The organism is Chloroflexota bacterium, assembly GCA_013152435.1.
Taxonomy (GTDB): domain Bacteria; phylum Chloroflexota; class Anaerolineae; order DUEN01; family DUEN01; genus DUEN01.
Genome location: JAADGJ010000112.1, coordinates 1 through 43,883 on the forward strand (window position 1 = coordinate 1; position 43,883 = coordinate 43,883).

General features: G+C 64.6%; 39 protein-coding genes. 22 read left to right on the forward strand and 17 right to left on the reverse strand.

Features of this window, described 5'->3' with window-relative positions; translation table 11 throughout:
* Positions 1-11: 11 nt before the first annotated feature.
* The 4 genes from GXP39_15935 (at position 12) to GXP39_15950 (ending at position 3,441) form a co-directional block, all read left to right on the forward strand.
* A complete protein-coding gene (locus GXP39_15935; GenBank protein ID NOZ29526.1) occupies positions 12-197 on the forward strand; it encodes a hypothetical protein in 186 nt (61 codons plus the stop codon).
* 402 nt (positions 198-599) lie between these two features.
* Entirely contained in the window at positions 600-1,277 is a 678-nt protein-coding gene (locus tag GXP39_15940) for a hypothetical protein (GenBank protein NOZ29527.1), read from the forward strand.
* A gap of 88 nt (positions 1,278-1,365) precedes the next feature.
* Positions 1,366-2,910, forward strand: a complete 1,545-nt coding sequence (rny, locus tag GXP39_15945) for a ribonuclease Y (GenBank protein NOZ29528.1) — start codon at positions 1,366-1,368, stop codon at positions 2,908-2,910.
* 270 nt (positions 2,911-3,180) lie between these two features.
* On the forward strand, positions 3,181-3,441 hold the full coding sequence (locus tag GXP39_15950) for a stage V sporulation protein S (GenBank protein NOZ29529.1): 261 nt from the start codon (positions 3,181-3,183) through the stop codon (positions 3,439-3,441).
* A 431-nt stretch (positions 3,442-3,872) separates the two neighbouring features.
* Here GXP39_15950 and GXP39_15955 read toward each other — a convergent pair whose 3' ends face one another.
* From GXP39_15955 to GXP39_15970, 4 genes are all read right to left on the reverse strand, one after another.
* Positions 3,873-4,745: a stage 0 sporulation family protein gene (locus tag GXP39_15955; protein ID NOZ29530.1), complete on the reverse strand. Its 873-nt coding sequence runs from the start codon at positions 4,743-4,745 to the stop codon at positions 3,873-3,875.
* A 287-nt stretch (positions 4,746-5,032) separates the two neighbouring features.
* Complete coding sequence (gene holB, locus GXP39_15960) at positions 5,033-6,061, reverse strand: DNA polymerase III subunit delta' (protein NOZ29531.1); 1,029 nt, start codon at positions 6,059-6,061, stop codon at positions 5,033-5,035.
* An 86-nt stretch (positions 6,062-6,147) separates the two neighbouring features.
* Positions 6,148-6,975: a class I SAM-dependent methyltransferase gene (locus GXP39_15965; protein ID NOZ29532.1), complete on the reverse strand. Its 828-nt coding sequence runs from the start codon at positions 6,973-6,975 to the stop codon at positions 6,148-6,150.
* Between the two features lie 18 nt (positions 6,976-6,993).
* Positions 6,994-7,272 (reverse strand): hypothetical protein, encoded by a 279-nt coding sequence (locus GXP39_15970; GenBank protein NOZ29533.1) that lies wholly within the window; start codon positions 7,270-7,272, stop codon positions 6,994-6,996.
* Between the two features lie 514 nt (positions 7,273-7,786).
* On the opposite strand from GXP39_15970, the gene mgsA reads away from it, so the two are divergent.
* The gene (gene mgsA / locus GXP39_15975; GenBank protein NOZ29534.1) at positions 7,787-8,158 is read left to right on the forward strand and encodes a methylglyoxal synthase; all 372 of its coding nucleotides are present in this window, start codon (positions 7,787-7,789) and stop codon (positions 8,156-8,158) included.
* Between the two features lie 67 nt (positions 8,159-8,225).
* Entirely contained in the window at positions 8,226-9,089 is an 864-nt protein-coding gene (locus GXP39_15980; protein NOZ29535.1) for a YitT family protein, read from the forward strand.
* Positions 9,090-9,095: 6 nt separating this feature from the next.
* On the opposite strand, the gene GXP39_15985 is transcribed toward GXP39_15980, so the two are convergent.
* On the reverse strand, positions 9,096-9,830 hold the full coding sequence (locus GXP39_15985; GenBank protein NOZ29536.1) for a hypothetical protein: 735 nt from the start codon (positions 9,828-9,830) through the stop codon (positions 9,096-9,098).
* A 123-nt stretch (positions 9,831-9,953) separates the two neighbouring features.
* Positions 9,954-10,721, reverse strand: a complete 768-nt coding sequence (locus GXP39_15990) for a triose-phosphate isomerase (protein NOZ29537.1) — start codon at positions 10,719-10,721, stop codon at positions 9,954-9,956.
* A 437-nt stretch (positions 10,722-11,158) separates the two neighbouring features.
* On the opposite strand from GXP39_15990, the gene GXP39_15995 reads away from it, so the two are divergent.
* A complete protein-coding gene (locus GXP39_15995) occupies positions 11,159-11,356 on the forward strand; it encodes a TRASH domain-containing protein (protein ID NOZ29538.1) in 198 nt (65 codons plus the stop codon).
* A gap of 157 nt (positions 11,357-11,513) precedes the next feature.
* On the opposite strand, the gene alr is transcribed toward GXP39_15995, so the two are convergent.
* Positions 11,514-12,671, reverse strand: a complete 1,158-nt coding sequence (gene alr / locus GXP39_16000; GenBank protein ID NOZ29539.1) for an alanine racemase — start codon at positions 12,669-12,671, stop codon at positions 11,514-11,516.
* Positions 12,672-12,918: 247 nt separating this feature from the next.
* On the opposite strand from alr, the gene dnaK reads away from it, so the two are divergent.
* From dnaK to GXP39_16030, 6 genes are all read left to right on the forward strand, one after another.
* Positions 12,919-14,820 (forward strand): molecular chaperone DnaK, encoded by a 1,902-nt coding sequence (gene dnaK / locus GXP39_16005; protein NOZ29540.1) that lies wholly within the window; start codon positions 12,919-12,921, stop codon positions 14,818-14,820.
* An 83-nt stretch (positions 14,821-14,903) separates the two neighbouring features.
* On the forward strand, positions 14,904-15,584 hold the full coding sequence (locus tag GXP39_16010) for a nucleotide exchange factor GrpE (GenBank protein NOZ29541.1): 681 nt from the start codon (positions 14,904-14,906) through the stop codon (positions 15,582-15,584).
* Positions 15,585-15,698: 114 nt separating this feature from the next.
* Positions 15,699-16,682, forward strand: coding sequence for a DnaJ domain-containing protein (locus GXP39_16015; GenBank protein ID NOZ29542.1), 984 nt, complete (start codon positions 15,699-15,701; stop codon positions 16,680-16,682).
* Positions 16,683-16,805: 123 nt separating this feature from the next.
* Positions 16,806-18,125, forward strand: coding sequence for a PDZ domain-containing protein (locus GXP39_16020; GenBank protein ID NOZ29543.1), 1,320 nt, complete (start codon positions 16,806-16,808; stop codon positions 18,123-18,125).
* Positions 18,126-18,365: 240 nt separating this feature from the next.
* The gene (locus tag GXP39_16025; protein NOZ29544.1) at positions 18,366-19,649 is read left to right on the forward strand and encodes a cysteine desulfurase-like protein; all 1,284 of its coding nucleotides are present in this window, start codon (positions 18,366-18,368) and stop codon (positions 19,647-19,649) included.
* Complete coding sequence (locus GXP39_16030) at positions 19,646-20,407, forward strand: (Fe-S)-binding protein (protein ID NOZ29545.1); 762 nt, start codon at positions 19,646-19,648, stop codon at positions 20,405-20,407. The genes GXP39_16025 and GXP39_16030 overlap by 4 nt, the downstream gene beginning before the upstream one ends.
* Before the next feature lie 629 nt (positions 20,408-21,036).
* Here the strand turns inward: GXP39_16030 and GXP39_16035 are convergent.
* The 5 genes from GXP39_16035 to GXP39_16055 form a co-directional block, all read right to left on the reverse strand.
* Positions 21,037-21,624 carry a ComEA family DNA-binding protein gene (locus tag GXP39_16035; GenBank protein NOZ29546.1) on the reverse strand — a complete coding sequence of 196 codons (588 nt, stop codon included), beginning with the start codon at positions 21,622-21,624 and terminating at the stop codon, positions 21,037-21,039.
* Positions 21,625-21,686: 62 nt separating this feature from the next.
* Positions 21,687-22,025 carry a hypothetical protein gene (locus tag GXP39_16040; protein ID NOZ29547.1) on the reverse strand — a complete coding sequence of 113 codons (339 nt, stop codon included), beginning with the start codon at positions 22,023-22,025 and terminating at the stop codon, positions 21,687-21,689.
* 10 nt (positions 22,026-22,035) lie between these two features.
* Positions 22,036-23,415: a DNA-binding protein gene (locus GXP39_16045; protein NOZ29548.1), complete on the reverse strand. Its 1,380-nt coding sequence runs from the start codon at positions 23,413-23,415 to the stop codon at positions 22,036-22,038.
* A 150-nt stretch (positions 23,416-23,565) separates the two neighbouring features.
* Entirely contained in the window at positions 23,566-24,381 is an 816-nt protein-coding gene (locus GXP39_16050) for a slipin family protein (protein ID NOZ29549.1), read from the reverse strand.
* A gap of 255 nt (positions 24,382-24,636) precedes the next feature.
* Positions 24,637-26,460 (reverse strand): DUF2142 domain-containing protein, encoded by a 1,824-nt coding sequence (locus tag GXP39_16055; protein ID NOZ29550.1) that lies wholly within the window; start codon positions 26,458-26,460, stop codon positions 24,637-24,639.
* A gap of 181 nt (positions 26,461-26,641) precedes the next feature.
* Between GXP39_16055 and GXP39_16060 the strand changes: the two genes are divergently transcribed.
* From GXP39_16060 to GXP39_16100, 9 genes are all read left to right on the forward strand, one after another.
* Positions 26,642-27,496 (forward strand): hypothetical protein, encoded by an 855-nt coding sequence (locus GXP39_16060; GenBank protein ID NOZ29551.1) that lies wholly within the window; start codon positions 26,642-26,644, stop codon positions 27,494-27,496.
* A complete protein-coding gene (locus GXP39_16065; GenBank protein ID NOZ29552.1) occupies positions 27,493-28,197 on the forward strand; it encodes a rhomboid family intramembrane serine protease in 705 nt (234 codons plus the stop codon). Before GXP39_16060 ends, GXP39_16065 begins: the two co-directional genes overlap by 4 nt.
* A gap of 567 nt (positions 28,198-28,764) precedes the next feature.
* Positions 28,765-29,712, forward strand: coding sequence for an LLM class flavin-dependent oxidoreductase (locus GXP39_16070; protein ID NOZ29553.1), 948 nt, complete (start codon positions 28,765-28,767; stop codon positions 29,710-29,712).
* Positions 29,713-29,764: 52 nt separating this feature from the next.
* Complete coding sequence (locus tag GXP39_16075) at positions 29,765-32,275, forward strand: glycoside hydrolase family 2 protein (protein ID NOZ29554.1); 2,511 nt, start codon at positions 29,765-29,767, stop codon at positions 32,273-32,275.
* 143 nt (positions 32,276-32,418) lie between these two features.
* Entirely contained in the window at positions 32,419-33,729 is a 1,311-nt protein-coding gene (locus GXP39_16080) for an MFS transporter (protein NOZ29555.1), read from the forward strand.
* Between the two features lies 1 nt (position 33,730).
* Positions 33,731-34,723, forward strand: coding sequence for a zinc-dependent alcohol dehydrogenase family protein (locus GXP39_16085; protein NOZ29556.1), 993 nt, complete (start codon positions 33,731-33,733; stop codon positions 34,721-34,723).
* Positions 34,724-34,925: 202 nt separating this feature from the next.
* Complete coding sequence (locus GXP39_16090) at positions 34,926-36,050, forward strand: DegT/DnrJ/EryC1/StrS family aminotransferase (GenBank protein NOZ29557.1); 1,125 nt, start codon at positions 34,926-34,928, stop codon at positions 36,048-36,050.
* Positions 36,051-36,143: 93 nt separating this feature from the next.
* Positions 36,144-37,211 (forward strand): Gfo/Idh/MocA family oxidoreductase, encoded by a 1,068-nt coding sequence (locus GXP39_16095; GenBank protein NOZ29558.1) that lies wholly within the window; start codon positions 36,144-36,146, stop codon positions 37,209-37,211.
* A gap of 107 nt (positions 37,212-37,318) precedes the next feature.
* On the forward strand, positions 37,319-38,359 hold the full coding sequence (locus tag GXP39_16100) for an SIS domain-containing protein (protein ID NOZ29559.1): 1,041 nt from the start codon (positions 37,319-37,321) through the stop codon (positions 38,357-38,359).
* A 14-nt stretch (positions 38,360-38,373) separates the two neighbouring features.
* Here GXP39_16100 and surE read toward each other — a convergent pair whose 3' ends face one another.
* From surE to GXP39_16125, 5 genes are read right to left on the reverse strand one after another with little or no spacing between them, the layout of a single operon-like run.
* Positions 38,374-39,216 carry a 5'/3'-nucleotidase SurE gene (gene surE, locus GXP39_16105; GenBank protein NOZ29560.1) on the reverse strand — a complete coding sequence of 281 codons (843 nt, stop codon included), beginning with the start codon at positions 39,214-39,216 and terminating at the stop codon, positions 38,374-38,376.
* 40 nt (positions 39,217-39,256) lie between these two features.
* Positions 39,257-40,213, reverse strand: a complete 957-nt coding sequence (locus tag GXP39_16110; protein ID NOZ29561.1) for an alpha/beta hydrolase — start codon at positions 40,211-40,213, stop codon at positions 39,257-39,259.
* A 43-nt stretch (positions 40,214-40,256) separates the two neighbouring features.
* Positions 40,257-41,639, reverse strand: coding sequence for a M42 family metallopeptidase (locus tag GXP39_16115; GenBank protein NOZ29562.1), 1,383 nt, complete (start codon positions 41,637-41,639; stop codon positions 40,257-40,259).
* Positions 41,539-42,579 (reverse strand): M42 family metallopeptidase, encoded by a 1,041-nt coding sequence (locus tag GXP39_16120; GenBank protein NOZ29563.1) that lies wholly within the window; start codon positions 42,577-42,579, stop codon positions 41,539-41,541. The genes GXP39_16115 and GXP39_16120 overlap by 101 nt, the downstream gene beginning before the upstream one ends.
* A gap of 8 nt (positions 42,580-42,587) precedes the next feature.
* On the reverse strand, positions 42,588-43,553 hold the full coding sequence (locus tag GXP39_16125; GenBank protein NOZ29564.1) for a M42 family metallopeptidase: 966 nt from the start codon (positions 43,551-43,553) through the stop codon (positions 42,588-42,590).
* Positions 43,554-43,883: the final 330 nt, after the last annotated feature.

Below are 43,883 nucleotides of genomic sequence, written 5' to 3' on the forward strand. Positions count from 1 at the left end.
AGATGGAGTTGGTGAGCAAGCGGGGCGCCTTCTACTCCTATGGCGATGTGCGACTGGGACAGGGCCGTGAGAACGCCAAGCAGTTCCTCCGCGAAAATCCGGACATCATGGAGGATCTGGAAGCACAAATTCGAGAGATTGCAGGGCTGGCGCCTGCACGGCGTCCAGAAGCCGCCGATGGCGAAGTGAGTGCATAACCGACAGGCGACGCAGGGGGAAAGCCCCCGTGAGGTCTGTCCAGCGATTACCACGCGCACGGCGCGTGTTGCGAGCTTTGATCTCGTTGGCTAGGGTTCCGCGTGAGGTATGGGTCCTGGGAGGGCGAGCGATCGAGCAACCGGATGAAGGCGGGTCGAGGTGGCCGGCCTTCCAGCCGTTGTTTAGGAACGCCCACATAATCATTTGAGGGAAGGCATTTCTGGCAAGGTTATTCACCTGCTCAGCCCCTGGCGTCTCGGGGTAGTGAAGGGAACGCCGGAGCGTTTTCTCGAAAGCCAACCGTTCAAAGCTGTGCGCGCCAGCCTTGCGCGAGAAGCTCGGTGATGGCTGTGGCAGACCCGCCACAGCCATTTTCGTTGTCATGAGGGAGAGGGGAGGTCATGGGCGGCGTGATCACCGCCCTACGCTATCAGAAGCGCAACAAGGACAGGGTGAACGTCTATCTCGACGGGCGGTTCGCCTTCGCCCTGCCGGCCGTGGAGGCGGCGCGCCTTCACAAGGGACAGGAGCTGAGCGACGAGGAGATCGAGCGGCTGCAGCGCGTCGATCTCGAGCAGAAAGCCTATGACCGAGCGTTGCGCTTCCTGGGGTATCGCCCCCGCAGCATCGCGGAGGTGGAGCGATACCTCCGGCGTCATCATGTGGACGGATCGATCATTCAACAGGTCATCAGACGTTTGCAACGGATCGGATACCTGGACGACGGCGCCTTCGCCCGTTTCTGGGTGGAGAATCGCCAGCAGTTCAATCCACGAGGGATCCACGCCCTGCGACAGGAGCTTCGCCTCAAGGGGGTGGCCTCCGAGGTGATCGAGGAGGCGATAGACCACGCCGCTATCGACGAGGAGGAACTGGCCTATCGCTCGGCAAGCTCTCATGCGCGGCGCTGGCGCGCGCTGGATCGGTCGAGCTTCTGGCGCAAGGCGGGGAGTTATCTGGCCCGCCGGGGATTCTCATACGACGTCATCCAGGTCGTCTTGCGCCGTCTCTGGGAGGAGATCCAGACCACCGAGGCGGAGGATCCCACGTCCGGGCATTACGATCCGACGTCGCAATGAACGCGCAAGTTATCAAGGGACGAATGACGCACAGCGGTTGAGATTCAGTTCATTCTAAACGATACGGATGTAACGGGGAGTCAATCATATGGGAGCGGGAATAGACAAACTGATACTGATCCTGTTAGGGATCCCTCTCGCCGCCATCGTTGGTGGTGTAGTGGGATACTTCCTGCGACAGTATCTGGTTGAGGCTCGCATTCAGGCGGCCCAGGAACAGGCGAAACAGATCATCGCCCAGGCGGAGACTCGCGCTCGGGAGATCGAGCTGGCAGCCCGCGACGAGGCGATGAAACTGCGCGATCGGACCGAGGCGGAGCTCAATCGCCGGCGGTCCGAGCTGCGTCGAACCGAGGAGCGCCTTCAAAATCGCCTGGAGGCCATTGAGCGCCGGTTCGAGCAGATCGAGAATCGAGAGAGACGGCTCAATCAGCGACAGAGCCAGATCGATAAGCGGTTCAACCAGGTCCAGAAGATGGAGGAGTCCATCCGCTCCGAGCTGGAGCGGATCGCCGGGCTCTCCAGCGAGGAGGCTAAGGCCGAGCTCCTGAAGCTTGTGGAGCAGGAGACCCGCCAGGAGATGGCCCGAGTGATCCGCCAGGTGGAAGCGGAGATGCATGAGAAGGCGGAGGAGAAGGCTCGCGAGTTGATCACCCTGGCCATCGAGCGGGTGGCCTCCGATCACGTGGCCGAGACCACGGTCTCCACGGTGCCGTTGCCAAACGATGAGATGAAGGGGCGTATCATCGGGCGGCAGGGCCGGAACATCCGGGCCATCGAGATGTGCACAGGGGTCGATCTGGTCGTAGATGACACGCCGGAGGCGGTGATCATCTCCAGCTTCGATCCGGTGCGCCGCGAGGTGGCGCGAATGGCCCTGGGGAAGCTGGTCCAGGATGGGCGAATCCACCCGGCCCGCATCGAGCGGGAGGTGGAGAAGGCACGGCAGGAAGTGGAGCGCCAGATCCGGGAGGCCGGTGAGGCGGCCGCGATCGAGACGGGCCTGCAAGGCCTCCATCCGGAGATCCTGAAGCTGGTCGGGCGCCTGAAGTTCCGCACCAGCTACGGCCAGAACCAATACTACCACGCGATCGAGACGGCCCACATCGCGGGCCTCCTGGCCGCGGAGCTGGGCGCGGACGTCAAGATCGCCAAGATGGGCGGGCTGTTGCATGATCTGGGCAAGGCGGTCAGCCACGAGGTGGAGGGGCCGCACGCGCAGGTAGGGGCCGATCTCGCCCGCCGATACGGCGTGCCGGAGAAGGTGGTCAACATCATCGCCGCACACCATCATGAGACGGAGCTCCAAAGCCTGGAGGCCGTCATCGTCGCCGCGGCCGACGCCATCTCCGGCGCTCGACCCGGGGCCCGGCGGGAGGCGTTGGAGGCCTACATCAAGCGTGTGACCGCCCTGGAGGAGCTGGCCAACTCCTTCGAGGGGGTGCAACAATCCTACGCGATCCAGGCGGGGCGGGAGCTCCGCATCATCGTTAAGCCGGAAGACGTGGACGACCTGGCAGCCATCCGACTGGCGAAGGACATCGCGCGCAAGGTGGAGGACAACCTGGAGTACCCGGGACAGATCAAGGTGACCGTGATTCGGGAGACGCGTTCCGTGGAATATGCCAAGTAGGTTGCCCAAGCATCCATCTGTGATCACTTGTACGGAGGGCTACAGACACGCGCAAAATTTGTAAGTAACCTTTGTAATGGATCGGACGTCTTCAGCTTCAAAGCAGATATGTGGCCCCGCATGCGCTCCCAGATCTGTTCTGGGCACAGAGCACGATCAGGGAGTCCGTCACGGGCCTCCGCGAAGAGTGAGATCGCTGCCGAAGGATACCGAGGATAGCAAGCGGCAGAGGTCGTACGTCCTAGACGACTTTGCAGGGAGGCTGCCAACATGGACGTCATCAAGGTCTCGGCTCGGTCTCGATCCACCGCAGTTGCGGGAGCGATCGCAGGGGTCGTACGCGAGCATGGACGCGCTGAGGTGCAGGCTATCGGCGCCAGCGCGGTCAACCAGGCCGTCAAGGCCGTTGCCATCGCTCGCACATACCTGGCCCAAGACGGTATCGACGTGATCTGCATCCCGGCCTTCACGGAGGTCGATATCGAAGGGCAAGAGCGCACGGCGGTCAAGCTGGTGGTCGAGCCCCGCTGACCGCACAGCGCTCCCACAACTGAATCCGTCCCTTTCGCAGCCCCTGACGGTTTCGCGCGCCAAAACGGGCGTGGAGCTTCCCAAAGAAGCCCCACGCCCGTCTCGCTTGTATGCGACACTCGCGTGCCCTATTCGCATCAACCGAACAGCATGAGCGAGGCCCCCGCCTGTCGCTTTTTCCCTCCATGGGCGGCTGCACCTGAAAGGGGAGGTGCGGAGGGGAAGCCCCTCCGCAGAAAAACTCTTTTCCTCGCCCCTTACCTGCCTGGTTGGGGCTTTGGCCGGTGGCCTCCGGCCCCACGGGGCAGGTGAGGGGCTGAATATAGAGTTCTTCGGAGGGGCGGCCGCTCCTCCGAGCCACCCCAGAGATGCGGAACCACGCTTCCGTATCGCTTAATTTGATACCAATGGTATGCGACACTCGCGTGCCCCTACCGCCGGCCATCGGACCGGCGGCTGGCAGGGCAGCCGTTACACGGGCCCCGCCCCTTCTCCAGCGCCTTCTGTCCGGCGATCAGCTCGGATGCGGGGATCTCAACGACCGTCTCATCCTCCAGCCGTACCGTGACCATCTCCCGCAGCGCGTGGATCTGTCGCACGCGCCCCTTCCCCTGGGGGGTGACCACCTCCGTCCCCACCTTGGGGAGCTTCTGCTTGATATCCGTGTACGTATCCAACTCGTAGCTCAGACAGCACAACAGCCGCCCGCACACGCCCGAGATCTCCGAGGGATTCAGCGGGAGATCCTGCTGTTTCGCCATCTTGATGGAGACGGGGCTGAACTCTCGCAGCCAGGAGGCGCAACACAGCCGGCGGCCGCATTTCCCAAATCCCCCCAGGAGCTTGGCCTCATCCCGGACGCCGATCTGCCGCATCTCCACGCGCGTGCGCAGACGGCGGGCGAGATCCCGCACCAACGCGCGAAAGTCCACCCGCTGCTCCGCCGTGAAATACACCACCAGCCGGCCGCCGTCGAAGTTGTACTCGGTCCGGACCACCTTCATCGGCAGCCCATGCTCCGCCACACACTCGCGGCACTTCTGCAACGCCTCGGCCTCACGATGGATATACCGATCGCGCTGCACCATATCCCACGCCGTAGCCCGGCGCACAACCGGCTTCAAAGGCTCGGCGATCTCCTCCTCCGGGACCTCGTGCGGCGGCTGTACCACCTGGGCCACCTCACGCCCACGGGCGGTGTCCACGACCACCCAATCACCCGGCTCCAGGTCATCATGGCCGGCCGGATCAAAATGATAGATCTTCGATACGAACCGGAATTGAACCCCTACTACCTTCGGCATCCAACGTCCTCCATCCCGCTACGCCCATTCTCGCTCAGCTTACTCTCTGCCCATACTGGTTGATGTCGATCACTGAGGATCGTTCATAAAAGTGTGTCTGATGACCTGCCCGGCCTCGGCCCAGATCCCTGCGGAAAGAGACGAGAAAGGCAGGTGCAGGCCGGAAAAGTGGGATCTCCGTGGAGGAAAGATTCCCTCCACACCTCCCCCTGTGGAGCTGGTATCTGAGGGAGACCCTCAGATACCTTACCGGTAATAAATTTTCTCCAAGATAGCTCCAACACCCCTCACGGCCCAACCTGAGATCGAGGCAGGTGCAGGAAGAGCACATCCAGGGCCAATCGAGCGTTCGCGTTCCTCTGGATATGCTGCAGCGTATCCTGCAGCCTTCGCACCGTCTCACGCACCTGATCGGCCGTCCATCGACGCGCCGCCTCCTCCAGCGAGGCTCGCTGATCGATGTTCACGATCTGGTCCTCACAACGCGCCTGCAACAGCATGACATCCCGCCACCAGCTCAGCCACAGCGGCAGGATCGAGCGCACCCGATCCGGGTTACGGCTCAACTGCTCGGCCAGAGCCAGCCGCTCCACATAGCCCGCTTGAACGAGCTGACCGATCTGCTCCAGACACTGAACGCGCCAGTCCTGATCCTTCTGGTCCTGCAACAGGGCGACGGCCTTCCCCAAACACCCGCCGCTCACCCGGGCCAGGAGCGCCGCCAGCTCCGGCGGCGCCTGCCAGCGTTCCTGCAACGCCGCCTCCACCACATCGACGGGCAACGGCCGCAACGTCAGCACCTGGCAGCGCGACACCACCGTGGGCAGCAGCGCCTCTCGTTGGGTCGCGGTCAACAACAACATCACGTGTGGGGGAGGCTCCTCCAACGTCTTCAGCAGGGCATTGGCCGCCTGCGGCGTCGCCCGATCGAGCTCGCGCACGATGAAGGCCTTCACCCGCCCCTCCATGGGGGATAGGCTGGCCTCCCGCTGCAGCTCACGGATCTGGTCGATGGCAAGCGGTCGGCCGGGCTCCGGTGGGGCCACCAGGCGAACGTCCGGGTGACGATCCTGCCCGATCAGTTGGCAGGCGCGACATTCGCCGCAAGGCCGCGCGGCGATCTCGTCATGCTGACAGAGCGCGGCCTGGGCCAGCGCCCGCGCCAGCGTCGTCTTCCCAACGCCCGGCGGGCCGACGAACAGGTACGCATGCGACAGGCGCCCCTGCTGCAGGCTCTGATGCAGCAGTCGCACCGCCCAATCATGTCCGACGACAGGCCAGGCCGGCCGAACCGTCTTGTGATCTCCCATAGCCACCCACGCGTCCCAATGCCCACGCCTTGACCCAGGCGTGAGATGTGACATAAGCGCGTTCACATTTTACCACACATGCTCATCGCGGGCTATCGAAGGGAGGCCCGGAAGAGGATCACGGGGGGAACGCGCTGCAGCCGGCGCATGTACGCGTGGTCCGGCTGGAGGTCCGGCCAGAGATAAGGAATGCGCCGGGGAGGCACGGCCTGCGGATCCAAGGGGAGCGGCTCCAACAGGCGCTCGACGACGAACCCGTGGCGGGCCAACGTCTCGACCATGTCCTCCGTCGTGTAGTAAAACTCGCAGGCGGGCACACGGCGACGATCCTCCGGCCCGAAATCCCACACATCGTCGCCCAGAACGCGACGCCGGCTCGGCCAGTAGCTCGTCCAGGCATACCCCGGTTCCCCATCCGGATCCACCAGGCATCGATCCACAGGATGGTTCATCGACCAGACGAACACGCCGTGTGGAGCCAGCACGCGGGCCACCTCGGCAATCGCCGCGTCCAGATCAGCGACGAACATCAGCGCGCCTACGGAGATCACGATATCGAACGAGCGATCCGCCAAGCCGTCCATGCGGCCGGCGTCCCCCTGGATAAACCGCACACGGACGCCGGCCTGCCGCGCCAGACGACGGGCATGAGCCAGCTGCGCCCCGGAGATGTCCAACCCGACGACCTGGCCTCCCCAGCGCGCCAGGACGATGCTGTTCTGGCCGCCGCCACAGCCCACATCCAGGCATCGTCGCCCCCGCACGCGCTCCGGCCCTCCCAACAAATTCAGCTCCCGCTCTCCCGGGATCATGGGGCCGTAGTGCACGTCCTCCAGGGAGATCCACGCGCTGGCCTGATACGGCTGGCTCACCTGATTCCAGGCGGCCTGGTTGATTCGGGTGATCTCCTCATCCCTCACAGCAGATCCTCAGCCAGCCTACTCCGCCTGCTCCTCCGTGTCCGCCTCCCCGCCATCGGAGGAGGCCGGCGAAGCCTCCTCCTGCGGCTCCTCCTCGGGCAGGATTCCCAGCCGCTCCATGCGCGTATAGGCCTGGCGAATCGGCCGCAAAGGGACCTTGATCGCCTGGCGACAGAACGGGCACTCCACCACGTAGTGCTTTCGCTTCTTCCCGCGCGATTCCTCCACCGCGCGCACGATCTGCTCGTTGGAGAGCATATATCCACGGCCGCAATGTGAGCATGTAACACGAACCATCTTCCCCCTCCCGCACCCACCCGATATCCCAAGCTCCCTTGGTCCCGCAGCAGGGCTTTCAGAGTTCCAACGAAGCTCCCCTATCCCCAACCGGCCCTACTCTGCCTTGGCGAACCCCTCCCGTCAGGGCGAGGGCGATAAAGATCAGAACGTTGAAAGGCCCTGCTCCCGAGGGTGGGCGCTTGGTAGCGTATCTAAAATGGCGGAAATTTCGCGAGACGACCCACGACGCCCATCGCAAGCCCACAGGGGAGGTACGGAGGGACCTCCCTCCGCCAAAACCTCTTTTTTTCCGCCTTGCACCTGCTCCTTCCTAGCCTGATCCGGGTAGAGGAGGCCAGGCGAAGCAGGTAAAGGGCGAAAACCCGGAAGTTTCTTTTGAGGGGCTGCGCCCCTCAAAGCTCCCCGTCGTGTTTCCACCGAAAAAGATACACGATCCACAGGTGGGCGCTTTGACAGCGCCAGTATACCTGTGCTACAGTCTTCGTGCAACTATGGGTAACGGAGAAACGAGGTGGCCACGATCGCTTTGATCGCCCATGACGGCAAGAAGGACGAGCTGGAGAGGTTCGCGCGGGCCCACAGGGCGGAACTGGAGCGCTTCCACCTGATCGCCACCGGCACGACGGGGCAGAGGATCGCGGAGGCCACGGGACTCCCGGTGGAGCGGATGCTCTCAGGCCCGTTGGGAGGGGACGCCCAGATCGCCGCCCGGGTGGCCTCTGGGCACGTCCTCGCCGTGATCTTCCTGGTGGACCCTCTGTACGCCCACCCACATGAGCCGGACATCCAGGGGCTGTTGCGCATCTGCAACGTCCATAACGTCCCGCTGGCAACGAACGCAGCCACAGCCGAACTCGTGCTGGCCGGGCTGACGGCCTCATAGCCCGATTCGCCTCCGGCGACCCTCCTCCAAGAACGATCGGAACTTACCCCTGCGTGGAGGCAACGCGATGTCGCGTGCACGTATTCTCCCCTTAATCGCGGACTATACCCTGATCGTGATCGGCGCCCTCCTGATCGCCCTGGCAGCCGATCTATTCCTCATCCCCAACCAGGTGATCTCCGCCGGGCTGTTCGGCATCGCGGTGATCTTCTACTATCTGTTCGGGACGCCGGTCGGGTTGGTCACCCTGGCCCTCAACATCCCGCTGTTTCTGGCCATGCTGCGCTGGGGAGGCGGCTGGAAGGCGGGTGTGCGCACCATGGTAGCCGTGGCCGTCATGTCCTTCGCCGTGGACTTGATGGCCGGGCGCCTGCCGGTGATCACCACGGATCCCTTGCTCTACACGCTCTACGGCGGCATCCTGGACGGACTGGGGATCGGCCTGATCTTCCGGGCGCAGGGCACGACGGGTGGCATCGACATCATCGCCCGGCTCATGCAGCGCTGGCGGGGCTCCGAGCCGGGACAGGTGCTGCTGGTGCTGAGCGGGCTCACCCTGGCCGCCGCGGCCATCGTCTTCGGGATTGAACGAGCCCTCTACGCCATGATCGTGGCCACCGTGTCCAGCATGATGGTCGATCTGGTCCAACAGGGGCTTGGGCGCGCCAAGGTCGCCTTCATCGTGTCCACCGAGCACGACCGCATCCGGTCCGCTATCCTCGAGGAAATGGAGCGCGGCGTGACGATCCTACAGGGCGAGGGGGGATACACCGGGGAGGCGCGACCGGTGCTCATGTGCGCGGTCGCCCAATCCGAGGTAAGCGTGCTCAAGCGGTTGATCGATCGATACGATCCGAACGCCTTTATCGTCATCGCGCCCGCCCAGGAGGTTCTGGGCGAGGGATTTCGCGGGTTGCACCCCGCCGTGTAAGCGGAATCAATACACGACGCGTTGCCCTTTGAGGATTCCCAGGAACAGCTCGGTGAGCCCCACCGCGATGGCGATCGGCAGGTCGATCAACACGGCCAGGCTCAGGGCATACGTCAACGTCTGGACGCCGCGTGCGATCGCGCTCATCGCCTCCTGGGAAAGCGAGGGCAACAGGTCCAGCGCATACAGCCCTCCCACGGCGATGATGAGGTAGAGAAACAGGGATCCCCAGGCCTCTCGGTCGCTGGCGCTGGGCATCATCCCGTTAGATACGGTGAAGATCAGGTAGACGTAGAGCCAGATGTCCGGCTTCCCCATTCCCTGCCAGAGGTTGCGCACGGCCGCACGCCACCCATCCACCCCGGCCAGGCCGAATACCTGTAAGGCGATCCCCAGGAGGATCGCGCAGCCGGTGATGAAGGGCGCCATCCCCACCAGGCTATCCCGCACGGTCCCCCCGGAGCGAAAATCCACGTAGCCCATCCGCACCGATCGCCCCCGTGATTCAGGCCAGACGCGAAGCCGCGAGGGACGCAGGCCCAACACCCGGGCGGCCGCCCAATGGCTTGCCTCATGCAGCGCGATCCCGGGCAGGAAGATGAGCCAGGCCAACACCATAGCCCCCGTGTTCCGCTCGGTGAGGAGCAGGCCAATTCCCTGCACATGCCGGCCGATCCAGTCGCTCAGCAGGGATAGGACCACCAAAACCACAGCGAACGTCGCCAGCGTTTCCCACGGCACGGTCGGGCTCTCTCAGCATTCAAAGAAAGGAGGGCAGGGATCCCCTGCCCTCACATCGGAAACCACTCACATCATGCAACGATCCGCCTGTCATCGCACCCAAGATCCGCTAACCGTCCAGGGTCAGCGATACACCTCGGAGGTGATGCGGATCATGGCCACAAACTCGTCCGCCCGCAGGCTGGCCCCGCCCACCAAAGCGCCGTCCACATCCGGCTGGGACATGATCTCCCGGATGTTCTTGCTGTTGGTGCTCCCGCCGTACTGGATGCGCACCTGCTCGGCCACATCCCGGCCATACAAACGCTCGATGGTCGCCCGCACCACGCCGCCGATCACCTGCTGTGCCTGCTCGGCAGTGGCAGCCTTGCCCGTCCCGATCGCCCACACGGGCTCATAGGCGATGACCACCTTCGCGACCTGGTCCGCCGTGAGTCCGTCGAGCACGCCCTCCACCTGCCCGCGCACCACGGACTCGGTCTCCCCCGCGTCGTACTGGGCCTCCGTCTCCCCCACGCAGATGATGGGGGTCAGACCGTGGCTCAGCGCCGCCTTCACCTTACGGTTCACGAGCTCGTCCGTCTCACCGAAATAGGCCCTCCGCTCCGAGTGCCCCAGGATCACGTACTGGCATAGATCCACCAGCATCAAGGGCGAGATCTCCCCCGTGAACGCGCCCTTCTCCTCCCAGTGCATGTTCTGGGCACCCAGTCCGATATCCGTCCCCCGGATCAGCGTCGCCACCCGATCCAGATCCACGAAGGGCGGGCACAACACCTTCTCCACATTCTGAACCGCCGTCAGGCCATCGAGCATCCCCTTCACCAGCTCTTCCGCCTCGGCGATGGTTTTATTCATCTTCCAGTTGCCAGCGATGATGGGCGTACGCATCTTCCTTCCTCCTTAGTCGTTCGGTCACCCGCCATCTTAGCACCAACCATCCGCAAAAGCAAAATCCCCCCGATCGCCCATCCGATCATCAACCTCGTGCCCTACCTCTAGAGCATGTCTGAGAAATGCCATTCCTCTGCCATGGGGAGGCCCGGAAGAGCCTCGCCCTCCGGGAAAAGCCCTTCTCCCCAGACCGGGGAAGGAAGGCACGAGGCGGACAAAGGGGATGGGAGGCCCCTCCGCACTTCCTCCGTGGGCCCGCGATGGGCGTTGTGGGGCGTCTCACGGGATCTCTGTCGTTTTGGATATACGACTATGACCATCCCCCCTTGCCTCTCACAGACGGCCATGGTAAGATGGTCTTGCAGTAGGAGCTTCGGCACCGGTACGATCGACGTGATGAGCCTGCACGAGGGACCGTCAAAGGAGGGAGCGAGATGGCACGCGTGGAAGGATCGGGAATGTTGATCTGTGACGGCTGCGGAGTGGAGATCACATGGGCCCCTGTGAGGCAACGGGATCGCGTGTTCTGCTGCAAGACGTGCGCCCGCGGGCTGCCCTGCCGATGCGATGACATCGAGGATGCGGAGCCCTTCGATCCCCGGTTGGATCGGTTCGAGTTCCTGCCCGATTGACCCTTGCGTGCGTGTTGGAGTGGTACGGCTGTAACATTCGCGGGAGGGTTCGCCCTCCCGCGATGTGCTTATCAACCCGCCGGCACATGCCTACGAGGTCCGACCCGGCCGCGGAAACGCTTGTGAGCGGGGTCGGAGGAGAGAGGAGGGGACAGGATCACCAGCGATGCCCATTGGAGGATGACGTGGTGATGCGCGGGACACGGGCCAGGATCTCCGAGATCACCTCGTAGTTGATGGTGCCCAGGTGGATGGCTACCTCATCCGCCGTGATCTCCTCATCCCCCTGACGGCCGATCAGCACCACCTCGTCGCCCTGCCGGACGCCCGGGATGTGGGTCACATTGATCATGGTCTGATCCATGCACACCCGGCCCACCACAGGCGCCCGCTGCCCCCGCACCAGCACGCTCCCCCAGTGCGTGGGCGACCGTCGGAAGCCATCGGCATATCCCACCGGGATCACGGCGATACGCTCCTCCCCTTGTGTGCGATACACGTTCCCATAGCTGACGAAGCTGCCCGGCGGCAACGTCTTCACCTGAGCGATGATGGTCTTCCAACTCAGCGCACGGCGAAATCCAGGCGGCAGGGGCGTCTCCGCCGAGGGTGCCAGGCCGTACATGGCGATACCCAGCCGCACCATATTGAAGCGGCTCTCCGGCACGGTAAGCAGCGCGGCCGAATTCGCCGCGTGGACCAGGGGGACGTGGACGCCAAGATCCCGGATCACATCCAGCGCGCGGTGGAACCGCTCCAACTGCCAGTACGTGTATTCCTTATCGGCCGCGTCGGCCACGGAGAAATGGGTAAAGACCCCCTCGATCTCGACGCCGGGCAGGCGCGCCACCGCCTCCACGAAGTCCGGCACCTCCTCCGGGAGGATGCCCAGGCGTCCCATGCCCGTGTCGATCTTGATATGGACGTAAGCCGGACGGCCGACGAGGCGAGCCGCCTCGCTCAATGCGAAGGCGGTATCCAGATCGAAGAGGGTGACGCGCACGCCGTGGCGCACGGTATCCTGCGCCTGCCAGGCCGGGGTGTATCCCAACACCAACATGGGGATGGCGATCCCGGCCTCCTGCAGCATATGCGCCTCGGACAGACAGGCCACGCCCAGCATCGAGACGCCGCCGGCCACAGCCGCGTGCGCGATCTGGAACAGCCCATGCCCGTACGCGTTGGCCTTCACCACCGCCATGATCCGCACATGCGGCCCCACGATCTCCCGAACGCGGCGGACGTTCTCGCTGATCGCATCCAGATCGATCTCCAGCCATGTCGGCCGGTCCGGGATGGAAGGAAAGATCGCCATTTCCGCTTGATGATGTGTGGTCCACATGCGCAGGCGCCCCCGATGATCCGTATGGATTATGGGCCATTGTAGCACAACGACTCGCGAGCGGCCAGAACGAAAATCCCACGCGCTCATACATTTTGCTAACGAAAACCTTACGCCGCTCTTATACTGTGGGCGTATGCTGAGCACCGGACGGAAAGTCGGCATTCTATATGAACGCGCATAGCAATCACAGCTTAATGATTCCGAGGAGGATTCTCATATGGGCAAGATCGTAGGTATTGACCTGGGGACGACGAACTCTGTGGTGGCCGTCATGGAGGGGGGTGAGCCGGTGGTGATCCCGACGGCCGAGGGGGGACATCTGTGCCCGTCGGTCGTGGCGTTTACCAAGAACGGCGAGCGACTGGTCGGACAAACGGCCAAGCGCCAGGCGGTGGTGAACCCGGAGAACACCATCTACTCCATCAAGCGGCTCATGGGGCGGCGTATCGACGACCCGGAGACGAAGCGCACGATGGAGATGGTGCCTTATAAGATCGTGGCTGGCCCCCAGGAGGACGCCCGGGTGTATATCCCGGTGGTGGACAAGGTGTATACGCCGCAGGAGATCTCGGCGATGATCCTGAGCAAGCTCAAGCGAGACGCCGAGGCGTACCTGGGCGAGCCGGTCACGCAAGCGGTCATCACCGTTCCGGCGTACTTCAACGACTCGCAACGCCAGGCGACCAAGGACGCCGGCCAGATCGCCGGCCTGGAGGTGCTGCGCATCATCAACGAGCCCACGGCGGCCGCTCTGGCTTACGGATTGGACAAGAAAACGGACGAGACCATCCTGGTCTTCGACCTGGGTGGCGGCACCTTTGACGTCTCCATCCTGGAGGTGGGCGAGGGCGTCATCGAGGTGAAGGCCACCAACGGTGACACGCATCTGGGCGGCGATGACTGGGATGAGCGCATCGTCGAGTGGATCATTCAGGAGTTCAAGAAAGATCAGGGCATTGATCTGAGCAATGATCGACAGGCGCTGCAGCGATTGCGCGAGGCCGCCGAGAAGGCGAAGATCGAGCTCTCGACCTTGACGGAGACGGAGATCAACCTGCCGTTCATCACGGCGGACGCCAGCGGCCCGAAGCATCTGCAGATGAAGCTCACGCGCAGCAAGTTCGAGCAGCTGACCGAGGATCTGGTCGAGCGCTGCCGCGGCCCGTTCGAGCGTGCGCTCCAGGACGCGGGGCTCAGCGCCCAGGATCTGGACGAGGTTGTGCTGGTGGGCGGTTCCACCCGCATGCCCATGATCCAGGACCTGGTGCGCGAGCTGACGGGCAAGGAGCCGCACAAGGGCGTAAACCCGGATGAGGTCGTGGCGATCGGCGCGGCGATCCAGGCGGGCGTGCTCGGCGGCGAGGTTCGGGATGTGCTCCTGTTGGACGTGACGCCGTTGAGCCTCGGTCTGGAGACCCTGGGTGGCGTGATGACGGTGCTGATTCCGCGCAACACGACCATCCCGACCCGGAAGACGGAGGTCTTCACCACGGCCGAGGACAACCAGACGGCGGTGGACATCCACGTCCTCCAGGGCGAGCGTCCCATGGCGGCGGACAACAAGACGTTGGGCCGCTTCCGGCTGGAGGGCATCCCACCCGCCCCGCGTGGCGTGCCACAGATCGAGGTGACCTTTGACATCGATGCCAACGGCATCCTGCACGTCACCGCCAAGGACAAGGCGACGGGTAAGGAGCAGAGCGTCCGCATCACCGCCTCCACCAACCTGACCAAGGAGGAGGTGGAGCGCATGGTGCGTGAGGCTCGCGAGCACGAGCGAGAGGACCAGCGCCGACGCGAGCTGGCGGAGGCCCGGAACACGGCCGACGGCCTGATCTACGCCACGGAAAAGGCGCTGCGTGAGCTGGGTGATCGCGTGCCCGCCACCGATCGCGGACGCGTGGAGAACCTGATCAACGACTTGCGGGAGGCCGTTAAGGGCGAGGATATCCAGAAGATCCGGAGCCTGACCGAACAACTGCAACAGGCCAGCCATGCGCTGAGCCAGCAGCTCTATCAGCAACAGCAGGCGCCCTCGGACGGCGGCGGAGGCGGCGGCGAGACGCCACCCTCCGGCGACGACGAGGACGTGGTGGAAGGCGAGTACCGCCAGGTGTAACGCCTGCTGAGGGATGATGATCAGGACAAAGGATGGGTTTGCGGGCGGGGTCATGGGCCCCGCCCGTTCTTTGGAGGTTTTCTGTGAACCGTTACTTTTACGATGATCCCTTCGGCCGGCCCTGGCGCGCCGGCCGCCCGAGGCGGGTACGTGTGCCCGTCCGGGTAGAGGACGAAACGCCAACAACCGAAGAACAACCGATGCACGAGGAGACGATCGCCAAACCGACGATGTCTCAGGAAGCCATGTCAGACCAAACGGAGTTCAAGACGCTGACGGAGTGCCAGGAAGCTCTGGAGAAGGCTCGGGCGGAGGCGGCGGAGTGGAAAGACCGCTACCTGCGGCTGCAGGCCGATCTGGAGAACATGCGCAAGCGGCTGGAGCGTCGCTACGCGGCCGAGGCCGAGCGGGAGAAGGAGCGCATCCTGCAGGCCATGCTTCCCGTAGCCGATCACCTGGAATTCGCACTGAGACACGCGAGCGGCCGGGATGAGCCGCTGCAACAGGGTGTGGCGCTGACGCTGAAGGCCTTCCAGGACGCGCTGGCGGCCCTGGACGTCCGGCCCATCGAGGCGAAGGACCAGCCCTTCGACCCGAACGTGCACGAGGCCGTAGGTGTGGAGCCCACGTCCGCCGTAGAGCCGGGCATCGTGGTCGCGGAGGAGCAGAAGGGGTACACGTATGGCGACCGGGTGCTCCGTCCCGCGCGCGTGCGGGTGAGCACCTCGCCGGATCGGGCGTCCCGCATCGAGCGCGACGCCTGACGACCGAGGGAGAGGAGGGCATGTTTTGACGCCCTTGCGCCCTCCAACGACTCATCCAAGCTTAACCTGGTATTCAGCTGAAATTAAGCTCATTCCAGGAACGTAAGAGGGGCCATGGAGTACAAGGACTATTACAAAATTCTGGGCGTGGACCGCAATGCCACAGAAAAGGAGATCCGGCAGGCCTATCGCCGGCTGGCACGTCAATATCACCCTGACATGAATCCCGGCGACAAGGCTGCCGAGGAGCGCTTCAAGGAGATCAACGAGGCCTATGAGGTGCTCTCCGACCCGGAAAAGCGCAAGAAGTACGATCAGTTCGGCGCCCAATGGCAACAATTCGAGCGCATGGGCGGCCGCCCGGAGGACTTCGACTGGAGCCGATGGGCGGCGACCGGGCCGGATGGGCAACGGGTCTACACGCGCACCGTCAGCCCGGAGGAGATGGAGGAGATCCTGGGCGGCATGGGCGGCTTCTCCGATTTCTTCGAGATGCTCTTCGGCGGCATGGGCGGGCGTCGCCGTACGGTGGACTTCGGCGACCTGTTCGGAGGAGCCGGGCAGGCCTTCCAGGAACATGTGTCACGCGCCCAGGATGTTGAACAGCCGGTGCAGATCACCCTGGAGGAGGCCTTCCATGGCACCACGCGCACGTTCCAGCGAGAGGACGGCACACGGCTGGAGGTGAAGATCCCTCGCGGCGTGCGCACGGGGTCCCGAGTGCGCGTATCGGGCGCGGCAGGCGGACGCGGCGGGCGGCGCGGCGACCTCTACCTTCGGGTGGAAGTCCTGCCCCACCCCGTCTTCCAGCGGGACGGCGACGACCTGAAGGTGGAGGTGCCTGTGGATCTCTACACGGCCATCCTGGGAGGCGAGGTGCAGGTGCCGACGCTGGAACGGCCGGTGATGTTGACGATCCCACCGGAGACGCCGAACGGGAAGGTGTTCCGCCTGCGCGGGCTGGGCATGCCCAACCTGCGCAATCCCGACAAGCGCGGGGATCTCTACGCACGTGTGAACGTGCAACTGCCGCGCAACCTGACCGAGCGGGAAAAGGAGCTATTCCGGGAGCTGCGAGACCTGGCACGTCGCCGCTAACCCCGAGGCTTTCCACCATCCCGGATACGCCGCTCGCGTCAGGTGCGCCCACCCTGGTTCGCCTCACGACCAGAATGAAAACCGGGGGACGGTGAGGATGATATCGAGCGCAGGAGGTGTGCGATGAAGCACGGAGTGCATACACGCGGTTGGACGCTTCTCGCCATGTTGGTGATCATCAGCCTGGTCGTTTCCGGCTGTGCACAAGTGTTGGCCTCTTCGAAGCCGCACGCGGCCGCGGCGACGCCGACGCCCGTGGCGGTGGAGGAGACGAGCACGACACCGACCGAGGAGACGTCGGAGGAAACGCCCTCCCTGGCAGACGCCCAGGCAATCGTCGCCGCACAAGAGACGGTGCTGAGTCACATCTACGAGACAGTGTTACCTTCCGTGGTTCATATCCGTGTGGTACAGAAGGTGGAGCAATCTCCAGAGGTTCCCAGCTGGGGATTTGGGTTCCCCGGCATTCCGGGATTCCCTTACCCCTATCCGGGCATCCCAAGGACGCCACAGGAGTTTTATCGGCGAGGGGAGGGATCTGGCTTCGTCTGGGATAAGGAAGGGCACATCGTCACCAACAATCACGTGGTGGAGGACGCGGATCGCGTGGAGGTCGTGTTCGCCGATCACTCGGTGGCCGAGGCGGAGGTGCTGGGCACCGATCCGGATTCCGATCTGGCGGTGATCAAAGTGGATGTGCCGGCAGAGCGCCTGAAGCCGGTCACCCTGGGCGACAGCGACGCGTTGAAGGTCGGCCAGATGGCCATCGCCATCGGGAATCCCTTCGGCCAGGAGTTCACCATGACCAGCGGCATCATCAGCGCGCTGGGGCGGACGATCCGCAGCGGGGCCAGCCCGTTCTCCATCCCGGAGGTCATCCAGACGGACGCGGCCATCAACCCGGGGAACTCGGGCGGGCCGCTGCTGGACCGCATGGGACGCGTGATCGGCATCAATGCGATGATCATCAGCCGCAGCGGCGCGAACGCCGGCATCGGCTTCGCGATCCCCATCAACATCGCCAAGATGGTGGTACCGGATCTGATCGAGAAGGGCACGTATGAGTACGCATGGCTGGGTATCACCGGCGCCAACCTGGTGCCTGAGGTGGCCGAACTCATGGGGCTGCCCAAGGACACCCACGGCGCCCTGGTCATCAACGTGGCCAAGGACAGCCCGGCCGACAAGGCGGGCCTGCGCGGCAGCGACAAGACCTTGAAGGTCGAGGGCGCGGAGTACCAGTTCGGCGGCGACGTCATCGTCAGCATCAACGGCCAGCCGGTGAAGGGCATGGATGATCTGATCGCCTACCTGGTGAAGAACACCCGGCCCGGCGACAAGGTGACGCTGGAAGTGATCCGCGCCAAGGGACAGCGCGAGAAGCTGACGGTCACGCTGGAGCCGCGCCCACGTCGCTACCAGAAGCGCTCGCCTCAAGAGTGAGCCCACCATCGCATCGCAGGCGATGAGCGAACGGGAAAAGGCCTGCTCTCCTTGCGAGAGCAGGCCTTTCTGCATCTCGGGATCGCGTCCAATGGCGAACGGGACCTCGCAAAGGACCTGCCACAGAAGCGGGTCGTGTATTCTCCTCGGTGGAAACACGGCGGGGAGCCGTGAGCTATGATCCGGGGGATGGTATAATAGGGACAGTTCCCAACCCAACATCTCGCGGAGGTAAGCATCTTGGCATCCATTTCACGCGACTGGTCCCAGGTGAGAGCCCAATTCCCCGCGCTTTCCCTCACCGTGAACGACCGCCCCGCGGTGTACTTCGACAACCCCGGCGGCACCCAGGTCCCCCAATGCGTCATCGACGCCATGACGCATTATCTGCGCCAGGCGAACGCCAACGTACACGGCGCCTTCCTGACCAGCCAGCGCACCGATGAGATCCTGGCCGATGCCCACCAGGCCATGGCGGACATGCTGAACGCCAGCTCCCCAGACGAGATCGTCTTCGGCCCCAACATGACCACCCTGACCCTGGCGATCAGCCGAGCCATCGGCCGGCTGATCCGCCCCGGCGATGAGATCGTCGTCACCCGGCTGGACCACGACGCCAACATCGCCCCCTGGCTGGCGCTGGAAGAACAAGGAGCCGTGATCCGCTGGGTCGACTTTGACGTGGAGGATTGCACACTGGACATGGAGGATATGCGCTCCAAAATCAACGAGCGCACACGCCTGGTGGCGGTCGGCTACGCGTCTAATGCCGTGGGCACCGTCAACGACGTGGCCACCATCACCCGGTGGGCACACGAGGCGGGCGCATGGATCTATGTGGACGCCGTCCAATACGCGCCCCACGGCCCCATCGACGTACAGGCCCTCGGCTGCGATTTCCTGGTCTGCTCCGCCTATAAGTTCTTCGGCCCACACGTGGGCGTGCTCTACGGGCGCTATGATCTGCTAGACCAGTTGCCGGCCTACAAGGTGCGTCCGGCCCCAGACGATCCCCCCGGGAAGTTCCAGACGGGCACACAGAATCACGAGGGGATCGCGGGCACGGCCGCCGCCGTAGAATACCTGGCGGAATTGGGCCGCACATTCGGGCGAGAGCACCAAACGGCATTCCCGGACTTCACCGGTCGCCGTCGCGATGTGCACGCCGGGCTGGCGGCCATCCGGGCGCACGAGCGCGATCTGGTGGCCCGACTCATCGACGGGCTGATCCAGATCCCAGGGCTTCGCGTGTACGGGATCACCGATCCCGATGCCTTCGACCAACGAGTCCCAACGGTCTCCTTCACGATCCAGGGGATATCCCCCCGGGAGATCGCGACGCGCCTCGGGCAAGAGGGCATCTTCGTATGGGATGGAAACTACTACGCTTTGGCCGTCACGCAGCGCCTGGGAGTGGAGGAATCCGGCGGCATGGTCCGGGTGGGACTCGTCCACTACAACACGGCCGAGGAGATCGACCGACTGATCGAAACGTTGCATCAGATGACGCAGGAGGGTCCATGAGCCTGCCGCCGTTGCTTCCGCTAAAGGACGTCGGCACCGTCACTCTGTTCGTCACCTGCATGGTGGACACGTTCTACCCTGAAGTAGGAGAAGCTGTCGTCGACCTGCTGGAGGGTTTGGGATTACAGGTTGCCTTTCCAGAGGCGCAAACGTGCTGCGGCCAACCGGCCTACAACGCCGGCTATCGAGAGGACGCCAAAGCGCTGGCGCGGCGCTTCCTGGACGTGTTTGAGAACGCCGAGGTGATCGTGACGCCGTCCGGCTCCTGCGCGGCCATGATCCGTCACGGCTATCCAGACCTCTTCTCGGACGATCCCGGGACGCTGGCCAGAGCCCAACGGATCGCGGAGCGAACGTGGGAGTTCAGCCAGTTCCTGGTCGACGGATTGGGCATCACCGATCTGGGGGCGCGCTTTGACGGGAAGATCGCCTACCATGCCTCCTGCCACCTCACGCGCATGCTGGGCATCACCCATCCTCCACGAGTACTGTTGAGCCACGTCCGCGGCGCGCAACTGGTCGATCTACCCGGATATGACGAGTGCTGCGGGTTCGGCGGCCTGTTCGCCGTCAAGATGGCGGAGATCTCCTCGGCGATGTTGGCCCGCAAGCTGCGCAACATCGATCGCAGCGGAGCGGATATCGTCATCACCTGCGATGTCAGCTGCATGACGCAGATCAACGGCGGGCTACACCGGTCCGGAATGCCGCAGCGAGCCTATCACCTGGCGCAATTCCTGGCTGAACACCGGACGTAAGAGTGCACCTGAGAAATGCCTTTGCCTCTGCTGTGAGGAGGCCCTCCGGAAAAAGCCTTTCTCCCGCCTTCGACCTGCCTGGCCTCGGCCCGAGTCCTTCGGGAAGGGCCGAGAACGGCAGGTGCAGGCCGGAAAAGCGAAGTTTTCCGTGGAGAAGGAGGCCCTCTCCACACCTCCCCCTGTGGAGCTGGTCGTTGGGGAAGCCCCTCAGGCACCTTGCCGGTAAACTCTCAGACGCGCTCCAAGAGTGTGTCTGAGAAACGCCGTCACTTCTGCCGTGGGGAGGCCCTCCGGAAAAAGCCTTTCTCCCGCCTTCGACCTGCCCGGCCTCGGCCTGGATCCTTCGGGAAGGGCCGAGAACGGCAGGTACAGGCCGGAAAAGCGGGATTTCCGTGGAGGGGAGGCCCCCTCCACACCTCCCCCTGTGGAGCTGGTCGTCGAGGAAGACCCTCAGACACCTTGCCGGTAAATTTTCAGACACGCTCCAAGCGAAATACAGGGTACCTATAGACAATGAGGGGCGGGAACCTTGCGGTTCCCGCCCCTCACGAGCAAAGGAGGAGGAAGAATCACCCTTATTTTGGATAATGCTGAGAGAAATAACAGTGACCTGGCTTACCTTGTGCAATCTATCGCACGGTGATACGATCTCGCAACTTGGCGAAGATCGCATCCCCAATGCCGGGCACACGCAAGATATCCTCCGGCTTCTCGTAAGGACGGCCCTCGATGATACGCTGAGCCATCGTCGGGCCAATCCCCGGCAACGTATCCAGCTCCTCCGCTGTAGCCGTATTGATGTTGACCCGCGCGGCGGCCTTGACGCCGCTCGCGGAGGCATCTGATGCCCGGGTGATGGGGGGTATCCCAGAGGCCTCTCCCTGTCGTGGCACATGGACATGCATGCCATCGGCCAGGAGCAGCGCCAGGTTGACCGCCTCCAGATCAGCCTCCGCCGTGGCGCCGCCCGCGGCCTGCACCGCGTCCCGCACGATGGCACCCGGGCGCAGCTCATAGACGTCGGGTGCCCGCACCGCGCCGCTGACATACACCCGAATGGGAGCCGGCGTCGGCGTGGCCGTGGGGGTGGGCGGAGGAATCAGCTCAACGGGGGTGCCCAACGGGCGCCGCATGGTGAGCACAACCAGGCCACCCAGCAGCGCCCAGGCAAGCGAGAGGAACACATAAGAACGATAACGAAGCCACCAATCCTGCATCGCCGCCCCTGCCTCCCGAAGGCATGACGGCACGATTGTGGCGGATCCCGCTCACTGGCGGCTCACTGCTCATACCTGCGCGATAAGAGTACCTGCCGCAGGAGCACCGGCAGCTGATCCAGCACCTCCTGCAAATCCTCCGGGGCCTGCACGGTCGTGGAGAGGGTGAAGACGCCATGTTCCTCCCACATCGTGCGGTAGGCGCGAGTCCCTCGCCGCACGCGACGCGCCCGGGCCGCTCGCAACGGGCGCGTCGCGGTGATCAACACCCGGCCGGCTCCATCCACGGCCAGCGTCCACGTGCCGTGCCGGTCCTCCCGGCTGGCAACGACCTCCCCTTCTCCAGGGGTGACATCCCATCCGGCCCTGCGCAACACCGCGATCGCGGCCTCCAGATCCATCGCCCGCCCCCTACGGCAGGATCTCGATCTGCGATGGGTCGTTCACGATGATCTCCGGCCACCCCCGGTACTTCTTGATGAGCCCGGTCACTCGGATGGTCTTGCCCGCATAGTATTGATCCGGAGGCTCCGGCCACTTGCCCCACACGCTCGGGAAGATCACTACCTTGAAATTCCGATCCCGGTCCTCGTCTGGCATCAGCCAGATCACGCGGCCGCTATTGTAAGTGGCCTTCACCGGCATCTCCACGGTGATCTCCTGATAGAAGTAGCGGGCTGCCTGGCTGTGATCGATGTACCCGGCCTCCGGCGTGGCCACCTGGGGGAAGGCTTCCTCACGACCCTTCTCCCAATCCGCGTCGAACTGCCGCAGCAGCCGCTGAACCGGCTGCGTCTCAGCGAACAGGACGCTCAGCTCGCGGTTGAAATCCAGCGAGTTGGTGGTGAGATTGATCGAACCCACCAGGGCCTGCCGTCCATCGATGATGATAGCCTTGGCATGGACGTATGGATCGTCCAGGTAGCGAATTTGGGCGCCCGCGCGGCGCAGTCGCTCCCGCCCCGGCTCATCCGCATCCTCCTCCAGCGGATAGCGCGGCGTGGTGATGTGACGGATCCGCACACCCCGCCGCGCGGCGGCCACCAGATGATCCACGACCTCCTCATCCTGCATGTTCTGATGCTCGATGTCCAGAGTCGCCTGGGCGCCGTCGATCAGCTGAAGCAGCTCATCCCGAGCGTTATCCGGGGCCCACAGCAGGCTGGGATCGCTGTGCCGGACCGCCTGGCGCGCCCAGTCCGCCTCAAACGTGGCGATGATCTCGGCCACATCCTGGGGATGTGTCGTGCGTACGATGTACTCCCGGTTGGCCGTGAACGCCGACGTGGTGAAGTTGCCGGTCATGACCAGGGCATACGCCTCATCCACGATGATCGTCTTCTGGTGCAGGTAGCGGATCGTGCGCGGGTCCCAGCGCACGATCACCCCGGCCTCCTTCAGCTCATTGGCCACGAGGACGTTCTGCGAGCTGCCGCCATACGGGTTGAGCTCCAGCAGCAAGCGCACCTCCACGCCACGCGCGGCCGCATCCTTCATGGCCTGGATGATCTCGGGATCCGTGATCAGGTACATCACGATGCGAAGCGTATCCTGAGCTTCCGAGATGGCGGATAGCACAGGAGCCCGGCCATCGTCCGGTTCCACGAACAGCTCGTAGAACGGGCCGACCGGCGTCACCACGCTCGTCGGCGGCGCCGTGGCAGGCACCGGGGTGGGCGAAGGGATCGGTGTGGGTGTGACGACAGGCGTGGGGGACGCCAGCAGGCAGCCACCCAGCCACAGCACCAGCAGCAACAACGACAACAGGGACCATCTACGAGAGCGACTCATGGACTCCTCACCTCATTGTGCGCGATCATTCCCGTCCATCCATCGCAGGATCGCCTCGATGGACGTCTTCAGCCTCCCCTGCGCCCCGCCAGCCCATGCCAGCCAGGGGCACGACGGAGGCTGGCACGACATCTCATCGGCTCAGAACGCTCAAGCCGATGGGGCGCCGGATCCGCTAATCTGATCGGCCTCCGCCGCGGCCGTCTTAAACATCGACTCGAAAGCACGGAAGAACTCCAGGGGGATGGGGAAGAGGATGGTGGAGTTCTTCTCGACGGCGATCTCCGTCAGGGTCTGCAGATAGCGCAGCTGAATGGCCGCGGGCTCGCGAGCGATGATGCCCGCCGCCTCTGACAGCATCTGGGAGGCCTGGAGCTCGCCCTCGGCGTGGATGATCTTCGCCCGCTTCTCCCGCTCCGCCTCCGCCTGGCGGGCCATCGCCCGCTGCATGGTCTGCGGCAGCTCCACGTCCTTCACCTCGACGATACTCACCTTCACGCCCCAGGGCTCCGTGGCCTCGTCGATGATCTGCTGCAGCTTCTGGTTGATCCGCTCTCGATGGGCCAACAGCTCGTCCAGCTCCGACTGCCCCATGACGTTGCGCAGCGTCGTCTGGGCGATGTTCCACGTGGCCCGGCGGTAATCCTCCACATTGACGACGGCGGCCGCGGGGTCGATGACGCGGAAGTATACCACCGCGTTCACCTTGACCGTGACGTTATCCTTGGTGATCGCCTCCTGGGAAGGCACATCCAGCGTGACGACGCGCAAGTCCACCTTCACCATGCGATCGATGATGGGGATGATGAAGAACAGCCCCGGACCTTTTGCACCCACCAGCCGTCCCAGGCGGAAGATCACACCGCGTTCGTATTCCTGCACGATCTTGATGGCCGAGCTGAGGATGGCCAACAGGACGATGATGAACACGCCGAACGTCGAGAGCAAACCCAGTATTGCCTCCATCGCTCACACCTCCTCATGTGTCTGAGCCTTCTACACGAACGGTAGCCTTGCACGCAACCGTGGACGTGAGAAGAGAACCTTCCCGCCGGAACCCGACGAGGTGCGGAGACTCCCTCCTCCCCCATGGGGATCCGGCCAGGGGACGTCGATCAGTCGACGGGGATGCCATGACCTGCCCAGCGAGAGCAAGTCCCATCAGGTCTCCCCGGGAGACGTATGAACCTGTCCTCATTGTACAATCGTTTTCCCGGCTTGTCACCTTGGGCCGAGATAGTAATGCGGGATCACGATCCCCCACAGCGACCCGATCGCTACCCCCGCCATGAAGGCCATGGGCGCGATCCACCATCGCCGCAGGAGGAGGCGGTCCCCCCATCCCGCCCAGCCCCCCGCCCAGCCGATGGCCACCGGGACCAGGGCCGGGAACAGGTAACGCCCCTGGGGTTGCCAATCACGCCCGATCATGGGAAGGAGGATCCCCACGACCATGAAGGCCATCTGCAAGGTCAGAAGGATCAGAGCCCGGCGCTGCCAGCGGGCGGCCCACAGACGTCTGCCATATCGCCATCCCCATGCGACGAACGCGCACACCAGGGCGATCACCCCATACGCCCATATCGGGAGAGGCAGCGTAAGCCAGCCGAAGTTCGCCCAGAAGTTGGGAAAGAGCAGCGCGATGTAGAGCCCATAGCGCCGCAAGGCGGCCAGATCATAGCTGCTCGGCTCCAGGAGGCCGCGGAGGAACCAGGGGGGCAGTCGCAAATAGGCGGCCGCAAACCCCTCCACGTAGCGTTTGGGCGACTCCGCCGATCCGTTTGCGATCCACTCATGCCCCAGGGCGATCAGGCTCACATCGTCCAGATAGACCGCTCCCGCGTACGCCCCCTCCTCACGGGAGAAGATGATCCGTAACCGGGTGGCCTCCGGGGCGATCTGACCAGACAGCACCACCTCCTGCCATCGCTCCGTCGTACCAACCACCTTCTCCTTCGGCGCCACGCCGTCGTCCACCGTCAGTCGGATCCTGGACGGGACGTCGGAGCGGACCCAGGCCCGCAGCGTCACGACGTGCCCTCGCATCCGGCGGGCGATGGCCTCCGGGAGCGCCTGTACGATCCAGGAGGGCTTCTCGACCCCCAAGTCGGGCAGGAGAAAGGCGTACCGGCCGGAGTGGGCGACGAGGGGCGTGCGCGCCCCATACCGTACAGGCCCACGCCGCCCCCACGCCGCGGGCTGGTCGGGGACGGGGCGGAGGAAGACCGCCAGGGTCAACACGCACAACAGGCCCAGCCCCAGGCCGAACCACCTCCGACGTCGGGGGGACATCCCCCTGAGCAGCGACCACACCAGGACCACCCCGCCCAGGGGCATCAGGGCCAATCCCAACTTCTTGCTGAGCGGCAACGCGCAGAGGATCAGCGCCAGGGCGCCCAGACGAGCAGGCGTCCAGCCGCGGCGGCTCCCCCGGACCATCCACCAGGCCAGCAGCCCCCCCCATAGGTTCACCAGGGCATCATTGTTGGCGGACGAGCCGATGAACCCGGCCATGGGGAGCAGGGCGACCCAACCGGCCGCCACATGGGCAATCATGCGACGATCGGGCCACAGCTCCCGGGCCGTGGCATACGCCAAAGCCACCACGACAGCGCTGAGGAGGGCGGAGTAGAGGCGCATGAACCGCAGCCGGTGAACGGGGTCGGAGATCCCCTGGAACGCGACGGCCGGGATGATGTAATAAAGCGCGGGTTCGTCGCCGATCTGGGTACCGGATCGGCTCAGGAAAGGATCCGGCGATTGGGCGAAAGCTTCCGGCATCGGATGCGGCGTGGGCTCTCCCAGATAGCGCCAGAAATCGGACTCGGCTAGAAGGGAGAGGATCCGTTGTTGTCGCTCGGGGGAGATATCGGCGGCCGTCGGCAGGCGGTGCAGCTCGGACATCGCCAGGGCATACTCGTAATGCAACGGCTCGTCAGGAGCCTGCCAGGGGGGGATGATCCAGGCCCATAGCAGGAAATAGAGCAGGGCCCCCAGGAACCATGCGACGGCCGGCGGGATAGGTCTTGGAACTCGTCGCTGCACCGCGTCCCGATTTTCCATAAACCGATTATACCCGAGGCGGCTGACAATTTAAAATTGCATCCTTTCACGGAGATCGCGCTCGCCGTTGAGGTTGCTCCCCCTCGCATGTCCTGGTAGAATAAGGGCAACCTCGATCCGTCCTCTTACATCGTCTGAGCACAAACGGCCAAGGAGGTCTCCCATGGACTTCTTCAGCATCCTGTGGATCTTCATCATCCTCTCCAGCTTACAGCCGGTCCTGCACCAACGGTACATCGAAGCCATGCGGCAGCGAGTGATCCGCAGCATCGAGAAAAAGCGCGGATCGCGAGTCATCACCATGCTCCATCGACAGGAGACGATGCGATTCCTCGGGTTCCCCGTCTCGCGCTACATCGACATCGAGGACAGCGAGCAGGTGCTGCGAGCGATCCGCATGACCCCGGACGACATGCCCATCGACCTGATCCTGCACACCCCGGGCGGCCTCGTGCTGGCCTCGGAGCAGATCGCCCATGCGCTGGTGCGTCACCAGGGCAAGGTCACCGTCTTCGTACCCCACTACGCCATGTCCGGCGGGACCTTGATCGCCCTGGCGGCCGATGAGATCGTCATGGACGAGAACGCCGTCCTGGGGCCCGTCGATCCGCAGCTGGGGCAGGCCGCCGCGGCCTCCATCGTCCGTGTGTTGGAGATGAAGGATCCCAACGAGATCGACGATCAGACGATCATCATGGCCGATCTGGCCCAAAAGGCGCTACGCCAGGTGAACAAGACCGTGCAGGAGATCCTGACCCATAATGGCATGGATCAAACCAAGGCCAAGGAGATCGCCGACCTGCTGAGCACGGGCACCTGGACGCACGACTATCCCATCAGCTGCGACGAGGCCAAGGATATGGGCCTGCCCATATCCACTGACATGCCACAGGAGGTATACGCGCTGATGGACCTCTGTCCGCAGCCTGCACAGCGTCGGCCATCTGTGCAGTACATCCCGCTGCCGTACGAGCGGCGTGAGAATGGCCGGCGCGATCAGGGTGGAGGTACCCGATGATCCCGCTAGGTGACAGCACGCCCCGGCGCAGCGTCCCCGTCGTCACCTATACGCTCATCGGGCTCAACGTGGTCTTCTTCCTGGTAGAGCTGGCTCAAGGCCCCCACCTGGAGCAGTTCATCCGACAATGGGGCGCTGTGCCCAGTCGTCTGATGCAGTGGCCGCAGAATCCGGCCGTGTTGATCACGTTGATCACCAGCATGTTCCTGCACGGGGGATGGTTCCATCTGATCGGGAATATGATCTACCTGTGGATCTTTGGGGATAACGTGGAGGATCGCCTGGGCTCCGCCCGCTATCTGCTCTTCTATCTGGTCGGCGGCCTCGCCGCGGGCATTCTGCAGACACTGCTCACACCCCACAGCAACGTCCCGGCCATCGGCGCCAGCGGAGCGGTGGCCGCCGTCCTGGGCGCATACCTGGTGTTCTTCCCGGCGGCCCAGGTGCTGGTCGGCATCCCTCTCTTCTTCTGGTTCGAAGTGATCGCCATGCCCGCCGTGCTCGTCCTGGGGTTCTGGTTCATCGGGCAGTTCTTCAACGGCCTGTTGTCGCTGGCCACCGGCCCGGCCGCCTTTACGGGCGGCGTGGCCTGGTGGGCTCACGTGGGCGGCTTCGTAGCGGGGATGCTCCTGGGCCCCATCCTGCGCCCTCGTTGGCGCCGCCGCATGCCCGAGGCGGTCTACATCTACTACTACCGTTAACGCGGAGACCCCCTGGCCGCTCGACGGCGTAGGGGGAGCAAGCCCTTTCGAGCGGGGGCGGTCATGGATCGCCCCCGCAGGCATCACGGGCAGCCCATCTCTTCAACTCAAATCCCGTAGAAGCAGTCGGCTCTGAGCCGGCTGTTCCTTTTGCCAGCACAAAGAGGAAGGGATATCCTTAGAGCGTCTCTGAGAAATGCCGTTGCCTCTGCTGTGAGGAGGCCCGGAGGGGTTCCGCCCCTTCGGAAAAAGCCCTTCTCCCGCCTCTGACCTGCCCGGCCTCGGCCCGGGGCCTGCGGAAAGGGCCGGGAAAGGCAGGTGCAGGCCGGAAAAGTGGGGTTTTCGTGGAGGGGAGGTCTCCTCCACACCTCTCCCTGCGGAGGCATGCGCCTGCACCTCTGGGGTGACTCGAAGAAGCGGCCAGTCCATTCGAGCCTTCCCTTTCAGGTGCAGCCATCCTATCGGGCAAGGAAACCGACGGGGGAAGCCTTGCCTGCGCCATTCAACTGACACGCGAGGTCTATCCGGATCGCCGCCGAGCGGCCTTGGGAGCAGGGAGGTGTATAGATGGCTGATATTCAATTCGGCTGGCGCGTGCCGGCCTTCCCGGCGGATGACAGCCGGGGCCAGGTCTTCATCCGGCAGATCCACGACATGCTACGCGTCGTGACCCGCCACTTCGATTCCGTGTGGGTAGCCGATCATTTCGTCCCCTGGGCCAGATGGCAGTCGCCCGATGTGGACACGTTGGAGTGCTTCAGCACCATGGCCTATATCGCCGGCGCCTTCCCGCAACTCCAGGTGGGCAGCATCGTGATGTCCAACTCCTATCGTCCACCCTCGCTGCTGGCCAAGATGGGGGCCACCCTCCAGGCGCTGACCGGAGGGCGCTTCATCCTGGGCATCGGCGCCGGGTGGAAGGAGGACGAGTATCGGGCCTACGGATATCCATTCCCCTCCACGGCGACGCGCATCCGGCAGCTCGCGGAGGGGGTACAGGTGATCAAGGCCATGTGGACCCAGTCACCGGCGACCTTCTATGGGCGCTACTACCACATCGAGAACGCCTACTGCGAGCCGCGACCCGATCCGATGATCCCCGTCATGATCGGTGGCGGCGGCGAGAAACTCACCCTGCGCGTGGTCGCCCAGTACGCGGACTGGTGGAACTTCCCCGGCGGCTCCCTGGAGAACTACGCGCACAAGCTGGAGGTGCTGAAGGAACACTGTCGGGCGGTGGGGCGCGATTACGACGAGATCGTCAAGACCTGGTCCACCGAGATGGTCGCCATCGCCCCGACGGAGGCCGAGGCGCGCCGCATGGCCCAGGCCAGCCCCTACTTCGACGGAGAGCATGGGCTCGTCGGCACGCCGGAGCAGGTCGCCGAGCAGATCCAGGCCTTCGTCGATCTGGGTGTGAAGCACTTCATCCTCCGATTCGCCGACTTCCCGCGGCCCGACGCGGCGCAACTCTTCGCCGAAGCGGTCATGCCAGAGTTTCAACGCAGGGCGTAACGAACACCAGAAAGGCGGAAAAAACGAGGAGGGACTTGTGATTCTACTCGACCTGAACGGCACCTGGAAGCTGCAAGACTTCGACCCCGGCGCCGGGGTCTCCGCGGGCGCCTTCGCGCCGGACTACGACGACGAACCATGGCTTCCGGCCGAGGTGCCAGGTGACGTCCACACCAGCCTGACGGCGGCTGGCCGCATTGAGCCCCCCTTCTACCACATGAACGTCGAGAAGTGCCAGTGGGTGGAGCGACGCGAGTGGTGGTATCGGACGACCTTCATCGGCCCCGATCCCGCCGACACGGACCGGCAATGGCTGGTCTTCGACGGGCTGGACACCTACGCGACGATTTACCTGAACGGCGAGGAGATCGGCAGCCACCAGAACATGTTCGTCCCCGCGCCCTTCGAGGTCACCGGCAAAATCCGGCCGGGCGAGCCCAACACGCTCGCCATCCGCTTCGATCCCGTCCTCGATCGTGTGGGCGATCGAGAGGTGCCGGGACAATGGGGAGGCTACGGCCCGGAGCGCGTGTGGGTGCGCAAGGCCCAATGCCACTTCTCGTGGGACTGGGGGCCGCGCCTGGTGAGCGTGGGGCTATGGCGAGGCGTCCGCCTGGAGGGATACCGCTCGGCGCGGCTGAAGGACGTCTTCTTCCGCACAGAGGAGATCGGCGCCGACCGAGCGCGCGTGCGGATCACGGTGGAGGCGGACGCATGGGACGAGACGGGCGAGCTCACGGCCGTCGTCCAGTTGATCCGGGACGATCAGTGCATCGCGGCAGAGGTCCCCATCACCAACGGGGTGGCTGACGTCACTCTGGACGTCGCCCATCCGGCGTTGTGGTGGACCCATGACCTGGGCGATCCGGCCCTGTATGACCTCTCCGTCTCCCTGCGGAGCGGTGATGAGACGCTGGACACGCATCAGGAGCGCGTGGGCATCCGCACCATTCGCGTGGACCAGTCGCCCGATCCCGAGGAGCCCGGCACGAAGTTCTTCACCTTCGTGCTGAACGGCGTCCCCATCTTCGCCAAGGGGGCGAACTGGATTCCGGCCGATTCCTTCATCTCCCAGGTGACGGAGGAGCGCTATCGGGAGCTGCTGGAGCTGGCCGTCGAAGGGAACATGAACATGGTGCGGGTGTGGGGTGGCGGACTTTACGAGAAGCCCGCCTTCTACCGCCTGTGCGACGAGCTGGGCCTTCTGGTCTGGCAGGACTTCATGTTCTCCTGCGCCCGCTACCCCGACTACGACCCCGACTTCTACGCCGAGGTCGAACGCGAGGCCAAGCTGGTCGTCCGCCGGCTGCGCAACCACCCCTGTCTGGCGCTGTGGTGCGGCAACAACGAGAACGACTGGATCGAGGACATGGTCTACTGGCAGGAGCCAGGCCACGACTTCCCGGGGCGCAAGATCTACCATGAGCTGTTGCCGCGGATCGTTGGGGAACTGGATCCCACCCGGCTCTACTGGCCGTCCAGCCCCTATGGAGGCAACGACCATAACGACGAGCGTGAGGGGGATCGCCACAACTGGCAGGTATGGCACGGGGCCGTGTACCCGCGGCGCTTCGGCGAGCAGCCGAAGCGGGACTTCTCGCCGGCCGGGGTCTCGTTCCGCCACTATGCGGAGGATCCGGCCCGTTTCATCAGCGAGTTCGGCATGCATGCCGCCCCGATCCTGGAGACGCTGCGCCGCAACGTGCCGCCGGACGAGCTGTACTTCGGCAGCGAAGGGCTGCTCTACCGCAACAAGGACAACCCCAAGGACAAAGGCAACAACTTGATGCTGGCGCACACCGGCCTCCCCAGGGACCTGAACCAGTACATCGACTTCTCGATGATCGCTCAGGCCGAGGGGTTGAAGTTCGGGATCGAGCACTATCGACGCCGCAAGCCCCACTGCTCCGGGACGCTCTTCTGGCAGCTAAACGACACCTGGCCGGGGCTGAGCTGGAGCGTGCTGGACTACTACGCCTTCCCCAAGGCGGGCTACTTCTACGCCCGCCGGGCCTATGCCCCGATCATGGCCTCCTTCAAGCGGGAAGACGACGGCGGCTACAGCCTCTGGATCGTCAACGACACGCTGGAGACGGTGACGGACGAGATCACCTGGGGGATCGCGGAGTTCGACGGGACCGTACTCCGACAGGAGACTACAGAGGTGACGATACCGGCCAACCGGTCACAGCAGGTAGCGCGCCTGCCCGCCGATGCGATCCCCGGCGATCCCCAGCGCACTTACCTGTTCGTGCGCTCGGGCCAGGGGCGCTTCCCGGACAACCGGGAGTTCCGCGTGGAGGTCAAGGATCTGGTCCGCCCGCAGCCGTCGCTCGCCGTGGGGATGATCCAGGACGAGGAGACGGGACGCATCACGGTGCGGATCGGGAGCGACGTGTTCGCCTACTTCGTCAAGCTGATCGTCCCCATCGAGGGGACGCGCTTCAGCGACAACTACTTCGATATCTTCCCCGGAGAGGAGCGCTTGATCGAGATATGGAACGCGGCGGGACGCCCCATCTCCCCGGCGGATATCGAGGTGTCCTCTTTGGATAGCGCATGAGCGACGACGAGGGGCACGCCCCTCCCACGATCATCGCGTGAGTCACACACGGCGGACGAGAGGCGCCGCACCCAAGCGCCCCTCGTCCGCCCGTTGCGAGGGCCACTCCATATCCCAGGAAGGTCGAAAGCAAGGATCGGCTCGTGAACGAGTTTGATTCCGCCGTTTACGAACAGGAGATCGAGCGCCACCTGCGCTGGAACATGATCGTCAACGCGCTGGATGGGGCGTTCTTCTGGTTCGCGATGACCTTCGCCTCCACCAGCACCATCCTTCCCCTGTACGTCAGCCATCTGACGAGCTCCAAGCTGGCCATCGGGCTGGTCGCGGCCATCCCGAGCATGGGGTGGCTATTCCCACAGTTGCTGACGGCGCCGCTGGTGGAGCGCATGCCCCGCAAGAAGCCGTTCCTCATCTGGACCAGCCTGGCCACCGAGCGCGCCGCGTTGCTGTTCATGGCCATCAGCGCGTATTTCCTCAGCAAGTCGTCCCCCCGGCTCGCGCTGCTCCTCTTCTTCGTCACGCTGATCTGGCACGCGTTCGGGGCGGGGACCATCGCCACGGCCTGGCAGGACATGATCGCAAAGGTCATCCCGGTTCGATGGCGCGGCCGCTTCTTCGGCGTGACCAATTTCCTCGGCGCGGCCATGGGCGTGCCCGGCGCCGTCGTCGCCACGGCGATCCTGGGGCGATTCCCATATCCCGTCAACTTCGCGCTCTGCTTCTTCCTGGCCTTCGCCGGGAGCACAGCCTCCTGGATCTTCCTCGCCCTGACCCGAGAGCCACCCGGGCCAACGCGCCAGGAACGAGAGCCCCCCTCCCTCTATATCCGGCGGCTTCGCCGGATCATCCACACGGACGCCAACTTCGCCCGATTCCTGCTCGCCCGGATCATCGGCACGCTGGGCAGCATGTACGTCGGCTTCATCGCCATCTCGGCGGTGCAGCGCTTCGGGCTGCCAGACGAGGCCGCGGGACAGTTCACCGGGTTCATGGTCGCGGGTCAGCTCATCGCCAACCTGATCCTCGGCCTCATCGCCGACCGGTGGGGGCACAAAATCGTCCTGGAGATCGGGAGCCTGTGCAGCGCGACATCGGTCGCGCTGGTCCTGTTCGCGCCCACCCCCCTGTGGGTCTACCTCGCGTTCGTCCTGCAGGGGGTGACCGTCGCCACATACCTGCTATCCGGCATGAGCATCACGTTCGAGTTCAGCGAACCGGAAGAGCGTCCGACCTACATCGGCCTGGCCAGCACCATAGGAGGTATCTTCAGCGGCGCGGCGCCGCTGGTAGGAGGCTGGCTGGCCGGCCAGCTCGGATACGGATGGCTCTTCGGCCTCTGCCTGTTCATCACCCTGGTGAGCTTTTCGCTGCTCCACTGGCAGGTTCAGGACCCTCGCTTCGCCCGGCCGGGACAGCCCGGCATCCAGACATCACCCACAGGAGTGAGCTAAGATGCAAGCGATGGTTTTCGAGAACCCTGGCGTTCTTCACCTGATGGAGCGCCTGCAACCGACGCCGCAGGAGGGCGAGCTGCTCGTTCGCGTGCGCGCCTCCGGCATCTGCGGGACGGATCGGCACATCTATCACGGCGAGGCCCCCGCCCGGCCGCCGGTGATCCTCGGCCACGAGTTCGCGGGCGAGGTCGTGGCGGTAGGGCCTGGCGTGACGCCCGACTGGATCGGGCGCCGCGTCGCCATCGACCCGAACATCTACTGCGGGCAGTGTGACCCCTGCCGGGATGGGCGCCCCCAACTGTGCACAAGCCTGAAGGCCATCGGCGTGACCTGCGACGGCGGCTTTGCGGAGTTCTGCGCCGTGCCGGAGGCGCAGGCCCTCCCCCTCCCCGATGGCCTGAGCTTTGAGGAGGCGGCGATGGCGGAGCCGGTGGCCTGCTGCCTGCACGGCATCGACCTGGCCGAGATCCGGGCCGGACAGACGGTGGCGGTGCTGGGGGGCGGTGCCATCGGCCTGATCCTGGCCCAATTGGCCCGGGCACAGGGAGCCGCCGAGGTGGTGGTCAGCGAGCCAGCCGCCCCTCGACGCGAGATCGCCTCAACGCTGGGCCTGGAGGCCGTACCCCCCGAGGCGTTGAGGGATCGACTGCCCGCAGGTGTGGACGTGGTGATCGAGGCCGTGGGCGCCACGGTGACGGCCGCGCAGGCGTTGGAGATCGCCCACAGGGGCGCCATGATCCTCTTCTTCGGCGTCACCCCCATGGGGCAGAAGATCGAGGTCGAGCCATTCCAGGTGTACCAGAAGGAGCTGACCATCCGGGGGTCGGCCCTCAACCCGTTCACACAGCGGCGCGCGCTGGCCCTGCTGGGCAGCGGCCGGGTGAACGTGGCGCCGTTGATCACCCACAAGATCGGGCTGGAAGACCTGGAGCGCACGCTGGCCACGCCCGCCCCTCCCGAGATGGTCAAAGCGATGGTGGTCCTGGCATGACGGCACGCCGTGTGCGGCATAGTCAGTTGACACGCCATCGGGTCCATGATAAGATGTAGGCGCTTCGACGGGCTTCTCCTGAGTCATCCGGGGGAGACTCAGGAGGCCCGTACTCTCACCGCTCTTTACAGGGCCTCCACACCAGGAGACTCGATCCTACTCAATACAAGACCCTAGGGAGAACGAGGAAAGGAGCTTTGCCATGCACGTTGGGTTCTACGGTCATGTCCGGCAGTATCACAACATCAAGTCAGAAATCGATGCCAAGATCCAAGAGGTGCTGGAGAGCGGGCAGTACGTCATGGGCCCCATGCTCAAGCGCTTTGAAGAGGAGCTTGCAGAATATTTCGGCATGAAGCACGCGATCGGCGTCAACAGCGGCACAGACGCTCTGTGGCTGGCCTTTTTGGCCCTCGGCATCGGCCCGGGCGATGAGTGCATCACCACGACGAACACCTTCTTCGCCACCGCCGAGGCCATCTGGTTCACAGGCGCAACCGCCGTTTTCGTGGATACGGATCCCCGCACCAACTGCATCGATCCCTCCAAGATCGAGGCCGCCATCACGGAGAAGACCAAGGCGATCGTCCCCGTGCATCTCTACGGCCAGTGCGCCGACATGAAGGCCATCCGCAAGATCGCGGACAAGTACAATCTGTACGTGATCGAGGACAACGCCCAGGCTTTGGGCGCGCACGGAGACGGCTTCAAGATCGGCGAGCTCAGCGACGCGGTGTGCACCAGCTTCATCATCCAGAAGAACCTGGGCACCTTCGGCGATGGCGGAGCGGTCATCACCAACAACGACGAGATGGACCAGACCATCCGCAAGCTGCGCAACCACGGCTCTCTGAAGCGATCCTACCACAGCCCGGGCTTCAACAGCCGCCTGGACGACATCCACGCCGGAGTGCTCAGCGCCAAGCTGAAGCACATCGATGAGTGGAACGACCTACGGCGCAAGTGGGCCGCCCGCTACACCGCCGGGCTCCAGGAGGCGGAGAACATCGTCCTCCCGTACGAGGCGCCCGGATACCGCCATGTCTATCACCTCTACGTGATCGAGACCCGGCGTCCCGAGGATCGCGACAAGCTGCTGAACTTCCTGATCGAGAATGGCATCGACGCGAAGACCCACTACCCCATCGCGATCCATCAGCAAGAAGGGTACCCTTGGGACAAGTCCGCCCGCATCGTCGGCCCTCTCACCAACTCCGAGCGGAACGCGGCGTGCTGTGTCTCCCTGCCCATGTACCCCGAGCTGACGGAGGAAGAGGTGGACTACGTGATCGCCAAGGTTCTGGAGTGGGACCAGGCGAACTCGTAGCCCGGCAAGCGAAGAGGGGCATCGTAGCACCAACAGCCATCGAGGTAGGGGCGCAAGGCCTTGCGCCCCTATTGAGTTCAAGGAGGAGTACGGATGAGTGAGAAGTATCGCGTCGTTGTGATCGGCATGGGGAAGCGGGGGATGCACCATGCCATGGCCTTTCATGCCAACGAGCGGTTTGAAGTCGTGGGCATCTGCGACATCGACACCTCGCGACTGGAAGCGGCCGCCGCGCAGCTCGGGAACCCCCAGACCAGCACGGACGCCGCCGAGTTAGCCAACGCGCTCAAGCCGGACGTGTTCTGCTTCGCCACGCTGCCCAACCTTCGCCTGGAGATGGTCAAGATCGGCGTGGAGAGCGGCGCCAAGCTGATCGCCTTTGAGAAGCCCGTCGCTTTGTCCAGCGCGGAAGCCATGGAGATCAAGAAGCTGTTGGATGACAATGGGGTGAAAGCCGTCGTCAGCCACCAACACCGCTACGGCGATCACTATAAGAAGGTCAAGGAGATCATCGACAGCGGGGCGTTGGGTCGGATCCACACGGTGTACGGCACCGCGACCGGGTGGATGATGCACATGCTGAGCCACCTGATCGACTATATCCGCTGGTACAACGACTATGCGGAGGCCGAGTGGGTGATCGCTCAGGCGGCGGGCCGGGGCAAGCTGTCCGACATGCACCCCTCCCCGGACTACATCGCGGGATTCGTCCACTTCGCCAACGGCGTGCACGGCGTCCTCGAGTGCGGCGCCGGGGCCCCGGATGTGCCGGAGGTGGACTACTGGTGGCGCAAGAACCGCATCGGCGCGCAGGGCACCGACGGATTCGCCGAGGTCCTGACCGGCGGCGGCTGGCGAGCGGTGACCAAGACGGGGTCCTCCTCAGGCGAGGGGAACATGGACTATGAGCACGACATGCCCCCGTATATCCAGGACATCGCCGACTGGCTGGATGACGAGAGCAAGGTGCATCCGTGCAACTTCGAGAGCGCATACAAGGGGCACGAGATCATGATGGCCATGTGTCGCTCGGTCCTCGAGGGCGGTCAGGTGGCGCTGCCGCTCACAACCGGGATGGACGAGATCCAGGCCCTGCGAGAGAAGCTGCCGGACAAGCCCGTGATCCTCTCCATGCCGGAGAACGCGAAGGAGTATGGCTGATCGGGTGGCACGACCCCAGCCGACGCAGGCCGAATCTCCCATGAGATGCCGATTATCCCTCGGGCGGCGCGCACATGCGTCGCCCGATCTGTGAGGTGAGATCCCCGATGTCGTTTCTGGAACGTGAGATCCACGAGCAGCCGGCCGCCATCGCCCGTCTTCTGGAGGCTACCCGCCGGACGACGGAGGAGCTGGCGGCGGCCATGCGCGAGCGCGACGTTCGCTACATCATGATCGCGGCTCGCGGCACCTCGGATAACGCGGGAACCTATGCGAAATACCTCTTCGCCGCGTTCAACGGACTGCCCGTCGCGATGGCCACTCCCTCCCTCTTCACGCTCTATCGCAACCCACCCCGGCTGCGCGACGCGCTGGTGCTGGGCATCTCCCAATCGGGCCAGTCGACCGATATCGTCGAAGTGATCCAGGAGGCCGCCCGCCAGGGCACATTGACCGCCGCCATCACGAACGATCCGGACTCCCCCCTGGCTCAGGCCGCCGACTTCGCCTTGGACCTGAACGCGGGGCCGGAGAAGGCGGTGGCCGCGACCAAGACGTACACCACCTCGCTGACCATGCTGGCGCTGCTCTCGACCGTGCTGGCCGAGGACGAGGAGCGGCTGGCCTGCCTGGAACGGCTGCCGGACGATATCGCCCTGACGCTGGAGATCACGGAGGAGATGGTCCGGAAACGGGCGGAGCGCTATCGCTACATGGAGGACTGCGTGGTCATCGGCCGCGGCTACAACTACGCGACCGCCTTTGAGATCGCTCTGAAGCTGAAGGAGCTGACCTACGTCGTCGCGGCCCCCTACTCATCGGCCGACTTTCAGCATGGCCCCATGGCCCTGATCGATCCGGGCTTCCCGGTGCTGGTCATCGCGCCGGACGGTGTGCTGTTCCCCAACACGATGGCCTTCCTGAGACAGCTGCGGAAGCGAGACGCGGAGATCCTGGTCATCTCGAACCAGTCCGAGGCCCTGAGCATGGCCCAGACCCCCATGCCGCTGCCGACCCGGGTGCCCGAATGGCTCTCGCCGGTGACGGCTGTGATCCCCGGACAACTGCTGGCCTTGCACCTCACGCTGGCCAAGGGCCTGGACCCGGATTCCCCCCGAGGGCTCAAAAAGGTCACGGTGACGGAATAAACACAGGGCCCCGGCTAGCCGCTCGGGGCCCTGTCCGTGTCCGGGCTTCCCTCCGCCCACACCCCCGCGAGCTCCGCCCAATCCACGTGCGCGGTCAGATCCAGGGTCAGCGGCGTCACCGAGACCACCCGATCCCGGGTGAACGCCCAGATGTCCGAGTCCGGCTCCAGCCGGTCCCACTCGATATGGACCTCATACGCGAGCCGCCGGGGAACGCCGAAGCGCATCTCCTTGTGCGGGATCGAGCGGTAGTATGATTGCATGGACTGTCGAGTGACCCGCCACGGCGTGCGCGGTGTAGCCGTGGCGGGGATGTCCACCTTGATCGCCTGCACCCGGGCGGGCAACCCGCGCGTCAATATCCCCTCCGCGAAGCGCCGGGTGAAGTGAACGGCCACCGACCAGTCGATGCGATCGCCGGAGTGGTGATTGAAGTGGAAGGCCACGGGCACCTCCAGCGACACCGCCAACCCGGGCACCCCCATATCGCCGGCCTGCAACGCCGCCCCCACCGTGCCGGAGACGAAGGCGCTGGTCCCCAGGTTCTCGCCGTGGTTGATACCCGCCACCACCAGCGCAGGCGGCCGTTCGGCCAACTCCAGGATGCCGTGTAATACCGCCTGAGCCGGGGTGCCGTCGATGGCATATGCCGTGTAAAGGACGTCATCGACTTCCAGCGAGCGCGGGGTGATCGCGCAGGAGGAATCCCCCGGCAGGCTGCGCCCCATGCCGCTCTGCTGTCGCACGGGCGCCACAATCAGCAGCTCGCCTAAGTCGCACACCGCGCGTATCGCGGCGGCCAGGCCGGGAGAGGCCCACCCATCATCGTTCGTGATCAGGATCAAGGGAGGATTCATACGAACATGCCACGCAAGAATCTCTTCCGACGCACACGGGCTACGCGATGAGGCGCGTCAGCCATTCCTCAACGGCCGCATGATACAGATCCGGCCGGGTCAGCAACCCCAGATGTCCAGAGCCAGGGATCTCCCGATACGTGCCATCCCGCACGCCCTCCGCGATCTCGCGAGCCCAGTCGCGCCCCGTCATCGTATCCAGCCGGCCACGCAGCACCAGAACGGGAGCTGAGATCTCCCCCAACCGGGCGCGCAGGTCCGTGCTCACGATCGCCCACGCCCGCTCCCAGATGGCACGCCAGGACATCCGCCGCGTCGAACGCTGCACATATTCGATGGCGATCTCCCGCCCGGGCGAGTTCTCGTACAGGCCCGCGTTGCGCGCCGACAGCCATCGGGCCATCGCCCGGCCCAGGCTCGGGGGGACGGCCCGCGTCGATGCGGCGGCCAGGAGCAGGGCCGGGAATCCGGCCAGCGACCAGACGTGAGCGAAGTCCCAATGCGCCAGGGGATTACACAAGATCAGTCCCCGCACACGCCCCGGATGATCCAACGCAAACTGCAACGCGATCATCCCCCCCATGGACTGGCCCAGGATGAGACAGGGCTCCTCCACCCGCCAGTGCACCAGAAGATGGGTCAGGTCGGCCGCGTAGGGCTCGGCCGAGGGAAGCGTGTGGGCGGGCAGCCGCTCTCGCAGATCGACGGCGATGACGCGGAAACGACGGGAGAAATACGGGATCTGGGCGGCGAAGATCTCCTTATCCCCGGCGAAGCCCGGCAGCAGGATGAGGGTGGGGCCCTCGCCCACGTCCAGGTACTCGACCGTTTGGCCGTCCTCCAGGGAGGCCCGCCGAACGGGATAGGGGGAGCCATCCGGTCGTCGCAGCACGAGGCGGGGCGTCCGCAGATTGGCCCGGTGGATCCACGCCGCGTAGAAGCCGCCGACGAACCCCAACAGGAGCCCCCGAGCCCAGGATCGTGTCCTTCGCTTCATGCCTCGCGTTCCTGTCACGAGCGGGCCGACCTCAACGAGCGGTTTAAACCTCGATGGGCTCGCTCAGGAACCCCACGATCAGCCGAATGGCGTTCTGCACATCGCCGTAATCCACCATCTCCGAGGGGGTGTGCAGATAGCGCGTCGGGATGGAGACGCACCCTGCCGGCACCCCCGCCCGGCTGATCTGGATCGTCATGGCGTCCGTCGTGCCGAGCTCCAACACCTCCAGCTGATAGGGGATCTGCAGGCGCTCGGCCGTCTCCACCAGGCGATCCTTCACCCCGGGATGAGCCAGCATCCCTCGATCCTTGACCTTGATGGCCGGGCCCACGCCGAGCTGTACCGGACGCCTTTTCGCCTCCGGCGTGTCCCCTGTGGCCGTCACGTCGATGGCCAACGCCAGCTCCGGCTCCACACCAAAGGCCGAGGTCGTGGCACCGCGCAGACCTACCTCCTCCTGGACGGTGAACACCCCCACCACCTCATGGGGGGTCTCCTGAAGCTGTCGCATCACCTCGATCAGGATCGCACAGCCGATCCGATCATCGAAAGCCTTGGCCACCATACGACCGCCCAGATCGGAGAACTCTCGCCAGAACACGGCCGGATCACCGACTTTCACCGGGCAGTCCTCACGGGAGGCGGCGCCCACATCGATGAACATCTGGTCCAGACGAGGATTCCCCTCCGCCTTCTCCTCCCGATGAATGACGCCCACCCGGCCATCCCGGAACCGCACGCGCGCGCCGCGCAGGTTCAGAGGATGCACGCCTCCGAGGTTGGTGAAGCGCAGGAATCCCTTCTCATCCACATGGGTCACCATGACGCCGATCTCGTCCATGTGCGCGGCCAGCATCACGCGCCGCCCGCCTCCTTGACGGGTCGGCCTCTTCACGGTGATCAGATTACCCAGCGCGTCCACGCGCCACTCGTCGACCGCGTCGGCCACCTCGGCGAGGATCTGCTCTCGCACCTGATCCTCATAACCGGATGGTCCCCATGCCTCCACCAGTTGCTTGATGAGATCCTTCACCGGACCGCTCCTTATCGCGCTCTCAACGTTAAGATAGTGATGAGGGTACCCCTCATAATCCACATTCAGCGGTACAGAACATGGCCCTGTATCTCCGGAGTGGCTCGGAGGGACTACCGCCCCTCCGAAGAACTCTATTTCCGGCCCCTCACCTGCCCCGTGGGGCCGGAGGCCACCGGCCAAAGCCCCAACCAGGTAGGGAAAAGGCGAGAGAAAGCGTTTTTCTGAAGGAGGCGACACGTGGGTTTTGCGGCGGCGCAGCGAAACTGCGCCGCCGCAAAACTCCCTATCAGCGCTCCAGCACGGCGGGGGAGAGCCGGCGCAGCGCCGCCTCCATGAGCTGCACAGTCCACTGGAGGTCCTGCTTATCCAACAGGGACGCCGGGCCATGGATGTATCGGCAGGGCACGGCCGCGACCGCGCTGGGCACCCCTTCGCGAGCCAGGTGAATGCGCCCTGCGTCCGTGCCGCCCACGCCCGGCTGCTTCAACTGGTACGGGATGCCCTCCTCCGCCGCCGTCTCGATCAGGAACCGCAACAACCGAGGGTCGACGAAAACGGAACGATCCATCACCGTCAACGCCGGCCCCTTCCCCAACTCCGTCGTCGGGCTTTCATCCTTCTCCTTGGGCAGGTCGTCCGCGACGGTGCCCTCCAACACGAAGGCGACGTCCGGATCGATCTCGTACGCGGCCACCCGAGCCCCCCGCAGACCGATCTCCTCCTGCACGGTGAACACGGCGTACAACTCCACCGGATATGGGCCAGCGGCGAGCAATTGGGCTAACACCGCGCACCCGGCCCGATCATCGAACGCCCTGCCCTTGACGCGCGGCCCCAGATCGGCGAAATCGGTCGCGAATACGGCCCGATCGCCGCGCTTGACCAGACGCCCGGCCTCCTCCTCGCTGGAGACGCCGATGTCGATGAACAGATCATCCACGCCTAGAACCCGCTTGTTCTCCGTCCCGGAAAGCAGATGGATCGGCTTCACGCCGATGACGCCGGGGAGGCCATCCTTGCCCACCCGCACCACCTTGGAGGGCAGAATGCGATCATCGATGCCCCCCACCTTACGAAAGCGAAGCCCGCCGTTCTTCTCCAGGCGGATGACCATGAGGCCGACCTCATCCATGTGAGCCGCCACCATCACCCGCATGGGATGATCCCCCGCAGCGTGGCGCACAGCGATCAGATTGCCCAGGGCATCCACCCGGATCTCGTCCACATGAGGCTCTATGGCCTCCCGCAGGATCGAGCGCACGGCCCCTTCATCGCCGGACACGCCAGGCGCCTCCGACAGGCGTTTTAACAGATCGAGGATATCCATGTCCCCCCTCACTCCATCTTCAATGCGTCGAGGAACGCGTCGTCCAGGCCAGCGATGAAGTGCGCTAACAGCCGACCAGCCCGCTGGATATCCTTCAACGACAGCGTCTCCACCGAGGTGTGCATGCTCCGCAAGGGGATGGAGATCAACCCGGTGGGAACCCCAGCTCGGGTCACCTGCATGGCCCACGCATCCGTCCCCGTCGCGGCCGGGATCGGATCCACTTGATAGGGGATCTCCTGCTCCTTCGCCGTCTCCTCCAGGCGCTCGAACACGGCGGGATGGATATTCGGGCCCAGCGCGATGGCCGGTCCTTTGCCCACTTCCACCGTCTCCGCGTCGCTCACCCCCGGCTGGGCGCCAAAGGTCACATCCAGGGCGATCCCCACCGTCGGCGTGATCGCGAAGGTGCTCGTGGTGGCCCCCTTCAGACCCACCTCCTCCTGGACGGTCGCCACCGCGTAGACGTCCCAGGCGTGTCGCATCCCCCGGAGGGCATCCAGGCAGGCCAGCACGGCCACCACACACGCTCGATCGTCGAACGCCTTGCCGGCCACAAGCTCATTCCGCAGCTCGACGAAGGGCCGATACATCGTGATCAGATCCCCGGTGCGGACCAGCTCCTCCACCTCCTCCGCGGGCAGGCCCACGTCGATCAACAGGTCCTCACGAGCGATAACCTTCTTTCGCTCGTCCGGAGGCAACACGTGCGGCGGCCGGCTGCCGATGATCCCCCGCAGCGGACGTCGCCCGTGAACCACGACCTCCTGCCCCAAGAGCACCCGATCGTCGAAGCCGCCCACGGTGGCAAAGCGGATAAACCCCTTCTCCACGCGGGTCACGATGAGGCCGATCTCGTCCATATGAGCCGCCAACATGACGCTGGGGCCGCGCCCCTGGGCGGCAGTCCCCCGGCGCAGCCCGATGATATTCCCCAACGCGTCGGTGCGGACCTCATCGACCCGATCGCTCATCTGCTCGATGACCCGGGTGCGCACCTCCTCCTCATAGCCAGCCACACCGCTGGCCTCCGAAAGCTGCTGCAACACCGACTTGACGTCCACGCTTGACGCCTCCTTGGATCTCGACTCAGAGTGTGTCTGAAAAATGCTGTTGCTTCTGCTGGGGGGGAGGCTCGGAGGGGCGGAGCTCCTCCGGAAAAAGCCCTTTTTCTGCCTTCAACCTGCCCGGCCTCGGCCTGAGTCCTTCAGGGAGGGCCGAGAAAGGCAGGTGCAGGCCGGAAAAGTGGGATTTCCGTGGAGGGGAGGACCCCTCCACACCTCCCCCTGTGGAGCTGGTCGTTG

Bases quoted from the DNA above. Each gene is read 5' to 3' on its own strand.
- GXP39_15940 (NOZ29527.1), top strand. From the start codon at position 600: ATGGGCGGCGTGATCACCGCCCTACGCTATCAGAAGCGCAACAAGGAC.
- rny (NOZ29528.1), top strand. From the start codon at position 1,366: ATGGGAGCGGGAATAGACAAACTGATACTGATCCTGTTAGGGATCCCT.
- GXP39_15950 (NOZ29529.1), top strand. From the start codon at position 3,181: ATGGACGTCATCAAGGTCTCGGCTCGGTCTCGATCCACCGCAGTTGCG.
- GXP39_15955 (NOZ29530.1), bottom strand. From the start codon at position 4,745: ATGCCGAAGGTAGTAGGGGTTCAATTCCGGTTCGTATCGAAGATCTAT.
- GXP39_15970 (NOZ29533.1), bottom strand. From the start codon at position 7,272: ATGGTTCGTGTTACATGCTCACATTGCGGCCGTGGATATATGCTCTCC.
- GXP39_15980 (NOZ29535.1), top strand. From the start codon at position 8,226: ATGTCGCGTGCACGTATTCTCCCCTTAATCGCGGACTATACCCTGATC.
- GXP39_15990 (NOZ29537.1), bottom strand. From the start codon at position 10,721: ATGCGTACGCCCATCATCGCTGGCAACTGGAAGATGAATAAAACCATC.
- GXP39_15995 (NOZ29538.1), top strand. From the start codon at position 11,159: ATGGCACGCGTGGAAGGATCGGGAATGTTGATCTGTGACGGCTGCGGA.
- alr (NOZ29539.1), bottom strand. From the start codon at position 12,671: ATGGCGATCTTTCCTTCCATCCCGGACCGGCCGACATGGCTGGAGATC.
- dnaK (NOZ29540.1), top strand. From the start codon at position 12,919: ATGGGCAAGATCGTAGGTATTGACCTGGGGACGACGAACTCTGTGGTG.
- GXP39_16015 (NOZ29542.1), top strand. From the start codon at position 15,699: ATGGAGTACAAGGACTATTACAAAATTCTGGGCGTGGACCGCAATGCC.
- GXP39_16020 (NOZ29543.1), top strand. From the start codon at position 16,806: ATGAAGCACGGAGTGCATACACGCGGTTGGACGCTTCTCGCCATGTTG.
- GXP39_16030 (NOZ29545.1), top strand. From the start codon at position 19,646: ATGAGCCTGCCGCCGTTGCTTCCGCTAAAGGACGTCGGCACCGTCACT.
- GXP39_16035 (NOZ29546.1), bottom strand. From the start codon at position 21,624: ATGCAGGATTGGTGGCTTCGTTATCGTTCTTATGTGTTCCTCTCGCTT.
- GXP39_16040 (NOZ29547.1), bottom strand. From the start codon at position 22,025: ATGGATCTGGAGGCCGCGATCGCGGTGTTGCGCAGGGCCGGATGGGAT.
- GXP39_16045 (NOZ29548.1), bottom strand. From the start codon at position 23,415: ATGAGTCGCTCTCGTAGATGGTCCCTGTTGTCGTTGTTGCTGCTGGTG.
- GXP39_16050 (NOZ29549.1), bottom strand. From the start codon at position 24,381: ATGGAGGCAATACTGGGTTTGCTCTCGACGTTCGGCGTGTTCATCATC.
- GXP39_16060 (NOZ29551.1), top strand. From the start codon at position 26,642: ATGGACTTCTTCAGCATCCTGTGGATCTTCATCATCCTCTCCAGCTTA.
- GXP39_16065 (NOZ29552.1), top strand. From the start codon at position 27,493: ATGATCCCGCTAGGTGACAGCACGCCCCGGCGCAGCGTCCCCGTCGTC.
- GXP39_16070 (NOZ29553.1), top strand. From the start codon at position 28,765: ATGGCTGATATTCAATTCGGCTGGCGCGTGCCGGCCTTCCCGGCGGAT.
- GXP39_16085 (NOZ29556.1), top strand. From the start codon at position 33,731: ATGCAAGCGATGGTTTTCGAGAACCCTGGCGTTCTTCACCTGATGGAG.
- GXP39_16090 (NOZ29557.1), top strand. From the start codon at position 34,926: ATGCACGTTGGGTTCTACGGTCATGTCCGGCAGTATCACAACATCAAG.
- GXP39_16095 (NOZ29558.1), top strand. From the start codon at position 36,144: ATGAGTGAGAAGTATCGCGTCGTTGTGATCGGCATGGGGAAGCGGGGG.
- GXP39_16100 (NOZ29559.1), top strand. From the start codon at position 37,319: ATGTCGTTTCTGGAACGTGAGATCCACGAGCAGCCGGCCGCCATCGCC.
- surE (NOZ29560.1), bottom strand. From the start codon at position 39,216: ATGAATCCTCCCTTGATCCTGATCACGAACGATGATGGGTGGGCCTCT.
- GXP39_16110 (NOZ29561.1), bottom strand. From the start codon at position 40,213: ATGAAGCGAAGGACACGATCCTGGGCTCGGGGGCTCCTGTTGGGGTTC.
- GXP39_16115 (NOZ29562.1), bottom strand. From the start codon at position 41,639: ATGGCCCGGCGTCCCTGTTGGATAAGCAGGACCTCCAGTGGACTGTGC.
- GXP39_16120 (NOZ29563.1), bottom strand. From the start codon at position 42,579: ATGGATATCCTCGATCTGTTAAAACGCCTGTCGGAGGCGCCTGGCGTG.
- GXP39_16125 (NOZ29564.1), bottom strand. From the start codon at position 43,553: ATGAGCGATCGGGTCGATGAGGTCCGCACCGACGCGTTGGGGAATATC.